At 66.1% G+C, this 56660-nt stretch carries 52 protein-coding genes (2 of these 52 cut by a window edge); 21 read left to right on the forward strand and 31 right to left on the reverse strand.

The features are described from left to right. From ptsP to IFR23_RS00225, 5 genes are all read right to left on the reverse strand, one after another. Nucleotides 1–1661, reverse strand: partial view of a phosphoenolpyruvate--protein phosphotransferase gene (gene ptsP / locus IFR23_RS00205; protein WP_197978221.1) — the 5' portion only. Its footprint begins 835 nt before the window's first position; only the first 1661 of its 2496 coding nucleotides appear in the window; the start codon lies at nt 1659–1661; the stop codon falls past the left edge of the window. 52 nt (nt 1662–1713) lie between these two features. Then, nucleotides 1714–2856, reverse strand: coding sequence for an N-acetylglucosamine-6-phosphate deacetylase (nagA, locus tag IFR23_RS00210; RefSeq protein WP_192974248.1), 1143 nt, complete (start codon nt 2854–2856; stop codon nt 1714–1716). Continuing rightward, nucleotides 2853–3869 carry an SIS domain-containing protein gene (locus tag IFR23_RS00215; protein WP_244655369.1) on the reverse strand — a complete coding sequence of 339 codons (1017 nt, stop codon included), beginning with the start codon at nt 3867–3869 and terminating at the stop codon, nt 2853–2855. The genes nagA and IFR23_RS00215 overlap by 4 nt, the downstream gene beginning before the upstream one ends. Before the next feature lie 156 nt (nt 3870–4025). Continuing rightward, a complete protein-coding gene (locus IFR23_RS00220; RefSeq protein ID WP_192974250.1) occupies nt 4026–4799 on the reverse strand; it encodes a copper homeostasis protein CutC in 774 nt (257 codons plus the stop codon). A gap of 62 nt (nt 4800–4861) precedes the next feature. Continuing rightward, nucleotides 4862–5854, reverse strand: a complete 993-nt coding sequence (locus IFR23_RS00225; RefSeq protein ID WP_197978222.1) for a N(4)-(beta-N-acetylglucosaminyl)-L-asparaginase — start codon at nt 5852–5854, stop codon at nt 4862–4864. Between the two features lie 270 nt (nt 5855–6124). Between IFR23_RS00225 and IFR23_RS00230 the strand changes: the two genes are divergently transcribed. Next, a complete protein-coding gene (locus IFR23_RS00230; protein ID WP_244655370.1) occupies nt 6125–9256 on the forward strand; it encodes a TonB-dependent receptor domain-containing protein in 3132 nt (1043 codons plus the stop codon). 150 nt (nt 9257–9406) lie between these two features. Here the strand turns inward: IFR23_RS00230 and IFR23_RS00235 are convergent, their stop codons facing one another. From IFR23_RS00235 to rhmD, 7 genes are all read right to left on the reverse strand, one after another. Continuing rightward, nucleotides 9407–10996, reverse strand: a complete 1590-nt coding sequence (locus IFR23_RS00235) for an MGH1-like glycoside hydrolase domain-containing protein (protein ID WP_192974252.1) — start codon at nt 10994–10996, stop codon at nt 9407–9409. Next, the gene (locus tag IFR23_RS00240; protein WP_192974253.1) at nt 10996–12585 is read right to left on the reverse strand and encodes a glycoside hydrolase family 43 protein; all 1590 of its coding nucleotides are present in this window, start codon (nt 12583–12585) and stop codon (nt 10996–10998) included. Before IFR23_RS00240 ends, IFR23_RS00235 begins: the two co-directional genes overlap by 1 nt. Continuing rightward, complete coding sequence (rhaT, locus tag IFR23_RS00245; protein WP_192974254.1) at nt 12582–13694, reverse strand: L-rhamnose/proton symporter RhaT; 1113 nt, start codon at nt 13692–13694, stop codon at nt 12582–12584. Before rhaT ends, IFR23_RS00240 begins: the two co-directional genes overlap by 4 nt. Beyond that, nucleotides 13691–14623 (reverse strand): amidohydrolase family protein, encoded by a 933-nt coding sequence (locus IFR23_RS00250; protein WP_192974255.1) that lies wholly within the window; start codon nt 14621–14623, stop codon nt 13691–13693. Before IFR23_RS00250 ends, rhaT begins: the two co-directional genes overlap by 4 nt. 77 nt (nt 14624–14700) lie before the next feature. After that, nucleotides 14701–15462, reverse strand: coding sequence for an SDR family NAD(P)-dependent oxidoreductase (locus IFR23_RS00255; protein WP_192974256.1), 762 nt, complete (start codon nt 15460–15462; stop codon nt 14701–14703). Then, nucleotides 15459–16316: a fumarylacetoacetate hydrolase family protein gene (locus IFR23_RS00260; RefSeq protein WP_192974257.1), complete on the reverse strand. Its 858-nt coding sequence runs from the start codon at nt 16314–16316 to the stop codon at nt 15459–15461. The genes IFR23_RS00255 and IFR23_RS00260 overlap by 4 nt, the downstream gene beginning before the upstream one ends. 10 nt (nt 16317–16326) lie before the next feature. Then, nucleotides 16327–17511 (reverse strand): L-rhamnonate dehydratase, encoded by a 1185-nt coding sequence (rhmD, locus tag IFR23_RS00265; protein WP_192974258.1) that lies wholly within the window; start codon nt 17509–17511, stop codon nt 16327–16329. 127 nt (nt 17512–17638) lie between these two features. Between rhmD and IFR23_RS00270 the strand changes: the two genes are divergently transcribed. The 5 genes from IFR23_RS00270 (at nt 17639) to IFR23_RS00290 (ending at nt 25470) form a co-directional block, all read left to right on the forward strand. Next, complete coding sequence (locus IFR23_RS00270) at nt 17639–18454, forward strand: IclR family transcriptional regulator (RefSeq protein WP_107961579.1); 816 nt, start codon at nt 17639–17641, stop codon at nt 18452–18454. A gap of 12 nt (nt 18455–18466) precedes the next feature. Next, a complete protein-coding gene (locus tag IFR23_RS00275; RefSeq protein WP_192974259.1) occupies nt 18467–19231 on the forward strand; it encodes an SDR family NAD(P)-dependent oxidoreductase in 765 nt (254 codons plus the stop codon). A gap of 2 nt (nt 19232–19233) precedes the next feature. Then, the gene (gene lldD, locus IFR23_RS00280) at nt 19234–20379 is read left to right on the forward strand and encodes an FMN-dependent L-lactate dehydrogenase LldD (protein WP_192974260.1); all 1146 of its coding nucleotides are present in this window, start codon (nt 19234–19236) and stop codon (nt 20377–20379) included. Between the two features lie 305 nt (nt 20380–20684). After that, complete coding sequence (locus tag IFR23_RS00285) at nt 20685–23834, forward strand: TonB-dependent receptor domain-containing protein (RefSeq protein WP_244655371.1); 3150 nt, start codon at nt 20685–20687, stop codon at nt 23832–23834. 70 nt (nt 23835–23904) lie between these two features. Continuing rightward, entirely contained in the window at nt 23905–25470 is a 1566-nt protein-coding gene (locus IFR23_RS00290) for a rhamnogalacturonidase (protein ID WP_192974261.1), read from the forward strand. On the opposite strand, the gene IFR23_RS00295 is transcribed toward IFR23_RS00290, so the two are convergent. Both IFR23_RS00295 and IFR23_RS00300 read right to left on the reverse strand, forming a co-directional pair. After that, nucleotides 25467–26600, reverse strand: coding sequence for an endo-1,4-beta-xylanase (locus tag IFR23_RS00295; protein WP_192974262.1), 1134 nt, complete (start codon nt 26598–26600; stop codon nt 25467–25469). The genes IFR23_RS00290 and IFR23_RS00295 overlap by 4 nt on opposite strands. A 172-nt stretch (nt 26601–26772) precedes the next feature. Beyond that, nucleotides 26773–27609 carry a helix-turn-helix transcriptional regulator gene (locus IFR23_RS00300; RefSeq protein WP_192145434.1) on the reverse strand — a complete coding sequence of 279 codons (837 nt, stop codon included), beginning with the start codon at nt 27607–27609 and terminating at the stop codon, nt 26773–26775. A gap of 95 nt (nt 27610–27704) precedes the next feature. On the opposite strand from IFR23_RS00300, the gene IFR23_RS00305 reads away from it, so the two are divergent. The 5 genes from IFR23_RS00305 (at nt 27705) to IFR23_RS00325 (ending at nt 33176) form a co-directional block, all read left to right on the forward strand. Further along, nucleotides 27705–28607 (forward strand): SDR family oxidoreductase, encoded by a 903-nt coding sequence (locus IFR23_RS00305; RefSeq protein WP_107962178.1) that lies wholly within the window; start codon nt 27705–27707, stop codon nt 28605–28607. 203 nt (nt 28608–28810) lie between these two features. After that, complete coding sequence (locus IFR23_RS00310; RefSeq protein ID WP_192974263.1) at nt 28811–31312, forward strand: PAS domain-containing hybrid sensor histidine kinase/response regulator; 2502 nt, start codon at nt 28811–28813, stop codon at nt 31310–31312. A 136-nt stretch (nt 31313–31448) separates the two neighbouring features. Next, complete coding sequence (locus IFR23_RS00315) at nt 31449–32129, forward strand: haloacid dehalogenase type II (RefSeq protein WP_192974264.1); 681 nt, start codon at nt 31449–31451, stop codon at nt 32127–32129. 76 nt (nt 32130–32205) lie between these two features. Beyond that, the gene (locus IFR23_RS00320; protein ID WP_181321057.1) at nt 32206–32526 is read left to right on the forward strand and encodes a hypothetical protein; all 321 of its coding nucleotides are present in this window, start codon (nt 32206–32208) and stop codon (nt 32524–32526) included. A gap of 89 nt (nt 32527–32615) precedes the next feature. After that, the gene (locus IFR23_RS00325; RefSeq protein ID WP_192974265.1) at nt 32616–33176 is read left to right on the forward strand and encodes a YkgJ family cysteine cluster protein; all 561 of its coding nucleotides are present in this window, start codon (nt 32616–32618) and stop codon (nt 33174–33176) included. 125 nt (nt 33177–33301) lie between these two features. Here the strand turns inward: IFR23_RS00325 and IFR23_RS00330 are convergent, their stop codons facing one another. After that, nucleotides 33302–34036, reverse strand: a complete 735-nt coding sequence (locus IFR23_RS00330) for an SDR family NAD(P)-dependent oxidoreductase (RefSeq protein ID WP_192974266.1) — start codon at nt 34034–34036, stop codon at nt 33302–33304. A gap of 87 nt (nt 34037–34123) precedes the next feature. Here IFR23_RS00330 and IFR23_RS00335 point away from each other — a divergent pair, with 87 nt between their 5' ends. Continuing rightward, nucleotides 34124–34498, forward strand: a complete 375-nt coding sequence (locus IFR23_RS00335) for a winged helix-turn-helix transcriptional regulator (RefSeq protein ID WP_192974267.1) — start codon at nt 34124–34126, stop codon at nt 34496–34498. An 18-nt stretch (nt 34499–34516) separates the two neighbouring features. Here IFR23_RS00335 and IFR23_RS00340 read toward each other — a convergent pair whose 3' ends face one another. Together IFR23_RS00340 and IFR23_RS00345 are read right to left on the reverse strand one after the other, a co-directional pair. Then, on the reverse strand, nt 34517–35473 hold the full coding sequence (locus IFR23_RS00340) for a bifunctional methionine sulfoxide reductase B/A protein (RefSeq protein WP_192974268.1): 957 nt from the start codon (nt 35471–35473) through the stop codon (nt 34517–34519). A 73-nt stretch (nt 35474–35546) separates the two neighbouring features. Beyond that, nucleotides 35547–37013, reverse strand: coding sequence for a helix-turn-helix transcriptional regulator (locus tag IFR23_RS00345; protein WP_244655372.1), 1467 nt, complete (start codon nt 37011–37013; stop codon nt 35547–35549). Nucleotides 37014–37193: 180 nt separating this feature from the next. Between IFR23_RS00345 and IFR23_RS00350 the strand changes: the two genes are divergently transcribed. The 3 genes from IFR23_RS00350 to IFR23_RS00360 all read left to right on the forward strand — a co-directional run bounded on the left by IFR23_RS00350 (nt 37194) and on the right by IFR23_RS00360 (nt 38502). After that, on the forward strand, nt 37194–37463 hold the full coding sequence (locus IFR23_RS00350) for a GlsB/YeaQ/YmgE family stress response membrane protein (RefSeq protein WP_093400148.1): 270 nt from the start codon (nt 37194–37196) through the stop codon (nt 37461–37463). 68 nt (nt 37464–37531) lie between these two features. Further along, a complete protein-coding gene (locus IFR23_RS00355) occupies nt 37532–37843 on the forward strand; it encodes a hypothetical protein (RefSeq protein ID WP_192145418.1) in 312 nt (103 codons plus the stop codon). Nucleotides 37844–37866: 23 nt separating this feature from the next. Then, nucleotides 37867–38502, forward strand: a complete 636-nt coding sequence (locus IFR23_RS00360; protein WP_192974270.1) for a hypothetical protein — start codon at nt 37867–37869, stop codon at nt 38500–38502. Nucleotides 38503–38920: 418 nt separating this feature from the next. Here IFR23_RS00360 and IFR23_RS00365 read toward each other — a convergent pair whose 3' ends face one another. The 4 genes from IFR23_RS00365 to IFR23_RS00380 all read right to left on the reverse strand — a co-directional run bounded on the left by IFR23_RS00365 (nt 38921) and on the right by IFR23_RS00380 (nt 41545). Further along, nucleotides 38921–39175: a hypothetical protein gene (locus IFR23_RS00365; protein WP_192974271.1), complete on the reverse strand. Its 255-nt coding sequence runs from the start codon at nt 39173–39175 to the stop codon at nt 38921–38923. 71 nt (nt 39176–39246) lie between these two features. Then, nucleotides 39247–39750 carry a ferritin-like domain-containing protein gene (locus tag IFR23_RS00370; RefSeq protein WP_192974272.1) on the reverse strand — a complete coding sequence of 168 codons (504 nt, stop codon included), beginning with the start codon at nt 39748–39750 and terminating at the stop codon, nt 39247–39249. Between the two features lie 83 nt (nt 39751–39833). Beyond that, complete coding sequence (locus tag IFR23_RS00375; protein ID WP_192974273.1) at nt 39834–40292, reverse strand: hypothetical protein; 459 nt, start codon at nt 40290–40292, stop codon at nt 39834–39836. Between the two features lie 80 nt (nt 40293–40372). Further along, entirely contained in the window at nt 40373–41545 is a 1173-nt protein-coding gene (locus IFR23_RS00380) for a zinc-dependent alcohol dehydrogenase (protein ID WP_093400153.1), read from the reverse strand. A gap of 320 nt (nt 41546–41865) precedes the next feature. On the opposite strand from IFR23_RS00380, the gene IFR23_RS00385 reads away from it, so the two are divergent. Continuing rightward, nucleotides 41866–42006: a hypothetical protein gene (locus IFR23_RS00385; protein ID WP_192974274.1), complete on the forward strand. Its 141-nt coding sequence runs from the start codon at nt 41866–41868 to the stop codon at nt 42004–42006. Between the two features lie 208 nt (nt 42007–42214). Here the strand turns inward: IFR23_RS00385 and IFR23_RS00390 are convergent, their stop codons facing one another. Further along, a complete protein-coding gene (locus IFR23_RS00390; protein WP_192974275.1) occupies nt 42215–42463 on the reverse strand; it encodes a hypothetical protein in 249 nt (82 codons plus the stop codon). Next, nucleotides 42460–42762 (reverse strand): hypothetical protein, encoded by a 303-nt coding sequence (locus tag IFR23_RS00395; RefSeq protein ID WP_107961598.1) that lies wholly within the window; start codon nt 42760–42762, stop codon nt 42460–42462. Before IFR23_RS00395 ends, IFR23_RS00390 begins: the two co-directional genes overlap by 4 nt. Nucleotides 42763–42938: 176 nt before the next feature. Between IFR23_RS00395 and IFR23_RS00400 the strand changes: the two genes are divergently transcribed. After that, nucleotides 42939–43094, forward strand: coding sequence for a hypothetical protein (locus IFR23_RS00400; RefSeq protein WP_192974276.1), 156 nt, complete (start codon nt 42939–42941; stop codon nt 43092–43094). A gap of 16 nt (nt 43095–43110) precedes the next feature. On the opposite strand, the gene IFR23_RS00405 is transcribed toward IFR23_RS00400, so the two are convergent. The 3 genes from IFR23_RS00405 to IFR23_RS00415 all read right to left on the reverse strand — a co-directional run bounded on the left by IFR23_RS00405 (nt 43111) and on the right by IFR23_RS00415 (nt 44383). Next, complete coding sequence (locus IFR23_RS00405) at nt 43111–43758, reverse strand: SOS response-associated peptidase family protein (RefSeq protein WP_192974277.1); 648 nt, start codon at nt 43756–43758, stop codon at nt 43111–43113. A 3-nt stretch (nt 43759–43761) separates the two neighbouring features. After that, entirely contained in the window at nt 43762–44097 is a 336-nt protein-coding gene (locus tag IFR23_RS00410) for a hypothetical protein (RefSeq protein WP_192974278.1), read from the reverse strand. Between the two features lie 85 nt (nt 44098–44182). Continuing rightward, nucleotides 44183–44383 (reverse strand): DUF5818 domain-containing protein, encoded by a 201-nt coding sequence (locus IFR23_RS00415; protein WP_107961601.1) that lies wholly within the window; start codon nt 44381–44383, stop codon nt 44183–44185. Between the two features lie 177 nt (nt 44384–44560). Here IFR23_RS00415 and IFR23_RS00420 point away from each other — a divergent pair, with 177 nt between their 5' ends. From IFR23_RS00420 to IFR23_RS00430, 3 genes are read left to right on the forward strand one after another with little or no spacing between them, the layout of a single operon-like run. After that, nucleotides 44561–45292, forward strand: coding sequence for an ABC transporter ATP-binding protein (locus IFR23_RS00420; protein ID WP_244655373.1), 732 nt, complete (start codon nt 44561–44563; stop codon nt 45290–45292). Continuing rightward, the gene (locus IFR23_RS00425) at nt 45285–47810 is read left to right on the forward strand and encodes an FtsX-like permease family protein (RefSeq protein WP_192974279.1); all 2526 of its coding nucleotides are present in this window, start codon (nt 45285–45287) and stop codon (nt 47808–47810) included. Before IFR23_RS00420 ends, IFR23_RS00425 begins: the two co-directional genes overlap by 8 nt. Further along, nucleotides 47810–48877 (forward strand): lipocalin-like domain-containing protein, encoded by a 1068-nt coding sequence (locus IFR23_RS00430; protein WP_192974280.1) that lies wholly within the window; start codon nt 47810–47812, stop codon nt 48875–48877. Before IFR23_RS00425 ends, IFR23_RS00430 begins: the two co-directional genes overlap by 1 nt. A gap of 107 nt (nt 48878–48984) precedes the next feature. On the opposite strand, the gene IFR23_RS00435 is transcribed toward IFR23_RS00430, so the two are convergent. The 5 genes from IFR23_RS00435 to IFR23_RS00455 all read right to left on the reverse strand — a co-directional run bounded on the left by IFR23_RS00435 (nt 48985) and on the right by IFR23_RS00455 (nt 55785). Then, complete coding sequence (locus tag IFR23_RS00435; protein ID WP_192974281.1) at nt 48985–52575, reverse strand: M1 family aminopeptidase; 3591 nt, start codon at nt 52573–52575, stop codon at nt 48985–48987. A 2-nt stretch (nt 52576–52577) separates the two neighbouring features. Then, nucleotides 52578–53489, reverse strand: coding sequence for an ABC transporter ATP-binding protein (locus IFR23_RS00440; protein ID WP_192974282.1), 912 nt, complete (start codon nt 53487–53489; stop codon nt 52578–52580). Nucleotides 53490–53624: 135 nt separating this feature from the next. Next, nucleotides 53625–54521, reverse strand: coding sequence for a glycosidase (locus IFR23_RS00445; protein ID WP_192974283.1), 897 nt, complete (start codon nt 54519–54521; stop codon nt 53625–53627). Next, nucleotides 54518–55285: an SDR family NAD(P)-dependent oxidoreductase gene (locus tag IFR23_RS00450; protein WP_374956410.1), complete on the reverse strand. Its 768-nt coding sequence runs from the start codon at nt 55283–55285 to the stop codon at nt 54518–54520. Before IFR23_RS00450 ends, IFR23_RS00445 begins: the two co-directional genes overlap by 4 nt. Nucleotides 55286–55401: 116 nt before the next feature. Next, nucleotides 55402–55785, reverse strand: a complete 384-nt coding sequence (locus tag IFR23_RS00455; RefSeq protein ID WP_192974284.1) for a winged helix-turn-helix transcriptional regulator — start codon at nt 55783–55785, stop codon at nt 55402–55404. Between the two features lie 90 nt (nt 55786–55875). Between IFR23_RS00455 and IFR23_RS00460 the strand changes: the two genes are divergently transcribed. After that, nucleotides 55876–56660 carry the 5' portion of an SDR family oxidoreductase gene (locus IFR23_RS00460; RefSeq protein WP_192974285.1) on the forward strand. The gene runs 79 nt beyond the window's last position, so the window shows 785 of its 864 coding nt (coding positions 1–785); the start codon lies at nt 55876–55878; its stop codon lies off the right edge, out of view.

Genomic DNA, 56660 nt, shown 5'->3' on the forward strand with positions numbered 1-56660 from the left:
CCGTTCTCGACCGCGAGATGCGCGTCGCCGAGCGCGCCGAGGTTGGCGAAAGCCTCGATCCGGGTACCGTCGGCCATGCGGCAGGGTTCGCCGGCGCGCGCAAGCGCTTCGGTGCGGCGGACCTGCGTCTGGACGATCCGGACTTGCGTGGCGACGAGCGTGTCGGCGTCGGGATCGATCCGCAACAGGCCTTCGTTGGCGTCGAGGATCACGGGCGTGTCGTCGGTGACGGTGTTCAACGGCGCGCCGATCGCGACCAGCGCGGGGAGGCCCATCGTCGCGGCGAGGATCGCGACGTGCGAGGTCGGACCGCCGCGCTCGACACAGAAGCCGACGATATTCGCGCGGTCGAGCGACAGGACGTGCGACGGCAGCAGGTCGTCCGCGAGCAGGATCGTATCGGGCGGGAACGACAGCGGCGTGGTCTCGACGCCGGCGATCAGCGCGAGCAACTGGCGTTTGAGATCGAGCATGTCGTCGGCGCGCTCGGCAAGCCGCGGGTCGGTGCTGGTGCGCAACGCGTCGGCCTGCGGACGGATCGCGGCGCGCCAGGCATGACCGGCGCTCTCGCCGCGCGCGATGCCGCCGCGCGTCGTCTCGTGGAGCATCGGGTCGTCGAGCATCGCCGCATGCGCCTCGACGATCGCGCGTTCGGGACCGGCTGCGGTGCGGGCGCGGTCCGCGAACCGGGTCGACAGCGTCGTGACGGCCGCATCGAAGCGTGCCTCCTCGACGGCGATGCCTTCGCCCTGTTCGGGGACGACGATGTCGGCGGGACGGAACCAGCGGGCGCGGCCGATTGCCAGGCCGGGTGCCGCGGTGACGCCGGTCAGCGCGCCGTCGACTGCGGGGCGGGCTGGCGAGGCGGCGATGGCGGGTGCGCGGACGGGGGCTTCGGCCGGCTCGTCCATGCCGCTCTCGATCAGGTCGCAGATCGCGGCAAGCGCGGCCGCGGCGTCTCCACCTGCCGCAGTCACGATGATCGTCTCGTTGTGGCGGATCGCCAGGGCGAGCAGGGCGATCGGGCTGCGGACGTTGGCGGTCCTGTCGCCGGATGCGAGCGTCACGTCGGCGTCGAAGCGCTTGGCGGTCGCGGCAAGGCGCGCGGCGGGGCGGGCGTGGATACCGTGGGGGAGGGGCACGACGACGGTGCGTGTGTGCGTCGCGCCGTCCTGGCTCGTCTCGCGGCGTGCGACTGCATCGCTGGGTTCGAGCGTCATCAGCGGATCGCCGACCGCGACCAGTTCGCTGGAGACGGCGTGGACGATCCTGAACCGGTCGGGGTTCACGATGACGATCGGCGTGACGACCGCGCGAGCCTCGCGCACGAGCAGATCGAGGTCGAAGCGGATCAGCGGTGCACCGCGCTCGACCGTATCGCCGACCGCGACGCACGGGCTGAACCCGCGTCCGCCGAGCGCGACCGTGTCGAGACCGATGTGGATCAGGATCTCCGCACCCTCGGGCGTGGCGATCGTGATCGCGTGACCGCTCGGCAACAGCGTCAGCACGGTGCCGGCGCAAGGAGCATAGAGGCAGTCGCCGGTAGGATCGATCGCGACGCCGTCACCCAGCATCCGCTCCGAGAACACCGCGTCGGGCACCTCGTCGATCGGCGTTGCCCAGCCCTGCATCGGCGCGGTCAGGAGGATGGAGGCCATGGGTGCGTTCTCGATACCAAAGGGGAGGGGCGCAAAAGCAGGGTGGAGGCGGTCAGGCCGCGCTCTCCCCGCCGATCCATGTGCCGACCGGATGCAGGTCGCGGGTGAGCACGACCCAGTCGGCGGTGCGGCCGACCTGCAACGTGCCGCGCTCCTGCGACAGCCGCAGGAACGCCGCCGGATAGGTCGCTGCCATCGCTGCTGCGATCTCGGGCGCGACGCCGAGCCGGTCGACGGTGTTGCGGACCGCGCCCGCCATGTCGAGATCGGAGCCCGCCAGCGTGCCGTCGGCGCCGACGCAGCGGCCATTCTCGACATGGATTTCGCGGCCTTGCAGCACGAACGACTTCTCGGCCGCGCCGACGCACGGCATCGCGTCGGATACCAGCATGAACCGGTCGTGCGGCCGTGCGCGCAACGCGATCCGCAGCACCGCGTCGTCGACATGGAAGCCGTCGACGATGATCCCGCAATATACCGTCTGGTCGTCGAGCACCGCGCCGACCACGCCCGGGGCGCGGTGAACCAGCGGCGACATCGCGTTGAACAGATGCGTCACGCCGGTGATCCCGGCGGCGATCCCGGCGCTCGCGGTGACGTGATCCGCGTCGCTATGGCCGATGCTGATGAGCACGCCGGCGGCGGTCAGCGTTGCGATCTGTGCCTCGGTAACGCGCTCGGGGGCGAGCGTCACCATGACCCGGCCGAGACGGGGGCGTGTCAGCAGCGTGAGTAGCTCGTCGTCGAGATCCTGGAAGCGCGTCGGGTCGTGGATGCCCTTGCGCGCCGGGCTGATCACGGGGCCCTCGATATGGATGCCGAGCACGCCGGGGACACCCGCAAGGATCGCCGCGTCGACCGCGTCGAGCGCGCGCGCGATCACGTCGGGCGTGTCGCTGATCAGCGTCGGTAGGAACGCGGTGGTCCCGAACGGGCGGTGCGCCGCGCCGATCGCGGCGATGCCCTCGACCGTGGGCGTGTCGTTGAACAGCACGCCGCCGCCGCCGTTGACCTGCGTATCGACGAAGCCCGGCATTAGCCAGCCGCCGTCGAGGTCGATCGCGTGATCCACGGCCTGATCGGACGTCGCGTCGCCGATCTGCGTAATCCGACCGTCCTGGACGACGATCGTCGCTTCGTGAAGGACGTCGGTCGAGGCCGCGATATGGCCGTTGGAGAAACGGTAGGTCGTCATAGTGTGCGCGTCACTTTGCTCAGATGCGAGGGTGCGTCGGGGTTGAAGCCACGCGCGAGCGAGAGCGCGTTGACCATGCGGTAGAAGCTCTGGATCATCAGGATCGGCTCGATCGCCGGATGTGCCGCGAGCGCGGGCAGGACCGTGTCGTCATGACTACCATCCAGCGCGGCGTCGGCAAGCAGGACGCGCGCGCCACGGTTCGCGAACTCGCGTGCGGCCTCGCGGACACCGTCGCCGGCGACATCCGAGGTGGCCAGCGCGAGCAGCGGAAAGCCGTCGTCGACGAGTTGCATCGGCCCGTGGCGAACCTCGGCCGAGCTGAACGATTCGGCGTGCAGCGCGCAGGTTTCCTTCATCTTCAACGCGGCTTCGTTGGCGATGCCGAAGCCGATCCCGCGCGCGATCACGAACAGGTTGGTCGCGGTGCGCAGCGGCTCGACCGCAGCCGACCAGTCGAGTGTCCAGGCGCGCGCGAGGTCGGCGGGCAGCGCGGCGACCGCGTCACGCAGCATGTCGTCATCGGCCCATTCGGCGGTCAGCGCGGCCAGCGCGGCCAGCGAACAGATATAGGACTTGGTCGCGGCAACCGATTTTTCCGGGCCGGCATGCAGCGGTATCAGGGTATCGGCGGCCTCTGCGAGCGGCGAGGTCTCGTCGTTGACCAGCGCTACGACGTGCGCGCCGGCGGCCTTCTGCGCGGCGACCGTCGCGAGCAGATCGGGGCTGCGGCCGCTTTGCGAGACGGCGATGCACAAGGTGTTCCGCGCGCCGAGCGGCGCGTCATACAGCGACACGACCGAGGGGGCCGCGGCGGCCACGGGTATGCCCGTCTTCGTCCAGATCAGGTATTTGCCATAGACCGCCGCATGATCGGACGATCCGCGCGCGCAGGTCACGACGACCGCGGGCGGCGCGGCGCGCAGTCGGGCGCCGAGCGCTGCGAAAGCCGCCGCGTTCGCAGACAGCATCCGCTGTACGGCATCGCTGGACTCCGCGGCCTCGCGAAACATCAGTGTTGCGTCTTCGGCGATGGAAGAGGGGGCCGGAGAAGGGGAAGCAGTTTCATGCATGGCAGCGGCTCGCTTCGATTATCGTGCGGGTGTCGTGCGGGCAGGGAGCGAGCAGCCCCCCGACCAAGACCAGTTTGAGTAAGTTATGGATTGGTATTATTCAAGCGTCAGATGACCGGCCATCATGCGCGCCAGCCGGTCGACCGTATCTCGATCGGTCACGCTGCGTTCGGCGGCGGCAAAGCCAAACCGCAGTTCCGCCGGGTCCGTCGCGGTCTCCGACGCAACGCGGCACGACGCGTGGACCTCGTGCACGCCGGATTTGAGGATGGCGGGTAGCGTGGCGGGAGAGACTCCGCTGCCAGCCAGGATGACGATCCGCCCTGCCGCCCGTCGATGCAGGTCGCCCAACATCGCGACGCCGTCGACCGCCTTGGGAACGCCGCCCGATGTCAGGATCCGGTCGAAGCCGAGCGATACGGCGGCTTCGAGCGCGGCGGGCAGGTCCGCGCACAGATCGAACGCACGGTGCAGCGTCAGCGATAGCGGATAGCCGCGTGCCGTACCCAGCGCGCGAGCGTGCGCGATCCATGCGGCCAGCACCGGAAGGTCCAGCCGGTGCGTGGCATCGAGAGCGCCGATCACAATTCCCGCCAGCCCGGCCTCGGCGGCGGTGCGGATATCGTCCGCGATCATGGCCTGCTCGCGGCGGGAATAGACGAACCCACCCTCGCGCGGGCGTGCAAGCAGGTGGACCGGGAGGGCTGGGATGCCCGTTCTTCCCGCAGTTGCCGACACGGCCGCGCGGATCAGCGACGCGGGCGGGGTAAGGCCGCCGACCGCGAGCGCCGCGCAGAGTTCGATGCGGCCCGCACCCCCCGTGATTGCCGTATCGATGCCATGGAGATCTTCGACGCAGACCTCGAGCATCGGCGTCGCGCTGGGGAGAACGCCGTCCCCGCTTACGCCCACACCGCTCACGCCCGCGCCACTCACGCCTTGAACAGCGAGTTGGCTTTAAGCACCCTCGTCGTGCCGCGCGCGTCGGTGACGGCATAGGTAAAGCCGGGCAACAGGCAGAATGCGCCGACATTGCCCTTCGTATCGAGCGCGAGGAATCCGACCTGGACGCCGCGAATGGCGTCGCCGCGGAGGTGGGCGATATGGCGGACGACCTCTTCGCACGCCTGCTGCGGCGACGCGCCACCGCGCATCGACGCGACGACCCGCGCGGATCCTGCGACTCGCGTTACCTCCTCGCCGACTCCCGTCGATGTGGCGCCGCCGACGCCTGCCTCGACGTACAGGCCCGAACCGACCTGCGGCGAATCGCCGACACGGCCGCGCATCTTGAACGCCATGCCCGACGTCGTGCACGCGCCTGCCATGCGACCGTCCGCGGTGCGCGCGAGCAGGCCGATCGTGTCGTGATCGAGTGCGCCGCCGGGCGTGCGCGTGACGCGGTTCTCGCTATTGGCTTCGGGTTGGTATTTCGCGGTCTTCAGCCAGCCGCGCCACGCCTTCTCCGACTCGGGCGTGAGCAGCGATCGTTGCGGGAACCCTTGGTCGCGCGCGAACCGCGTCGCGCCCTCGCCGACGAGGAAGGTGTGCGGCGTTCGCTCCATCACCCGCCGCGCGACCGAGATCGCATGCACCGTGTTCTCCAGCGCCGCGACCGCGCCGACCCCGCCTGCGTCGTCCATGATGACGGCATCGAGCGTCACATGGCCATCGCGGTCCGGATACCCCGAATAGCCGACGCTATGATTGCTGGGGTCGGCTTCGGGGACCATCGCGCCGGCCTCGACCGCGTCGATCAGCGAGCCGCCCTTGGCCAGGCGGGCGAATGCCGCTGCGTTGGCGGCGGCGCCGAAATCCCATGTCGACAGGACGACCGCGCCAGAAGCCTCGGAGTCGGGCGCCGTTCCTGCACCCATCGTGTTCGCCGCCGCGCCCCGCGGCTTCACGAATGGTATCGTTCCCATGCTGCCCAAGCCTGCCAGCAACCATCTGCGCGTGTTCGCCATGTGATCCCCCATCGCATCCCGTCCAGCGTGATCCGCTATCCGGTTGAGATGCTCAGGCTATCGCAGGATAAGTCGCCCCGCCAGTCGTGACGCCGATTTGAAACATTTTATCGCAAATGTTCCATAAAGGTATTGTTTAGGCATTGACTGAAATCCCGATTTGACGAACCCTGTTAGCGCAACCCGACACAACGCCAGTGCGCGATCGGGCATTGAAAAGGGGTAGGTATGCACTTCGGCCATTCTGTTTCGCGGATCGCACTCGTCGGTTCTCTCGTCTTTTCGGCCTTACCCGCGCTGGCGCAGGACTTGTCCGCGACGGCGCAGGACGCACCCGCGACGACGCAGGATGCACCGGCCGTGACGCCCGCGCAGGCAGCCGCGACGACCCCCGCCGACGCCAAGGTCCAGGCCGATGCGACGACCGCGACCGCAGCCGCCGATCAGACCAGCCGGGATGCCCAGTCGAGCGATGCCCAGTCGAGCGGTGCGATCGTCGTGACCGGATCGCGCATCCAGCGGCCGAACACGACATCCGCAGCGCCGATCACCTCGGTCACGGCGCAGGACATCCGCGCACAGGCCGCGGTCAACGTCGAGGACGTGCTGAACCGCCTTCCGCAGATCGCGCCGGACAGTCAGCAGACCTATAACGACTCCGACGGTCGCCAGCGCATCAAGCTGCGCAGCCTCGGGTTCGAGCGTACGCTGGTGCTGATCGACGGCAAGCGCCTCGGCACGCAGAACGGCCAGGACGTCGGTATCATCCCGCCGTCGCTGCTCGAGCGGGTCGACGTGCTGACCGGCGGTGCCTCGTCGGTCTATGGTTCGGACGCCGTCGCCGGTGTCGTCAACTTCGTCCTGAAGAAGGATTTCGAAGGGCTTCAGATCGACGGCAACTACAATCTCTACAATCACAACAACAAGGACACGGTAGTGTCGTCGCTGGCACGCGCATCGGGCTTCAGCAGCCCGCGCGGCCTGACCAACGATGGTGGCCGGGTCGACGTCACGGTGACGGCGGGCAAGAAGCTGCTCGACGGCGCGCTGCGGATCAACGGGTTCGTCAACTACAAGCATACCGATCCGGTATTGTTGTCGGAGCGCTCGAACTCGGGCTGCTACCTGACGCAGACCACGCTGAACGCGCCACTGTCGTGTGGTCTGACGCCGAGCAGCTCGACGAGCGGCCTCATCACGCCGCAGAGCGGTGCGAACGCCAACGCGCAATACGTCAACAACCCCAACGGCACGCGGACGTTCGTTCCGTTCGGTCCGGGTGCGGGCAACGCCTCGAACTATTTCAGCAACTACGCGTATCAGCGTCCGTCGGAGCGCGTGAACGCCGGCGGCTTCGTCAGCCTCGACATCGCACCGGACGCCGAGCTGTACGCATCGGGCATCTGGTTCCGCGACAAGTCGTATAATAACTACCCAGCGATCGCGGGCGGCGGCGTCCAGGTGAACTGCGACAACCCGTTCCTGTCGGGGTCGCAGGCGACCGCGATCTGCGGCGCCGCGGCCGGTACGGCTACGACGGCGCCGATCGACCTTCGCTATCGTCTGGGCGAGGGCAATGATCAGCCCGACACCTATCTGAACACCGGCGTGCGCCTGACCGGCGGCCTTCGTGGCAAGGCCGGCGACGCGTGGACCTACGACGTCGGCGGCGTCTATGCCCGCAACCGTCAGGATTACACGCCGAGCTTCGTCAACGCGACCAACCTGCAGAACGCGATCAACGTCGGCGGCACGCGCGCCACACCGACCTGTGCCACGACCACGGATGCCGCCTGCGTCCCGTTCGACGCGTTCAGCGCCGGCAACACCAATCCGGCGCTCATCGACTATCTGTATGACCGGGGGACATCGGTCACCACGGGCACGCTGTACGACGTGCAGGCCAACGTCACTGGCGACCTCGGCAAATACGGCATCACTTCGCCGTTCGCGGAACAGGGCGTGGCGATCGCGCTGGGGACGGAATACCGCAAGGATACGCTCAAATCGACCGCCGACAGCGTGTATCGCGCTGGCCTCGGCGGCAACGACACGTACCTGAAGCAGGACGTTTGGGAGGCCAACGTCGAAGTGCAGGTGCCGCTCGTCCAGCACAAGCGGTTCGCCGATCTGCTGCAGGCCAACGGTGGCTACCGCGTCTCGAAGTACAGCAGCAATCCGAGCACGTTCAACACCTGGAAGATCGAGGGCATATACGCGCCGGTCAGCGACCTGACGTTCCGCGCCTCGTTCAACAAGGCGCAGCGCGCACCGACGGTGACCGAAATCCGCCAAGCGACGAACGTCGAGTTCGCCCGCGGCGGATCGGGCACGATCAACGATTTCTGCGCGCCGACCGTCACCAGCAACCCCAATGGCGGCGTGACATACGGCACGCCGATCGCCTCGCGCGACGTCTGCCGCGCGACCGGCCTGTCCGACGCACTTTATGGTAGCCCGACGCTGATCTGCCCGGGCGATGCGTCGACCGGTGCGACCGGATGTACGGTACGCTCGGGTGGCTTCACCGCCGATCCCGAAACCGCCTACACGCAGACCTATGGCCTGATCGTGAAGCCGCGGTTCGTGCGCGGGCTGGTCTTCTCGGTCGATCGCTACAAGATCAAGATCGACGATTCGCTCGGCTATAATGATTTCAGCTACTACACCGATGGCTGTCAGCGTTCGAACGGCGACGCGTTCTTCTGTCAGGGCATCGTCCGCAACCCGGGCACCGGTACGCTCTATTCGCCGGCCGGCACCAACCCTTCCACCGGCTTCATCCGCCAGGGCACGACCAACTTCTATAAGTCGATCGCGCGCGGTTATGATTTCCAGGCACAGTACACGCTCGACCTCGCCAGCGCGGGCAAGATCGACTGGAACTTCAATGGCTCGCTGACCACGTTTGCCGGTGGCCAGGACTCGCCGGTCCAGCCGACCCGCAACTGCGCCGGCTATTACGGCAATGGTTGCGGCCAGCTGATCCCGAAATGGTCGCATGGCCTGCGCGCGACTTATACGACGCTCGACCGCGGCTTCAGCGCCTCGTTCAACTGGCGCTATGTCGGATCGCTGACCAACGCGGACAATTCGGGTGATCCGGCGATCGGCGGCACCGATGCGCGCGCGCGGACCAGCTACTTCCGCGTCTCGCCCAAGAGCTATTTCGACCTCGCGCTCAACTTCGCGATCGACAAGGCGTTTTCGCTGCGCCTGATCGCGAACAACCTGCTCGACAAGAGCGCCCCGATCGTTCCGGACTCGTACAACGTGGCCCTCGCGCGCACGAACACGATCCCGCAGCGTTACGACTCGCTGGGCCGCAGCCTGTCGGTCGGTGCGACCGTCAAGTTCTGATTGGATAGCGCATAAAGGCTCGCCGTTCGCGGCGGGCCTTTTCTTATGAAGGCCACTTACGCGGTAGCCAGGTGGGCGATCCGGGCCGGCGGCCGTACCTATTCCCGACTACACGGCAAAGCCGGCTTTGACTCGGGCGCGGGGTGGGTACTAGGAGTTTTCGCGCATCCGGTTGAATGGGTAGTCTGTATTCGCCGCTATATTCAGTTGAACCGGCGATCGATTGGCTACGGACAGGCGTATTCTTTGGAGGCCTGGCTCGATACCCCGTAATGCTGTGGGGTTGCCATTCCTGTCGGTCGTCAACCGGACTGCGCCGTCGTCGATGCGCGCAACTCTCGTGCCGTCCAGCGTCAGCGTGGCGCCTTGGCCGTTATAGTGGACCGTCGCGATCCGCCCGTCGTCGGTCCGGCGGCTCAGCGTCGTGCCCTTTGCCGCGGGATGTTTCGGGCGGATATTCCAGTGAATCGTGTCCGCGTCCTCGTGAAAACCGACCAGCCGCCAGGTATAATCGACCATCACCAGCGCGGCGGGGGAATAGCCGGGTGCGTCTTCCTGCGTGAAGCGGCCGGTCAGCGGATCGAGTTGCTGGCGCATCGACGCGTCGGCTTGGATCGCATCGCACCACGCGGTCATCATCGTCCCGAACTCGGCGGAGCGACCGTAATGATCGAACCACCGCCCCGCGCGCAGGGCGGTGAGGGCCTGTGATGCACCGCCCCAGCTGTTGGCGGGGATCGGCCGGACGAAGCTGGGGTCATCGAGCGCGATCGACGGTAGCGGGATGGGGCTCCAGAACGCCTTGGGGTTGCCGAGCTGCTGCTGCCAGATTCGGTCGAACATCGGCTGGTCGACGACATGCTCGCCGCATACCCGGCTGATGACGTCGCCGCGCACGCGGACGAACCGGTCCTGCGGATCGCGGTCGTAGAAGGCGGCGTCCGTCGCGTCGTACAGCCGCGACAGGATCAGGCGACGGATCGTCTCCGCGCGTTCGTCCCAGCGGGCTGCTTCGTCGGCGTGTCCCAGCGCGCGCGCCATCGCGGCCAGCGCGCGGCGCGCGCCGAATACGGTAGCCGACAGGTCCGGGCAAAGACGGGGCAACGACGCGATCGGGTGATGCGTGGCGGCGTCCTTGTTCGGGCATTGGTTCGGCATCCCGGCCCAGCGTGGGCTGTTGTCGTGGCCCGTGTCATAGGTGCAGAACCCCTCGATCAGGCCCGTGCCGCGCGTGTTGCGGTGACGGACGAGCCAATCGTCCCATGCCGAACAGGCGCGATAGGCTTGGGCGAGCAAGGCCTCGTCGCCGGTGGCGCGGGCGAGTTCCCAGGCGGTGGCGGCGATCGGCACGACCATCTGGATCTGGCCGAAGCTCGTTTCCGCGATCTTGTTGTTCGCCGGCAACTGGCCATTAGCGCGTTGCAGATCGAAGAACGTCGTGTGGCTGTTGCGCGCGACGTCGGGACGCCAGTGACGATAGACAAGTGCTTCGTGAGGCCCGCATTCCTGCCAGATGCCCTGATAGGTCGCGCCTTCGATCAGCACCGGGGCGCTGACATAGGGCATGGTCCGTACATTGGCGGCGAGCACCGCCAGCGCCTTGTCGTAGGCCGCCTGCCAGCGCGTGTTCGCGGTCTTGAAGACCGGTGTCTCGGTCGGCGTGGCGGAGTCGGCGGCGCGGGGCAGGGCGAGCGTCGCGGCGGCGGCGGTCGTCCCGGCGAGGAAGTGGCGGCGGTCCATCAGGATCTCCCGGCAGGAATGGGCGTATCGACCACCACGCGGTCGACGTCGACCGATCCATCCGGCCTGTCACGGGTGAACGTGAACAGCGCGGGGCGCGACCCCTTCCACCAGGAGAAGCGTGCGAGCGGTATCGGCGTTCCGATCGATACGAAGGTCTTGCCGTCGAGGCTGTAGCTGTAGGCGACGCGCTGATCCGCGGTGACGTCGGTGCGCAGGTCGATGCGGGTGCCGGTGAGCACGGGGCCGGCGGTCTCGACGCCTTCGCGTGCGAGCGTCACGCGCGTCTTGCCCGCGGCGCGGACGAGGCCGATCCAGCTCGGGCGAACGCCGAACAGTGACAGCCCGGCGCGTTGCCCGTCGACCATCCGGCGTGGATCGAGGCGCGCGGTGATCCGGCTCGATGGGCCTTGCAGGATCTGGATGAGCGTATTGCGGGCGGTGACGAGGTGTTCGGCGGGTAACGCGGTCAGGCGGAGGAAGCCGGGACGCGCGCGGAGGCTCCAGGCGCGGTCGTCGGGATTGTGGTTCCATTCCCATTGCGGACCCAGCGTACTGGTGGAGAAATCGTCGGAGGCTTGCAGCCGGTACGGCGCGGGACTGTTCCGCGTGTCCGGGACCGCGTGGCGATCGACCGGCTGGCCGGCGCTGGAGCCAGGTATCGGGGCGCCGATCAGCGGCCAGCCATCGACCCAGCGCAGCGGTTCGAGATAGCTGATCCGGCCGAACGCGCCGGTCGAATTGAAATGCACGAACCAGCCTTGCCCGGACGGTGTCTCGACCCAGCCGCCCTGATGCGGTCCTTCCAGCTTGGTCGTGCCCTGGCGCAGCACCACGCGCTGTTCGTAAGGGCCGCGAATATCGCGGGCGCGCAAGGCGACCTGCGCACCCTTCTCGACCCCGCCGAACGGCGCGAGGATGTAATACCAGCCGTCACGCTTGTAGAGTTTGGGGCCTTCGAGGATGGGGAGGTTGACCTTGTCCTCCACAATCGTCGTGCCGGCATCGAGGACGCGGGTGCCGTCCGCGCTCATCCGGTGGAGGATCAGCGGGCCTGCGCCGTGCCGCGAATGGACCAGCCAGGCAGTGCCGTCGTCGTCCCAGAACGGGCAGGGGTCCTCCAGCATCGGCTGGTCGATCACCTTGACGGGCGTGCTCCACGGGCCGTCTGCGCGCGTGGCGGAGGCCATGAAGATGCCCTCGTCGGGGGTTGCCCAGTAGACGTAGAAACGTCCGGCGTGATGGCGGATCGAGGGTGCCCAGACGCCGCCGGCATAGCGCGTGCCGCCGACCGGCTTCGAGATCGCGTCGGTCAGCGTGTGGGGGCCGGGCATGTCGTATTCGGGCGCGAACGGCAGGCGCGGCAGGACGTGACCGAGGATGCGCCAATGCACCAGATCGCGCGAATGCAGGATCGGTATCCCGGGCGAAAAGTGGAAGCTCGATGCGACGAGGTAATAGTCCTCGCCGACGCGGATGACGTCTGGATCGGAATAGTCCGCGAAGATCACCGGGTTGGTATAGGTCGCTGGTGCCGCGCCGATGGCAGGAACCGCGGCGAGCGCTAGAACGAGTGCGAGACGCGTCATGCGGCGAGCCTGTTGCCGTAGCCGATGATGACGGTCGCCAGCACCAGCAGCGCGACGCCGCCCCAGACGGTCGCGCGGACCCGTGGTGCCGCATCCCGCCACTCGCGAAACGCGAAGCCCCAGAGCGTGCCGAAGATGATGATCGAGGCCATGTGCAGCGTCCAGGACGAGAAGCCGAACCGCCCCATCTGGCTTTCGCCCATCGTGTAGAAGAAGAACTGGAAATACCAGGCGAGACCGGCAACCGCGCAGAGCAGGAAGTTGACGACGAGCGGCGTTCGGCCCCCATCGACGTCGGGAGCGACGTCGGTGCCGATGTCGCTGCCGGCGTTGCTGATCCGGCTCGCGCGTCCGACCCACTGGCCGGCGCTGCGATTGCGCGCGATCAGGATCGTGCACCAGATGCCGTTGGTAACGAGACCGCCGAACATGACAAGGCACAGCACCGGAAGCCCCGTCCAGAGCGCACCCGTGCCGGCGGCGCCCGACAGCAAGCGGACCGGTTCGCCCGCCGCCAGCCCGAACGCGAAGCAGGACGACATGATGCCGGAGAAGATCGCGACGCCGATCCCCTTGCGGAAGTCGAATTCGGCGACCGCGGCGCGCTTCGCCTCGACCGACAGCGCTGCATCCTTGCGCGCGCCCGCCAGCGCGACGACCACGATCCCCAGCAGGGTCACGCCGAGACCGAGCAGGACGATGAGTCCGCTGGTCGTGTCGAGCAGTTTCGCCGCGAAATCACCCTGGAACAGCGGTGGGATCAGCGTGCCGAAGACAGTGCACAGCCCCAGCACCACCGCCATGCCGAGCGAAAGCCCGAGATAGCGCATCGTCAAACCATAGGTTAGGCCGCCAAAACCCCAGAGCATGCCGAACACGATCGGCCAGACGATCGAGGGGCGGGGCGCCGCCGCCAGCACACCCAGCAGGTCCTCGGTCTGCAACGCGGCGAACAGCCAGGGCGCGATCAGCCACGAGACGATCCCGCCGGTCAGCCAATAGATCTCCCACGACCAGCGCTTCACGCCGCGATAGGGGACGTAGAAACTCGCCGACGCGAGCCCGCCAAGCCAATGGAAACCGACGCCGAGCAACGGGTTGGGAGTCATCGGACGTCTCCGTCGAAAGCGGGGGCGAGGTCGAGCCCGAGGCGGTAGAGGCGGTTCGCGTTGCCCGCGAACAGTGCGCGGCGTTCGTCTTCGGACAGGTCCGCTACCGAATCGTGGAGCATCGCCAGCGTATCGTCGAACGAAGCGAACAGCCGGTCGGTCGGGAAATCGCTCGCCATCATCGCGCGGTCCGTACCGAACAGGTCGATCGCGCGGCGGACGCGGTCGCGCGCGGCGCGTGCGTCCCAGGGACGGATCGCGAAACCGAGGCCGGACAGCTTGATTGCCACGTGCGGCAACCGGGCCAGCGCGCGCAGGCCGTCGCGCCAGTCGGTTTCGCTATCGACGCCCATGCCGGCATGATTGAGGAATACCCGGATGTCGGGGTGTCGTTCGATCATTTTGGCAAGCGTCGCGAACTGGCCGGGATAGGCTTGCAGGTCGAACGATAGGTCGTGATCGGCAAGGCATGCGAAGCCGTGTTTCCAGCGCTCGTCGGTCGTCATGTCTCGGGGCGTGTAGGTGCGGTTCGGATCGGGATGCCAGTTGACGATCTGGCGGACGCCGCGGACCGCGGGGCGGTCGGCCTGTGCGGCGAGTTGCGCGGCTATATCGGGTGCGTCGAGCGCAGCGAAGGCGACGATCGCGGTCGGCAGGGATTGCGCTGCAACGGCGGCCTGCACCCAGTCGGTCTCCGCAATCGCCTGAGACGGCGCGGCACCGGCCTCGACATGAACCGCGCCGACGACGTTCCAGCGCGCAGCCTCCTCCAGATAGTCCGCTGGGCCGTAATCGTGCGCGATCGCGGAGACGTTGCCGTTCGGGCCATCGTCCTTGAAAGGCGGCTTCAGCCACGCATAGTCCAGCCGACCCAGCTGCCAGAAATGGACATGGGCATCGACGAACGGGACGGGATCGATCACGGCCATGCCGCTATCCTCTCTGAAACAGGCAGCCCCGGTTTTTTACCGGTGACCGTAAGACGTGGGTCGTGGTCGGCGGAGCGTCAGAAGGTCGTGCGGCCCCCCGACGTGTCGAACGTGGACGCGGTGGTGAAGCTGCATTCGTCCGAGGCCATGAAACAGATCATCGCCGCGGATTCGTCGACTTCGCCAAGCCGCCCCATCGGGATCTTGCCGCGCATGTAATCGACCTGGCTCTGCGGCAGTTGCTCGAGGATCGGGCTTTCGAAGGTTGCCGGCGTGATCGCGTTGGCGACGATCCCGCCCGGGCCGCCCTTACCCGCGAGTTCCTTGCCGAGCGATTTGGTGAAGCCGATCACGGCCGCCTTCGACGCGGAATAGGCAGACGCGTTGGGGTTGCCTTCCTTGCCCGCGACCGATGCGACGTTGACGATCCGGCCATAGCCGTTCGCCAGCAGCAGCGGCACGACTGCCCGGTTGCAATAGAACAGCCCGTTGACGTTGATGTCGATCACGCGCTGCCAGCTGTCGATGGGATAGTCGTGCACGGGGGCGGTCGCGCCGGTTATGCCCGCCGCGCAGATCAGGATGTCGACCGAACCAAGGGCTGCATGCGTGGCCGCGGCCGCAGCCTCGACCGCCCCGGCATCGGCCACGTCGAGCGCCTCGACATGCGTTGCGTGTATTTCCGTACGCGCGGTCGCGAGCTTGTCCGCGTCGAGATCCCACAGCGCTACCCGGCCGCCCTCGGCGACGATCCGCGCCGCGACCGCCTTGCCCAGACCCGACGCGCCGCCTGTCACGATCGCCGTCCGACCGGCAAAGCGGCCCGCGTACAGTCTCATGCGGTCACCGCATCGCGTGGATGCTGCCACGCCACGACCGTCTGGGATTGCTCGCCGAGGCCATCGATCGCCAGATGCATCGTGTCACCGGCCTTCAGGAAGATCGATGTGGGCTTCTTGCCCTCGCCGACGCCGGGCGGGGTGCCGGTGATGAGCAGATCGCCGGGCTCCAGCGTGACGTATTCGCTGACGTACGAAATCAGTTCGTCGATCGCGAAGATCATCGTCTTGGTGTTGCCGGTCTGCATCCGCTCGCCATTGACGTCGAGCGCCATCGCCAGGTCTTGCGGATCGCCGATCTCGTCGGGTGTCACCAGCCAGGGGCCGGTCGGGCAGAAGGTGTCGTGCCCCTTGCCCTTGGACCATTGCGAGCCGCGCTGCTTCTGGTTGAAGCGCTCCGATACGTCGTTGACCAGAACGTAGCCGGCGACATGATCCATCGCATCGGCCTTTTCGACGTAACGGCAGGTCTTGCCGATCACGACGCCCAGTTCGACCTCCCAATCGCTATGCGTCGAGTCCTTCGGCAGCATCACCGGATCGTTCGGACCGGACAGGCTCGACAGCGGCTTCATGAACATCATCGGTTCGGTCGGGATCGGCAGGCCCGATTCGATCGCGTGATCGCGGTAGTTGAGGCCGATCGCGACGATCTTGCCGATCCCCGCAACAGGCACGCCGTAGCGCGGCGCGTTCTCGACCAGGGGCAGCGTGGCGGGGTCGATATCGGCAAGGCCGGCGATCGCGTCGACGGTAAGGTCGGGGATCACCGCGGACAGGTCGCGGATGCGGCCGTCTGCGTCGATCATTCCCGGTTTTTCGGCACCCTTCGGGCCGTGGCGGCAGAGCTTCATGACGGTATCCTCAGTGCGTGTAGGGGCGGTGGAGCGGAATATCGGGGTTCAGCGCGACGCCGAAGCCCGGTTTGTCGAGCGCGCTGGCCTTGATCCGGCCATTGATCGGCACCGGTTCGCCGAGCAGTTGCGGTGCGAACATCGGCACGATTTCGGTAGGGCCGTGGTGCATCATCAGGAACTCCGCGAACGGCGAGTTGTGGCGCGTGATGACGAAGTGATAGCTGTAGACCGACGAGCCGTGCGGCACGACCATCTTGCCGCGCGCATCGGCCATCGCGCTGATCTTGAGCAGTTCGGTGATCCCGCCGCACCAGCCGACATCGGGCTGGATGATGTCGCAGCACTCCATCTCCATCAGCATGCGGAAGCCCCAGCGGGTCGCCTCATGCTCGCCGGTCGTCACCAGCATGCCCTTGGGGACGTTGCGCTTGAGTTCGGCATAGCCCCAGTAGTCGTCGGGGCTGATCGCCTCCTCGATCCATTTCAGGCCGTGCTCGTGACAGGCGATGGCGAGGCGCGTGGCGTAATCGACGTCGAGCGCCATCCAGCAATCGTACATCAGCCAGAAGTCGGGTCCGCATTTCGCGCGCATGTCGGCGAGCAGTTCGACGTTCTTCCTAAGGCCCTCCAGCCCCTCGGCAGGTCCGTGATGCAGCGGCAGCTTGCCACCGATGAACCCCAGCTCCTTGGCGATATCGGGTCGCGCGCCGGTCGCATAGAATTGCAGTTCGTCGCGGACCGGGCCGCCGAGCAACTGGTGGACGGGCTCGTCGCGCAGCTTGCCGATCAGGTCCCACAGCGCGAGATCGACCCCGGAAATGGCGTTGATGACCAGCCCCTTGCGGCCGTAATATTGCGTCGAGAAATACATCTGGTCCCAGATCTTCTCGGTCTCGGCGGGGTTTCGGCCTTCGAGGAAGCGCGCGAGATGCTTCTCGACGATGTAGCAGGCGGGCTCGCCACCGGTCGTCACTGCGAAGCCGATCGTGCCGTCCTCCGCCTCGATCTCGACGACCAGCGTGCCGAGCACGTTGATCCCGAAACTCTGCCGCGATTGACGATATTCGGGATAGCGCGCCATCGGCGTGGCGATGTGGTCGTCGATCCAGTGGCCGGCGCCCTGATCGTGATAATCCGCGCCGCCACCACGCACGGTGAAAGCGCGAACATGCTTGATGCGGGACAGACCCATGCGGTTCCTCTCTTTCCTGCTTTCGCGAAAAGGCAGATACGTCGTTCCATCATGCGGTACGAGTTTTCACTCGAATGCTTGCCAGCCGCTGCGCTATCTTCCATATTATGGGAATGGATGTTATTAAATGAGAAATGATCCGTCAAATGCTTCTTCGCAACAGGCGCAACCGGATGCCGCCGCTCGGGCGTCGTCGGGAAGCCAGACCTTGTTGCGCGGCCTCGACGTGATCGAGGCGGTGGTCGATGGTCCCGTGACGCTGGCGGACCTCGCGAGCCGGCTCGGGCTGACGCGATCGACCGCGCACCGGCTGGCGACCGCGCTGATCGAGCGCCGCTACATCACCTTCACGCCGCGTCTTGGATATCTGTCGGGGCCCAAGCTGCTCGAGCTGGGCTTCGCCGCACAACGCCAAACCGATATCGTTCAAGTCGCGCGCCCGCATCTCGAAAGCCTCGCCGCGTCGACCGAGGACACCGTGCACATCGGCGTGCGCGACCGGGACCGCGCGCTCTACCTCGACAAAATCCCGGGGCGGCGCCGGGTCGAGATCAGCAGCCGGGTGGGGGACCGCCAGCCGCTGACCGCGACCGGGCTCGGCAAGGCGCTGTTGCTCGACGACGCGCCGGAAGGCTGGGCGGCAATGGTGGCGGAGGATCGCGGCAGCGGCGCGCGACCGATCGATTTCCCGACATGGCAGGCGCGGATGCAGGGATATGTCGCGGGCGGCCATGCCTATGACCTCGAGGAGAACGAGGATCTGATCCGCTGCGTCGCGGCGCCGGTGCGCGACGCGAGCGGCCGGATCGTCGGCGCCATCAGCGTGTCCAGCGCGGCGCAATATATGGACGACGAGCGGATGGCAGGGCTGACCGACGAGGTGCGTGGAACCGCACAGGCGATCAGCCTCGATCTCGGCTGGTCCGAACCCGAACCCAGATAAGGACAGGACGCGATGGGACTGCTCGACGGCAAGACGCTATTGGTGACGGGGGCATCGGCGGGGATCGGTCGCGCGGTCGCGATCGGCGCGGCGCGACACGGCGCGGACGTCGTGATCAATTTCTCGCGCGACGAGGCAGGGGCCGCGGGGGCGGTGGCCGAGATCGAGGCGCTGAGCCGGCGCGCGATCGCGGTACAGGGCGATGTCGCGGATCCGGCCACCGCCAGGGATTTCATCGCGCGCGCGGTCGATGCGTTCGGAAAGGTCGACGTATTCGTCAACAACGCCGGAATCTGTCCGTTCCACGCGTTCCTGGACATGCCGGTCGAGACGTTCGAGCGGACGATGCGCGTCAATCTGCACGGTGCGTATTTCATGGTCCAGGCGGCGGCGAACCAGATGGTGGCGCAGGGGCAGGGTGGCGCGATCGTCGCGGTGTCGTCGATTTCGGCGCTGGTCGGCGGCGAATACCAGACGCATTACACACCTACCAAGGCCGGGCTGCATTCGCTCATGCAGTCGACCGCGATCGCGCTGGGGCGGTACGGTATTCGCTGTAACTCGGTTCTTCCGGGCACGATCCTGACCGATATCAACAAGGAGGATCTGGCCGACGCCGACAAGCGTGCGCGGATGGCCGCGCGCGTCCCGCTCGGCCGGTTGGGCGAGCCTGACGATCTGGTCGGCCCGGTCGTGTTCCTCGCGTCGGACCTCGCACGCTATGTCACCGGCGCCTCGTTGCTGGTCGACGGCGGCGCGTTCGTGAACCTTCAATAGCGATGGGTCAGGCTGCCTCCACGCTCGATTTTCGCGAACGGGCGCGACGACGCCTGCCGCATTTCCTGTTCGAATATATCGATGGCGGTTCCTACGCGGAGACGACGCTGCGCCGAAACGCTGCGGATCTCGAAAAGGTCATGTTGCGACAGCGGGTGTTGCGCGACATCGGCACGATCGATCCGTCCACGACGCTGTTTGGTCAGCGGATGGCGCTGCCGCTCGCTCTCGCGCCGATCGGGCTGGCGGGGATGAACGCGCGCCGCGGCGAAGTGCAGGCGGCGCGTGCAGCCGCTGCGGCGGGCGTGCCGTTCTGCCTGTCGACCGTATCCGCCTGCCCGATCGACGAAGTCGCGCGCGCCAGCGAACGGCCGTTCTGGTTCCAGCTCTACATGATCCGCGACCGCGGTTTCATGAAGGATCTCATTCAGCAGGCGAAGGCGGCAAGGTGTTCGGCGTTGGTGTTCACCGTCGACATGCCGGTGCCGGGATCGCGCTATCGCGATTATCGATCGGGGCTGGCCGGATCGGCGGGCAGGGCCGGGGCGCTGCGTCGGATGTGGCAGGCGGCGAGGCGACCGCATTGGGCGTGGGACGTCGGCGTCCGGGGTCGTCCGCATCAACTGGGCAACATCGCCCCGCTGCTGGGCGACAGCACGGGGCTGGAGGATTTCTTCGCGTGGATGCGCGGTAATTTCGATCCGACCGTGACGTGGCGCGATCTCGATTTCATCCGTCAGAACTGGGATGGGCCGCTCATCATCAAGGGTATTCTCGACGCGGACGACGCACGCGAGGCCGCCGAACTGGGCGCGGACGGCATCGTCGTCTCCAATCACGGCGGTCGCCAGCTCGACGGCGTGCCATCGACCGCGACGGCGCTGCCGCCGATCGCGGCGGCGGTCGGGGATCGGCTGACCGTGCTGGTCGACGGCGGCGTGCGGACCGGGCTGGATGTGGTGCGGATGCTTGCGCTCGGTGCCAGGGGCGTGATGCTCGGGCGCGCCTGGGCGTTCGCCTTGGCCGCGGACGGCGAAGCCGGCGTCGCACGGATGCTGGCGCTGGTCGAAGCGGAGATGCGGGTCGCTATGGCCCTGACCGGCTGCACCGATCTGACCAAGATCACGCGCGACATCTTGGTTCGCTAATCGCGTCGCACCGATAGCGGCCACCCATCGCCCCCTGTCTACGCTCACGCGATGCCGTGGCGGTATCGAACCGCTCCTCTCCGTCGGCCGAAGCGGAGATGGAATTTCGCCTATTTCCTCGACTCGTCGTACCGGCTTGACTCGGTAAATCTCACAAGATAGATATCAGTCTCAATATACGGGATTAATGGTAAAGCGATGATATCGCTACCATCGGATCGTGATAGAGCGGGCTACCCGCCGGGACAATGGGACGACAACGACACCGGTCGCGCTGCGCCGGGCGTTTTTAGGGGAGGATTGCGATGCATTTGACTATTGCCCGCCGCCGGCTGCTTGGTGGTACCGTTCTCTCGGCGCTCGCCGGAATCATGCTTTCCGCACCCGCGAGCGCCCAGACGGCGCCGCAACCAGGCGCCGGCGACCCTGCCGCCCCGGTGTCCCAGTCCGTGGACGCGGTTCCCGCTGCCGCGGCGGATCTGCCGCAAACAGGCGCGGCGAGCGCGGGCAATGAAGACATCGTCGTGACCGGCTCGCGCATCGCCCGCAACGGCTTCGATGCGTCGACCCCCGTCAGCGTCGTCGGTGCCGAGGACATCAAGCTGTCGGGCAACGTGAACATCGAAAAGACGTTGTCGCAGATTCCGCAGGCGGTCGGCTCGCAGCTCGGCAGCGCCACCTCGAACACCGTTCCGGGCGGCTTTGCCGACGTCAATCTGCGCGGCTTCGGTTCGCAGCGGAACTTGGTTCTGGTCAACGGTCGCCGTTTCGCGATCTACGGGCCAGAACAGGTGGTAGATCTGAACACGATCCCGTCGACGCTCGTGCAGCGTACCGAGATCGTCACCGGCGGTTCGTCCGCGGTCTACGGTTCGGACGCCATCACCGGTGTCGTCAACTTCATCATCCGCGACGATTTCGAAGGCGTCGAAGCGCGCGCGCAGCTCAACATGGATCGCGCGACCGGTACCCCGGTGTACAACGCCGATCTGACGCTGGGCGGCAACTTCGCGGAGAACCGCGGCAACCTCGTGGTATCGGGCAACTACCTCAAGCGCGGCGCGATCACGCGCGGCGATCGCGGCAGCTTCGCGTTCGATTCACTCAATGACGGTTGCGTCGTCCGCGGTACGAGCAGTCCGGACCGCGCCGGTACGCCCTTCACGTCGGTCGGCACGAACGGCTGCGTTGCTGCGGGCGGCGAACTCGGGTTCGTTCGCGGTGGCAGCGGCGACATTCCCAACGGCCGCTTTTCCGGGATACCGGCGGCGGGCGGCTCCAATGCAGCGCTGAACGCCGCTTACGCCGCCGCCGGCCTCGGCGCGCTGGGTTCGCGCGGGTTCACGTTCAACGGTGGCGGCACCGCCGCGCGCCCGGCGCTCACCCCGCAGGACGATTTCAATCTGGGGCCGGACAACTACCTGATCCAGCCGCAGGAACGGTGGATGATCAACAGCTTCGGTCATTACGACTTCAACGATCATATCACCGGCTATACCGAGCTTCACTACAGCAACAACGAGGTGAACGCGCGGCTGGCGCCCACCAACGTCGGCGTGCCGACGCTGTTCAACGTCAACAACCCCTATCTGACGCCTGCATTGCAGGGCGTCCTCCAGCAACTCGATCTCGCCGAGACGGGCACGACCACCGTGACCAGCGGCACGGCGACGCGCACGACGACGCGCGGCGACGGGTTGGCGGTACTGACCGCGGGCCGCCGCTATTCGGAGGTCGGCCCCCGCCTCGCCAGCGAACGACGCAACGTCTTCCGCGGTGCATGGGGCCTGCGCGGCGATCTCGGCAGCGTATCCGACACCGTGCTGACCGACCTGAAGTACGACGTCTATTACACCTACGCGCGCAGCGAGGACACGTTGCTGCTCCAGAACGCGATCTCGCGCAGCCGCCTTCAGGCCAGCCTGTTGTCGGCTGGCGGCGCAGCGCCGGTGTGCAACATCTTCGGCGCCAACGTCTCCGAGGCGTGCGCGTCGGCGATCCGCATCGGCGCGACCAATTCGACGGTCGCCACGCAGCAGGTCGCGCAGGGCAATCTGACCGGCACGTTGTTCAAACTGCCGGCGGGGCCGGTCGGATTCTCCTATGGTTATGAATGGCGCAAGACGAGCGCGCAGTTCACGCCGGATTCGTTCCTGTCGTCGGGTGATGTCGCAGGCTTCAACCCCGGCCTGCCGACGCGCGGTTCGACCACCGTCAAGGAGGTGTTCGGCGAAGTCCGCGTACCGCTGATCCACAACACGCCATTCATCGAAAGCCTCGTCGCCAATGGTGCGTTCCGGTATTCGAAGTACAATCTGTCGGGTGTCGGCGGGCAGTGGACCTATCTCGGCGGCGCCGACTGGCGGGTGAACCGCGATATCGCCTTCCGCGGCCAGTATCAGCGTGCGATCCGTGCGCCGAGCGTCGCCGAACTGTTCGGTGGCACGACGCGCGTCGTCGGGGCCGCGACCGATCCCTGTTCGAACCGCGGCGCGGTGGCGCAGCAGACCGCGGCGGTCCGCGCGATCTGTGCCGCGACCGGCGTTCCCGCCGCGCAGATCTTCACGGGAAGCGTGCAGCCCAACAACATCATTCCAGCCGATTTCGGTGGGAACGCAAACCTGGGCGCGGAGAAATCGGACACCTACACGCTCGGGGTCGTCGTCACGCCCGCCGCGATGCCGCGGCTGTTCCTCAGCGTCGATTACTTCAACGTCGGACTGAAGGGCGCGATCTCGTCGCTCGGCGGCGGCCTGCAGAACACGCTCAACCTGTGTTACAACGTCATCCAGGACGCGAGCAGCGAGTTCTGCCGGGCGATCAGGCGCAACCCGTTCTCGGGTGAGATCAACGATCCGTTCGTGGCGCAGGTGCTCAACGCGAACACCGGCGAACTGAAGACGTCGGGTATCGATTTCGCCGCGCGCTATGCCTTCAACCTTGGCTTTGGCCTGCCGGGCCTGGGGACCAGCAGCCGTGTCGAGATCGGCACCAACTATACCTGGCTCGCACAGTTCGACTCGGTCCCCGTCGCGGCTTTGCCCGCACTCGAAAACAAGTGCGCCGGATCGTTCGGCACCACGTGCGGACAACCGCTGCCGCGGTGGCGCGGTACGTCGCGCGTGACGTGGACGACGGGCGATTTCGGCCTGTCGCTGCGGCATCGCTATATCGGCCCGGTGACCAACGATCGCTACGTCGTGCCGCTGCGACAGGGATCGGCGTCGACGCCGACGCTCGACAGCCTCGTCTATCCGAAGCTCGGGGCGGAGAATTATTTCGACCTGTCCTTCACGGCCGCGCTCCTCAAGAACATCGAGCTGTTCGGCGGCGCGAACAACCTGTTCAACAACAAGCCCCCGATCACGACGCAGGGGCCGAACGCCAACACCTTCTCGTCGACCTACGACGTGCTCGGTACCGAGTTCTTCCTCGGCGCGTCGCTCAAGTTCTAGATGTCCCCTCCTGAGAGGCGCAGGTCTCGTACCTGCGCCTCCTTTTTCTCAGTTTTCCGGGAAGAGCCCTATGTTCGCCACTCCGCTTGATCGTCGCGCGCTGATCGTCGGCAGCGCCGCACTGTCGGCGATGGCCGCCGTGCCGGCCTTCGCGGCGGGGGAGGGGTGGACCAGCGTTCGCCGCTACGGTGCGAAGGGCAATGGCATCGCGATCGACTCCGATGCGATCAACCGTGCGATCGACAGCGTCGCGACCAAAGGCGGGGGTACCGTCTACATCCCGCCCGGCACCTATGCCTGCTACACCATAAGGCTGAAAAGCAGGGTCACGCTCTACATCGAAAACGGCGCGACGTTGCTCGCCGCGGCGCCGACGACGACACGCGGCTACGACCATGCCGAGCCGATCGATCCGGCCATCGCCGGTTTCCAGGACTTCGGTCACAGCCACTGGCGCAACAGCCTGATCTGGGGCGAGGGGCTTCACGATATCGCGATCCTCGGCGGTGGCCTGATCTGGGGCAAGGGCCTCGGACGCGGGGACGGCAAGGACAATTGGCTGTCGGACCCGACCGGTCCCGGCACCGCGAACAAGGCGATCGGCCTCAAGAATTGCCACGGCGTCACGCTGCGTGATTTCCGCATGCTGGAGGGCGGCTGGTTCGCGATCCTCGCGACCGGCGTCGACAATATGACGATCGACAATTTGCTGATCGACACCAACCGCGACGGCATGGACATCGATTGTTGCCGCAACGTCCGCGTCAGAAATTGCACCGTCAACGCGCCGTGGGACGACGCGATCTGCCCGAAGAGCAGCTTCGCGCTCGGCGAGGCGCGGATCACGGAGAACGTGACGATCTCCGGTTGCGTCGTGATGGGTAATTATCAGGTCGGGTCGGTGCTCGACGGCAGCTGGCGCCGGATGCCGCCGGCGTTCGCGCCGAAGATCCACGGCCGTATCAAGTGCGGCACCGAGAGCAATGGCGGGTTCCGCAACATCACGGTCACCAACTGCATTTTCGAGGACAGTCGCGGTCTCGCATTCGAAACGGTCGACGGTGGCGTGATCGAGGATATCGCGGTCTCGAACATGACGATGCGCGGGATCGTCGATGCGCCGATCTTCCTGCGGCTGGGCAAGCGGATGCGCGGTCCTGCGGGGCGCCCGATCGGCAGCCTGAAGCGCGTGATGATCGATAATGTCGTAAGTTCGGGCGCGAACATGCTGCCTTCGGTCATCGCAGGGCTCGCGGACCACCCGATCGAGGACATCGCGATCTCGGACAGCCATTTCCACCATGTCGGCGGCGCGCCCGCCAGCATGGCGACGCGGCGCCCGCCCGAAGCCGAGCTCGGCTACCCCGAAGCAACGATGTTCGGCGACCTTCCCGCGACCGGCTTTTTCGCACGCCATGTGCGCGGACTGTCGATGCGCGGCGTGGCAGTGACCACCGCAGCGCCCGATCCGCGACCCGCGATCCGACTGGACGATGTCGTCGATGCCGATTTCGCCGGCATGCGGCTGCCCGCGGGCGTCGGCTATTCGCTCGACAAGGTGCGCGCCTTCTCCAGCGTCGACGCGCGCGGGCGCAGCGATCGCCGTATCGAGGGGCCGTTCACCGGTACCGTCTAGGCGAACGTCGCCTTTCGTGGCGCGGCCGCAGCGAACGCCGCCGCGATCGCGTCGCGCATCGGCTTGGGCGCGAACGCCGCGTCGTACGGTAGCGGGCGCTTTGGCAGCCCATCCGGGCGTGGCCGCAACTCCTGCAGCCAGCTGTACCGATCGCTCAGGCCCCAGCACATCACCGTCCTGCACTGCGGATAGGACAGCATGAGATCGAGATAGGCGCGGGTATGCGCGGCCACCTGACGATCGCGCGGGCCGACGGCGCTCGGCAGCGGATTGTCGTGAACGTCGAGTTCGGTGACGAGCAGGTCCAGCCCCATTCCCGTCACCTCGTCGAGAAACCGGCGCCACGCCGTTTCGTCCAGGGCGCCGAGCCCCGTCGGCGCCTCGCTGTATTTGCTGCCGAGATGGCTCTGCACGCCGAGTGCGGTGACGGGCGTCCCGCGTTTCACGAGCCCTTCCAGCAGTCGGAGCACCGCGTCGCGGTGTCGGCCGTCGTACGACTGCCAGCTCATGAAGTCGTTGTAGACGAGCTGCGCGCGCGGTGCCGCCGCTCTTGCAGTGTGGAAGGCAAGGTCGATCGTCGCTTCGGCACCGAGATGTTTCGACAATGCCGTCTCGTGCAACAGCCCCGTGTCGGGATCGACAGCCTCGTTCACGACGTCGAAGCTGTCGACCGCGGGGGCATAGCGCCGGACGACGGTATCGATATGAGCGACCAGCAGGCGCGCCGCCTCGGCTTTCGGGTTCGCGCCGTAATCGTGCGTCCGGGTCCATTCCGGCATCCAGCGTTCGAATTGCCAGAGCAACGTATGACCGCGGACCCCGAGGCCAGCCCGCCGTGCCCATGCAACGATCGCATCCGCTGCACGAAAATCGAAGTTGCGGGCATCGGGCCGTAGCGCGACCCATTTCATGGCGTTTTCGGGAACGACCAGGCCGCATTGTGCGGCGTTCAGGGTGCGATACGCCGGGTTCGCAAAATTCGAGCCGCCCATCGTGCTGCCGAAGCGGATACCCTTCGCGCGCGCCAGGGCGGCCAGCGACGGGGTGGACATCGCGTCGAGACGCGCCGAGCCGGAAGTCAGTGCCAAGGCCGCTCCGCCCAGTATCATCGCCCGTCGATCGACTGTCATCGCTGCTCCTGACTGCCGCCGCGCTACGTCGCGACGATCATTGCTATGCTTGCCAGCCTGCTTATCACTCACGCACCCAGGCGTTCAACGCGGCCTTCATCATCCGACCCATCGGGATTATGCGCAACCTGGACGGAGGTTCCGGAGCACGACGGCATTGATGCGCGCTCGTTCAACGATCTAGATCTTCGACGAGCGCGCGCAGGCGTTCGGCGGATGCGGGGGAGGCTGGATTGTAGATGATCATGCCCAGTTCGGGGCGCCCCTCCACGGTGAACGACGAGAACTCCATTTCGAGCAGTCCGGCATCGGGGTGATGGATCCGCTTCACTCCCTCGCCGTGAGATACGACGTCGTTGTCCCGCCAGAATGCTTCGAACTCGGGACTGATCCGGCTCAGTTCGGCAACCAGCCGAGCGGCCTCCGCACTGGTACCGGCACCCGCGCGAGCCACATCCGCACGGAAGGCGCCGACCACGAACCGGCCTATGGCCTCCCAGTCCGCATTTCTTGCACGCACGCGATCGTTGCCGAACATGAGGCGCAGGATATTGCGCCCTTCGCGCGGCAGTTTGGAATAGTCGGTCAGCATCAGCGCGGCCGCCCGGTTCCAGCCGACCACGTCCCACAGCGCCGTCTTGATGATCGCCGGGCTGAGCGGCATGCCGTCGAGCGTCCGTTGCAGGCGCGGACTGATACCGTCGACCGCTCGGTAGCGTGCTTCCGGCGGCCGGCCGAGACCGAGCATGTACAGATGCTCGCGCTCGGGCTCGGTCAGCATCAGCCCCTTCGCGATGCGGTCGAGCACGTCTGCGGATGGCGCCCCGCCGCGGCCCTGTTCCAGCCAGGTATACCAGGTCGGGCTGATGTTCGCCCGGCTCGCCACCTCCTCGCGCCGCAATCCGGGGGTCCGTCGCCGCCCGCCCACGAAGCCGAATGCCACCGGGTCGAGGCGGGTGCGGCGATCGCGAAGATAGGTGCCCAGCGGGTTGGTCGTCTGGCCAGCCATTGATCGATCCTGTTGGTCGTTATACCTCGATAAGGTCACTACTTTAACATGACGCACCGATGCGTGAAATGCCGATCTCAACCAAGGAGATCTTCATGCGCGTATTCTTGACTGGTGCGACGGGTTTCATCGGCTCTCGCATCCTCCCCGAACTTATCGCGGCCGGTCATCAGGTCGTCGGTAATACCCGATCCGACGCCGGTGCACGCCGGCTCGAGGCGGCTGGTGCGGAGGTGCACCGCGGCGACCTCGACGATCCTGCGGGGTTGGCGAGGGGAGCGGAAGGGGCCGATGCTGTCATCCATACCGCTTTCGATCATGACTTCTCGCGCTTCGTGGAAGCCTGCGAGAAGGATGGACGCGTCATCCGCGCGCTCGGGGACGTGCTCGCGGCGTCGAATCGCCCTCTCATCATCACCTCGGGGGTCGCGCTGGGCACGCCGGCGCCGGGTCAGGCCGCACGCGAGGACGTCTTCAACCGCGACGATCCGATCCCTCGCGTCGCGAGCGAACTGGCCGGCGAAGCCGTTGGCGCGCGCGGCGTCTCGGTCGCCGTCGTCCGCCTGCCGCAGGTCCATGATCCGGTGAAGCAGGGTCTGATCTCGCCACTGATCGATCTCGCGCGGGAGAAGCGCGTGTCGCCCTATGTCGACGAGGGGCGCAACCGTTGGTGCGCTGCCGCGGTCGAGGATGTCGCCCGCCTCTATGTCCTCGCGCTCGAGCAGCACGTACCGGGCGCGCGGTGGCATGCGGTGGCCGAGGAGGCGATCCCTATGCGTTCGATCGCCGAGGCGGTGGGCGTAGGGCTGGACGTTCCCGTCGTCTCGATGACGCAGGCGGAAGCCGCAGAGCATTTCGGGTGGATGGCACGGTTCGCCAGCCTCGATATGCCCGCCTCGAGCGCGATCACGCGCGAACGACTCGGCTGGCGACCAGCCGGCCCGACGCTGCTCGATGACCTCGGGCGGATGGACTATTCGGCGGTCTCCCCGGCCTGAACCACTGCCGCCCGGGGCGCGCGGCAGATAAGGTGAGCCAGCGCGAGAGAACCGGCGTCGCCTCGGCGCCGCTCTCTCGCGCCTTCCCCGTCACGCAAATGTCGGCGCAGGCACTCATACGCGTCGACGGCGGCGTCGTGCTCTCGATAAAAGGCCTTTCGCCTAGGGGCTTAGCGGGTAAAAGGCGCACCATTGCTTCAACGATGCGTGAGTGCGCAGCCCTGACTTTCCTGACGACAGAACAGCTCGACGCGGACAATGCGCGTCTGCGTGCACGGGTTGCCGAGCTGGAGACTCGCCAGAACGCGCTTGCCAGCGGCGCGGCGCGACAACGGGCGATCTTCGAAAGCACGACCGACATCGCCATGGTCATCACCGATCCGGCCGGGATCATCACCGACTGGAACCCTGGCGCGGAGCGGGTGATGGGATGGACTGCGGCCGAGATGATCGGTCGCGACGCGGAACGTTTCTTCACGCCTGAAGACCGGGCCAGCGGTCGCATCGATCAGGAAATGAAACTGGCGTTGCAAGACGGGCGTGCCTCGGACGAGCGTTGGCATCTGCGCAAGAGCGGCCAGCGTTTCTGGGCCTCGGGTGAGCTGTTACCGTTGCACGACGGTGGCCACGAGCATCTGGGCTTCGTCAAGATCCTGCGCGACCGCACCGATGCCCATGTCGCGGGCGCGGCGCTGAAGCAGGTCAAGGAGCGCTTCCAGACCGTTCTCGAAACGGTCGATTCCGCGTTCGCGATCATCGAGGTCAAGTTCGATGGCGACGATCGACCGGTCGACTACCGCTTCATCGAAGCCAATCCCGCGTTCGAACGACAGTCGGGCGCCGACCTTCGCGGGAAATGGGTCACCGAACACGCCCCGGACCTAGAGCGGTTCTGGTTCGAGACCTATGGCCGGGTGGCGAAAACGCGCGAACCCGCCAATTTCGAAAGCTATGCGGAAGGGTTCGGTCGCTGGTTCGAGGTGCGCGCGGTCCCGGTGGGCAATCCCGAAGACCTTCAGATCGCGATCCTGTTCAACGATGTCACCGAACGTCGCGAAGCCGAGCAGCGGTTGCGTGCCAGCGAGGCGTTGGCGCGCGAGAACGTCGAGCGTGTGCAGCTCGCATTGGCGGCGGGTGCAATCATCGGCACCTGGCACTGGGACCTGCCCAGCGACCAGTTCGCGATCGACGAGGGGTTTGCCAACGCCTTCGGCATCGATCCGGCCTTGGGTCGAGAAGGCATACCGCTCGCCCAGATCGTCGCGACCGTCCATCCGGACGATCAGGAGGGATTGGCGAACGCGATCAACGACGTGATCGCGCGCGGGGGCTCCTATGCCCATCAATACCGGGTCCGCCGCGTCGATGGGCATTATTACTGGATCGAGGCGAACGGGCGTGTCGATCATGGGCCCGATGGCACCCCGCTCAGGTTTCCGGGGGTCCTGATCGACGTGGAGGCGCGGCGCACCGTCGAGGCCGAGCGTGACACCGCGATCGCGGCGTTGCGGTCCCTCAACGAGCATCTCGAGCAGCGCGTCGCCGATCGCACGGGTGAACTCGTGCGGGCCGAGGATGCGTTGCGCCAGTCGCAGAAGGTCGAGGCGATCGGCCAGCTTACCGGCGGTGTCGCGCATGATTTCAACAACCTGCTGACGGTGATACGCGGATCGGTGGATCTTCTTCGCCGGCCGGGTATCTCGCACGAGCGTCGCGAGCGCTATATCGATGCGATCTCGGATACGGCGGATCGCGCGGCCAAGCTGACCGGGCAATTGCTTGCCTTCGCGCGCCGACAGTCGCTGACCCCCGAGGTCTTCGATGCCGCCGCCAGCGTGCGGACGATCAGCGACATGGTGCGGACCCTGACCGGCTCCCGGATCCAGGTCACGGTGCTGCTGCCAGCCGAACCATGCCATATCGACGCTGATCGCAGCCAGTTCGATACCGCGATCGTCAACATGGCCGTCAACGCCCGCGACGCGATGAAGGGGAGCGGCGAGCTGACGATATCGGTCGGCGAAACTGCCGAGATGCCCGCCATCCGATCGCATCCGGCGGTGTCCGGTGCGTTCGTCACGGTGTGCCTGGCGGACAGCGGCCCCGGTATTCCCGCCGACCGGATCGACCAGATCTTCGAACCCTTCTTCACCACCAAGGGCGTGGGCGAGGGGACCGGGCTGGGATTGAGCCAGGTGTTCGGCTTCACCAAACAGTCGGGCGGGGACATCTTCGTCGAAAGCATCGAAGGCGAGGGGGCGACCTTCACGATGTACCTGCCTCGCGTGGATCAGGTGTCGGGCGGCGTAACGGAGGCTGGCGACACGTCGCTGCTGCTCGGCGAGGGCGCCTGCGTTCTGGTGGTCGAGGACAATGCGGAAGTCGGCATGTTCGCGACGCAGGCTTTGGCGGAGTTGGGATACGACACCGTCCTGGCGATGAACGGCGATCGGGCGCTGGCCGAACTGGCATCCGGCGCAGATCGGTTCGACGTCGTGTTCTCCGATGTCATGATGCCCGGTATGTCCGGTGTGGAACTCGGCCAGGAGATCGCCCGCCTCTATCCGACGCTGCCGGTCATGCTGACCAGCGGCTACAGCGAGGTTCTCGCGCAGAGCGGTACGCATGGGTTCGATCTGCTGCACAAGCCGTATTCCATCGATGCGCTGTCCCGGGCCCTGAGGAAGGTGTCACGACCCAGGTGACGCCGGCAGGAGCCTGTTCGTCGGCGCGAGGCACCGCGCGCGGTGAGTCCGACCTTCGGGCAGGCATACGGAAACATCGGTCCATCCCCGAGTTGGTTCGGCTCGTGCATCATGCTTCGCCCGGAAGGCCTCGTTTATGACCAGACGCCCGTTGATCGTATTCGACGTCAACGAGACGTTGCTCGACATCGACAGCCTCGAACCGCTGTTCGCCGATATCTTCGCGGCCCCGGCGCGGATGCGCGAATGGTTCGCACAGCTGATCCTGTATTCGCAGTCGCTTTCGCTCGCGGGACCTTATGTTCCGTTCGGAACGCTGGGAGGCGGTGTGTTGCGGATGCTCGGTCAGGTTCACGGCGTCGCGGTGACCGACGACCATGTCCGCGAACTTGGCAGGCTGATCGCGGACATGCCCGTGCATGTGGATGTTGCCGCGGGCCTGACATTGCTTAGGGACGCCGGGTTTTCGTTGGTCACGCTCACCAACTCGCCCAAGGGTGTCGGGCCGGACGCGCTCGACAAGGCCGGGCTTGGATCGATGTTCGAACGGCGTTTCACGGTGGATACCGTGCGAGGGTTCAAGCCGGCGCCTGCAACCTATCGCCACGTCGCCGATGCGATGGCGGCGGTTCCGCGCGATACGTGGCTGATGGCGGCGCATATATGGGACACGATCGGCGCGCAGTCGTTCGGGTGGAACGCGGCACTGATCACGCGCGGCGTGAACGCACCGCTGCCGATCGACGGTGTTCCGCAGCCTACGCTCATCGCCCACGACGTTGAGGATGCGGCGCAGGCGATCGTGTCCCGACCGTAGCGTCGCCGCAAGGCTTCCCGGCAGGACGAGACCGGAACGCGTGGATTGGCACGCCAAGCGTGCTATGGCCGCGCGCATGTCGAACATCCGCAGCAATACCGGTACCGTCGAGGTCGACGGCATCTCCTACGACTGGCAACTCCAGCGCGAGCCGCAATGGTCCGATGCCGAAGGCTGGAAGGGCATGATGGTGTCCCTGCGCGAGAAGGATACCCAGCGCGAGGCGGTGCTGGAATTTCCTGCGCCCAAACGCCTGTTGAAGGGATTGCCGCGGGGGCGGCTCCAGATCGACGATCCGACCATATCCCGTGGCGTCAGGGCAGCGTTGCTCGCGGGATGGGAGCCGATGTCACGTGGCAAACCGATGATCTTCACGGTAGACGCCGAAGGGAATTAGGGTTTCCGCCCCCGCGTGGAAATCAAGACGTCGCCGGGTTCGCCGTGCCGACCTGTTCCAAGTCCCCAGCAAAGGACCGCCCGAAGCGGATGCACACCGACACCGACCTGGAAACCACGCTCCTGGGGCCGGTCCTGGCGGATCGCGCATGCGGCGATTGCACTGTGTGCTGCACCGAACTCACGGTCGATACGCCCGATTTCGCCAAACCGGCGGGAACACCCTGCATCTACCTCTCGGGACAAGGGTGCGGTATTCACGCCGTCCGTCCCCGCATTTGTCGGATCTGGTTCTGCGCGTGGCGACGGATCGCCAGCCTGCCCGATGACGCTAGACCGGATCGATCCGGCCTTCTCGTGTCGCTCAACTTCGTCAAGGCGCCGCAGAACTGCTTCGAAGGCGTCTCGATCAACGTCCGCGTGCTTGCCGGCAGCGACGCGATCGAAAACGGCATGGCTGCAACGGTACTCGACAGCGTGTGCGATCAACTGATCCCCGTCTGGTTCAGCGACGGATCGAAGAAAATGCTGATGCATCCCGATAACGATGTCGCCCGCCTCGTCCTCTCGGGCGACGCCGCGCCGCAACATCTCCGCGACGAAGTGGCCGCGTGGCGCGAACGCTACGGTGTGTTCGCCGCCAAGGGCTAGATAAGCGGAAGACGAGGAAATCGCTTCCGGAACGGCGCCGCGCAAGGCGGTCGTTCTGCAATCGCCGACGTCGTTTCAAAGGGGGATTGCAAGCCACGCGACGTCGCCCTGCTACCCCCAATCACTCAGATCTGCGCGACGCCGCCGTCGACGAACATCTCGCTGCCGGTCATGAAGCTACTGTCCACGGACGCTAGGAACGCGGCGGCGGCGGCGATCTCGGCGGGTTCACCGACCCGGCCGATCGGGGTGCCCGCGCCCATTTCCGCCATCGCATCCTCGCCGACCACCTCCAGCGCGAGTTCGGTCTTGGTCGGTCCCGGCGACAGCACGTTGATGCGGATGCCGGTGCCGCGGAGATCGAGCGCCCAGCTACGCGCGAAATTGCGGATCGCGGCCTTGGTCGCGCTGTAGACGCTGAACCGCGGCGTTCCCATCACGCTCGTGCTGGAGCCGGTGAGGATGATCGAGCCGCCCGCGCGCATCAGCGGCAGCGCCTTCTGCACCGTGAACACCAGGCCCTTCACGTTGACGTCGAACGTCCGGTCGAAATGCTCGGGCGTGATCTCGCCGAGCGGGACGAGCTCGCCGGTGCCGGCATTGGCGAACAGGATGTCGAGCGAACCGCGCTCCGTCCTGACCGTCTCGAACAGGCGATCGAGATCCGCCATGTCGGAGACCGAGCCGCTGATCGCGCGGGCATTCTCGCCGAGTTCGACGAGCGCCGCGTCGAGCGCCGCCTGGCGCCGCCCGAAGATGTAGACGAACGCGCCCTCTTCGATGAAGCGCTTGGCCGATGCGAGGCCGATCCCGCTGCCGCCGCCGGTCACGATCGCTGTCTTGCCGTTCAATCTGTCCATCTGATGTCTCCGTGTTTGCCAAGACTGCTAGCTGGCGGTGTGCTCACCCATCGACAAGTATGCACCTTTTGGTTAGTACCTCCTAGCATGACTTTGCCACCTCCGACCGATGGCTTCACCTGCGGCCTCGACGTCACGCTCCGCATCATCGCCGGCAAATGGAAGCCGCTGATCCTGTATTTCCTGTTGCAGCGGCCCAATCGCTACGGCGAACTCAAGCGCGCGGTGCGCGGCGTCAGCGACAAGATGCTGATCCAGCAGTTGAAGGAACTGGAGGCGGACGCGGTGCTGACGCGGACCGATCACCACGAGGTCCCGCCGCGGGTCGACTACACGCTGACGCCGATGGGGCGGAGCCTTGCCGAGGCGCTGGCGCCGCTGTGTACCTGGGGAACCGAGAACATGGCGGAGGTCACGCGGGTATTCGCCGAGCGCGATGGCTGGCAACGCGAGGCGGGCTGACCCACACTCGCGCCGCGCTCAGGCCGCCTCCGCGCGGCGTGGCAGTTTCCAGTTCGGGCGGACGAAATGGCAGGTATAGCCGTTCGGCTTGCGCTCGAGATAATCCTGATGCTCGGGCTCGGCCTCCCAGAAATCGCCGACCGGGGACAGTTCGGTCACGACCTTGCCCGGCCATAGCCCCGATGCCTCGACGTCGGCGATCGTGTCCTGCGCCACCGCCTTCTGGTCGTCGTCGGTGTAGAAGATCGCCGAGCGATAGCTGGCGCCGCGATCGTTGCCCTGCCGGTTAGCCGTGGTCGGATCGTGTATCTGGAAGAAGAATTCGAGCAGCGTGCGGAAGTCGGTGCGCACCGGATCGAAGACGATCTCGATCGCCTCGGCATGGTTGCCGTGACGGCGGTACGTCGCGTTGGCGATCTCGCCGCCGGAATAGCCGACGCGCGTCGCAACGACACCGGGCAGCGCGCGGATCAGGTCCTGCATGCCCCAGAAGCAGCCACCAGCGAGCACTGCGCGCTCGGTTCTAGCCGGGATCTCCTCGACCTGATCGAGATACGCGGCATAGCCTTGCGCCGCCATCTCGCCGCGCGGGACGAACCGCAACGCTGCCGAATTGATGCAGTAGCGCAATCCGCCGCGGCTGCGTGGGCCGTCCTTGAAGACATGGCCCAGATGGCTGTCGCCGTGCGCCGAGCGGACCTCCGTGCGCGGGATGAGCATCGACCAGTCGCGCTTCGACCTGACGTTCGCAGGCTCGATCGGTCGGGTGAAGCTCGGCCAGCCACAGCCGGACTCGTATTTGTCGGCGCTGGCGAACAGCGGCTCACCCGAGACGATGTCGACATAGATGCCCGCGTCCTTGGCGTGCAGCAATGCACCGGAGCCGGGACGCTCGGTCGCGTTCTCCTGCGTCACCCGGTATTGTTCGGGCGTCAGCGCGGCGACTGCGTCTTCGGTTTTGCGGTAGTCGGTCATGGCAGCACTCCGTTGACCGGAATGTGGTAAGCCTGCCCCGTGCTGTCGAGGTGGTGGACAGGCGGCGTTCGTATCAGGCGCCCACGCCGCGTTCGTGCGCCCAGACGATAGCGGCGCTGCGGCGGTTGACGCCGATCTTCGCATAAAGCCGCGCGACATGGTTGCGGACCGTGTTGCGCGACAGGCCGAGCCGTTCCGAGATCGCCGCGTCGTCGAGGTCCTGGCATATCAGCTCCAGCACCTCGCGCTCGCGCTTGCTGAGATCGGCCGCGGGTGTCGCGGACCCGGTCGCGCCACGCGGGTTCCGCAATGTCGCCAGCTTGTCCATGATCGACCGGCTGAGCCAGTTGGCGTCCTTCATCACCGCATCGATCGCCTCGACCAGTTCCAGCTCGCCGCGCCGCCGTGCCGAGATGTCCTGATACAGCCAGAGCACGCACGGCGTTCCGTCGACGCTGATCCGTTCGGCTGATACGAGGCAGTCGAGCGCCTCGCCTGCCTTGTGCAGCAACTGCACGTCGCGGCTGCGAAAGCCGCCATGCTCGCCGATCTCGGTTTCGAGCTGCTGGCGCTGCGCGGCATCGTTCCAGAGTTGCAGGTCGTCGGCGATGCGGCCGATCACCGCGCGGTCCGTGTAGCCGGTCAGCGCCTTGAACGCCGCGTTGACCTGGACGATGCGGTTGTCGCCGCCTTCGGTCACGACCATCGCGACCGGCGCCATTTCGAACACCGAAGCGAAGTGGCGCTCGCTCGCCTTCAGCGCATGTTCGGCACGCCGCCGCGGTTCGAGATCGGCGAAGGTGAACAACAGGCAATCCTGATTGGCGACCTCGATCGGCTGGCCCGCGAGGATGACCAGCGTCTTCTCGCCGCCGGCGAGCGGCAGTTCCGCCTCGAGCTGCGGGATCGTCTTGCCCGCCGCGACGCAGTCCTTGACGAACGCCTTGCGGTCGACCTCCGCGAGAAAGTCGAAATCGAACAGAGTCTTGCCGACGATCTGGTCGCGCGCATAGCCCGACAGGTCGAGGAAACCCTGGTTGACGAGCACATAGCGCTGGTCGGCGACGCGGATGATCAGCGCGGGGGCGGGGTTGGCGTGGAACATCGCCTCGAACCGATCCTCCGCGTCGAACCGTTCGGAGACGTCGTTGATGACGAGCCCCAGGCAATCGGGTTCACCGCCATCCTCGTCCATGACTATGTCGCGCACCTGATGGACCCAGCGCGGTTCGTCGGCATCGACCGGCGCGACCTCGACGATCAGGTCGGGGAAACTCTGCCCCGCGAGCAGCCGCATCAGCGGATAGTCCCGCCGCGGCAGCTTGCGGCGATCCCGGTAGCGCAGGCTGAACCGCGTGGCATAGTCGTCCGCGGTCTGCCCGAGATCCTCGACCGCCCGCACCCCGTGCATTTTCAGCGCGGCCGGGTTGGCGCTCAGGATGATCCCGGTCGGATCCATCAGGATCACGCCTTCGAGCAGCCCGGTCATCAGCTGTTCGAGATGGTGCAGGGTGGGGGCGTGAAGCGGTTTGGCGGGCATCTTGGTCATCCCGGTTCAGCGCCGTGAAGCGCTTCGGGTTCCGGTCGGGCCGGCATAAATCTACCAATGGCCCCGGTACTTGCGCACCAATTCCGAATTCGTCGAAAAGCGCGCGAACTGAACGGATCGGGCATCGAGACTGTTGAGGCACCTGTACCATTATCGAACAGGAGCCTCATCATGAACCTCATCATCCTTCTCGTCGTCGGCGGACTCATCGGCTGGGTCGCTAGCATGATCATGCGGACCGATGCGCAGCAGGGCGTCTTCCTCAACGTCGTCGTCGGCATCGTCGGTGCGCTGCTCGCCGGCTTCCTGATCACGCCGCTGATTGGTGGCGCATCGATCATGGACGGCGCGCTCAACATCCAGTCGATCCTGATCTCGCTGGTCGGCGCGGTGATCCTGCTCGCGATCGTCAACATGTTTCGTCGCGGTACGGTGCGCTGAGCGAACGGGAGGGCACGCTCGCGTCGCCCTCCCACACTTCGGAAAATACAGACACTTAGGAGAGTGCAGTGACCGTTCGAGTTATCCTGGCATGCGGCGCGATGCTGCTGGCCTCCGGCGCCGTCGCGCAGACCGCGACGCATACCGGCGCGCACAACCCCGCGGTCAAGGCGAGTGCAGCGGCCCACGTCGCCGCCCCCGCCAGCGGTGCCAATTCCTTCTCGGAAGATCAGGCTCGCGGTCGCCTGACCAAGGCCGGCTATCGCTCGATCTCGCGTCTGGCGAAGGACAAGGACGGCGTCTGGCGGGGCACGGGCACGCGCGCCGGCAAGACGGTCCATGTCGGGCTCGACTACAAGGGCAACGTCTCGTCGCGCTGAACCAATTCGATAGGAGAGAGACCATGACCAAGACTATCACCCGCCTGTTCGACGACTATTCGGACGCGACCGCGGCGCTGCACGACCTCGAACGCCTGGGCGTGCCGCACGATTCCGTCAGCATCGTCGCGAACAATGCCGATGGCGCGCACGGCGACGCGGCCACGTCGCTCGGCGACGTCAACGATCACGGCGACGTCAGCCGTGGCGTCTCGACCGGTGCTGCTGTCGGTGGCGTCGGCGGCCTGCTGGCAGGGCTCGGCCTGCTCGCGATCCCCGGCCTCGGTCCGATCGTCGCGGCCGGGTGGCTGGCATCGACCGTCGTTGGCGCAGGCATCGGCGCTGCCGGTGGGGCCGCGACGGGAACGATCGTCGGCGCGCTGAAGGACGCCGGCCACTCCGACGACGAGGCCCACGTCTATTCGGAAGGCGTCCGCCGTGGCGGCACGCTGCTCAGCGCGCGTGTCGACGATAGCTTGGCAACCGAGGCCGAAGCGGTGCTGGACCGCAACCGGTCGGTAGACGCGTCGACGCGTGGCAGCGCCTATCGTCAGGACGGCTGGTCGTCGTTCGACGACACCGCGCCTGCCTACAGCCGCGATGAAGTGGCTGTCGAGCGTGACCGCTATCGGTCCACACCGACATCGACGACCTACTGATCAAGTGGTGCCGCCGGCCTGGTTACGGGTCGGCGGCGTCTTTGTGTCTGAATGGGTTCGGTTTGAGTTGGGGGGCGGGGGTTTTCGTTGGTAGTGCGGGGCCTGCTTCGACGCCGACGGTTTCGCTGGATCGATAGTATCCGGCTGGTGGCGTGGTGAGTTACAGGTCGGATGGGCAGGCATCTGCTCCGAACACATGCACCCCATAGCACCACACATGCCCCATCCCAGCGAAGGCCGGGGTCCAGGTGGGCAACGTTGCTGATGAACGCTGCGTTTTGTTACCGCGACCTTTCCAACTGGGCCCCGGCCTTCGCCGGGGTGGCCTTGTTGGGGTGGCGCCTTCCGCGATGGCGCTTGTTATGCTGGGTCTCGTTGGGGCTGGCTCGTTGGAAAGGTACTAGCGCTGAAACATCGCCTAGACCGGGTCCGGCGAGTCCTTGTCCTCTTCGCGCAGGAACGTGAGCAGTTCCTCGATCTCGTCCGCACCGTAGCGCAACGCCATGTCGTCGATCTCGATTTCGGCGGAAGCCCGATCGGCCCTGGACCAATCCTCCAGGATTTCCGCGCAATCCGACAGGCTGCCGCGCGCGACCACGTCTCGCGCCGCGCCCTCGGTCTGGTCGGCTTTCCGGTAGATCGTCGCTGGTTCGCTCAAGGGATACGTCGTCATTGTCGTTGCTTCCGTCCTCTGCCTGCATCGCATCAACGCCCGCCGACGTGATGCCAGCGGGCGATCGAGAGTCATTCGTCTTCGGCATCGATGTTGACGGTCGTCTCGGCGAGCTTCGTCATATATTCGTCGCCGCCGTAGATATCCTTGGTGGCCGCGCTGAGCTTCTTGTGGTCGTCCTTGAGCCCCAGCGCCTTGGCGTATGCCGTCGCCGTACCGAACCCGGCGATCCCGTAATGCGTCATCCGCTGATACTGCGCGATGATCATCACATCGAGTAGCGGCCCCTTTTCCGGACCTTCCTCGAGGACATGCCTGGTGGCCTCGGCGACGAGGCCTTCCATGCCCTTGCAATGCTCCTTCGAGACCTTCTCGTCGTTCGACGCGATCAGGTCCTTGAGCAGGTCGGTGTGCGTCTCGATATCCGCTTGCGACTTGGTCAGCATATCCTTCAGCGACGCATCGCTTGCCTTCGACGTGATCTTCTTCAAGACCTTCTTCATCTGGTCGTTCGCGGACCACAGATCCTTCAATTCGTCAGTGTAGATTTCCTGAAGATCTTCGGGTGCAGACATGGGGGCATCCTCGTGATGTCGCCGGGCGGAATGCGCGGCGGTTGGTTTTGAATTGCGGAAACGCGGATCGAAGCGTGGCGACCTCAGCCGGCGCCGGGCTGCTTCTGCTCGTCCTCGTACCGGGCATCGGTGCCGATCTTGCCGCTGGCCTCGGCCTCGGCGATCCCCGACGTCTCGACGACCTCGATCGTCCGACCTTCGCCAGTGATCGCATGGGGTTCACGGTCTGCATCAGGGTCGGCGGCAATCGTCGTGCGGTCACCACCTCCCGAGCCTGCAACGCCGTTGGCCGCGCTGCCACCGTCCTCGCCGGCCTGCCCACCGCCGTGATAGGCGATGTCGGTCTGGCCGCCATGCGCCATGAAGCCGGTGTTCGTCTCATTCTTGCCGGCATGCGGATTATGATAGGATCCGCCGCCACTTTCGCCGCCTTCGCTGCGGCCGTGAACGTCATCGGTGCCGCGGGGCGAGTCCGAAACGCCGTCCGGCGCGCCCTTGCTCGCTGGATTGCCGGGAACGGGGGTATGAACCTTGTCACTCATCGGTACGTCCTTCTGAATGTAGCGGATCAAAACGAACCGAGCCGCTCCGCTCAATGGGAGCGGACCGGCTCGGGGAGGAGTTACGGCCGCAGCACGACCTTGATGACGCCGTCCTGCTTGTCGCGGAACTTCTGGTACATCTCGGGCGCATCCTCGAGGCTGGCAGGGTGCGTCACGACGAAGCTCGGGTCGATGTCGCCCGCCTCGATCCGTGCAAGCAGCGGCTTGGTATAGGCCTGGACGTGCGTCTGACCGGTCTTGATCGTCAGCCCCTTGTTCATCATCGCGCCGATCGGAATCTTGTCGCCCATCCCGACATAGACGCCGGGGATCGACACCGTGCCGCCCATCCGGCAGCTCATGATCGCCTCGCGCAGCACGTGGACGCGGTCGGTGGCGAGGAACGTCGCCGCCTTCACCTTGTCGATCACCGCATCCATTGCGCCATGTCCCGAAGCCTCGGCGCCGACCGCATCGATGCAGCTGTCGGGACCGCGGCCCTTGGTGCGGAACTGGAGCTCGTCATAGACGCTGTCGACTTCGGCGAAGTTGATCGTCTCCGCGCCGCCGGCCTCGGCCATCGCGAGACGCTCGGGCACCTCGTCGATCGCGATCACGCGGCCCGCGCCCAGCATCAGCGCCGAACGGATCGCAAACTGGCCGACCGGACCGCAGCCCCAGATCGCCACGGTATCGCCCGGCTCGATCTGCGCATTCTCGGCGGCCATGTAGCCGGTCGGGAAGATGTCGGACAGGAACAGCGCCTGCTCGTCGGTGACGCTGTCGGGCACCTTGATCGGGCCGATATCCGCCATCGGCACGCGCAGATACTCGGCCTGGCCACCGCAATAGCCGCCCAGCATGTGGCTGAACCCGAACAGGCCGGCGGGCGAATGACCCATCGCCTTGATCGCCATCTCGGAGTTCGGATTGGTCCGCTCGCACGCGGAGAACAGCCCCTTGCGACAGAAGAAACAATCACCGCAGCTGATCGTGAATGGCACCACGACACGGTCGCCGATCTTCAGGTTGGTGACTTCAGAGCCGAGTGCGACGACCACGCCCATGTTCTCGTGGCCGAGGATGTCGCCCGCCTGCATCGTCGGCTGGTATCCGTCGAGTAGATGCAGATCGGATCCGCAGATCGCGCAGGCCGTAACCTTGATGATCGCATCGCGCGGATGCTTGATCTCTGGATCGGCAACGGTATCGACGCGGACGTCACCTTTGCCATGCCAAACGAGTGCGCGCATCGAAGCTTCTCCATTGTTGGTGTAACTAATAAACCTGTGAAGATCGCGGATTTATGCAACACGTCGCCAAGTATGAAATTGGCACTGGTCAACCAAAAGGTGAAAGCCATGTCGAAATGGTTAGCGTGCAGCATTCGAAACCGTGAGTATTGTCACAGGGCTTGAGGGCGTGTTGGAGGGTATAGCGATCAGGGCGGCGTCATCGTTCCTGCACAAGCAAGAATATCCGTCATTTATATTTTATGCTGATTTCAATCAGTGGAGACTGAGTTGATCGATAATATACGGATCTGAAAAACTTCAGACTTCATAGATACTTAATGCGACAGCGCTTCGGCGACCTCATTACGGTTGCGATATTGATGGTGTCTGGCTCGATAAGCGATGCGGTGAGGATCTTCGGTCTGTTGCGCTATCGCGACCTGGAGTTCCGCGAATTGGCTGTTAAGGCGAGTTTCTGACGAGGCCGGTCATCGACACGGTCGAGAGGCCTAGCCCGCTTGGAGTAGCGGTAGTCGCACGCAGGAAATCGTGGGTCTCGCTCTGCTTACGGGGGGCTAGGTCGGTGCCGACAGGAAGCCCGGATTTACCGGAAGTCGTGCGGGAATATCGGTGGCTACCGGGGGGCAAGGCTGGAGCCTTCAAAGGGCGCCCCCGGCTCCGACCGCTTTAGCTGACGCCTTGCTTTCTGGCACCCACGATCATTTTCCGCGCGATCTGGCGGACGGCATCGTCGTCCTTCGTGTCGTCGGCCGCCGGATCGCCGAGATGATCGAGACTCTGCTCCATGAAGTCGAGCAGGCCGCTGTGGCGATCCTCGACATACTCCATCAGCTTGAACAGCAGATGCTCGGTGGCGATCTCGCGTCGACGAGCCTGCGTCGCAGTGTCCGGCGTTGCAGTATCCGGCGCGGTCACTTGGCCACCTGTTCCGACGCATCGAACTCGGCGAATGCCGCACGGACTTCATCGGCGGTCGCGTCGTCGGCGACGTCGACGGTCACGACGACCTTGCCGTTGAGTTCGGCGTCGTCGCGCGCCTCGGGGCTGGGCTCGCCGGCCTTGTTGTCGGACCCGTCTTCGGCCACGCCCGCGGTGTTCTCTTCGCCATCCGCCGCGATGACCACCTTCGCACGGTCGATCTCGAACTGTTGTACCAGGCGCTCGACGGTCATTTCCGCGTCGCGCCGTGTGTCGAACTTTGCCGTCAATTTCATGATGCTAACCCTCAAGCCGGCATGGCTCGACAGGACAACCGCTCAGATCGCGGCTGGTGCCATGCGTCGTCCCGGTTTCGGCCGTCGTCCTCTTCGCACCAATTGACGTGGCGCGAAAATCGCAACATCCTGCGGGCGAAGCAATCGTCCAAAACCGAGTTCACGGGGCTGCATCGGTGCCACAACGCACGCTTGAACCTGATCAACGCCTTCGCGAGCATCTCGAAGATGCGCTGGCCGAAGCCGACAGCCTGGGGTGGACTGTGGTCGCAGCGCTCATCTCCGAGGCGCTCGATGCGCTGGAGCCCCCCGCGACAGCGCGGATCGGGTAGGTCCATCACCGATCGGTCAGGCGGCCTCACGCGTCGGGAATACCGGGCCACGCACGGTCATCGCGCCCGCCGGATACGGACGCTGTAGCGCTAGGGCATCGTCGTAGCTGCCGGTCAGCCAGCGTTCCTGATCGTCGGGACGGAGGATCGTGATCATCGCCTTCGGATGGATCGGCGCGACGAGCGCGTTCGTGTCGCACGTCACCATGGCGAAATAGCGCTGATCGCCGACCTGACGCCAGAAGCCCGCGACCGCGAACACCGGCTGGTCGGTGACCGCAAACCACATCTCGCCCTTGATCGGCTTCTTGCCGTCGCCGAGATCGGTCGGCTGGCGCGCCCATTCGCAGAATTCGGTCAGCGGAATGAGGCACCGGTTCGCCGGATCGGTGACGAGCGAACGCCATTGCGGAAGGTGAAGGCTGCGCACGTTCGTCTGCGCGACCTTGCGACCGGCCTGCCTCGCCTGACCGGCCAGGACGTCCCACTCCATTACGTCGAGCCCGCGACGCCCGCCATCGTTGCGCACGACATAGGCTCGGCCGAACGGACGCAGTTCCTTCGGATCGAACCGGTTGTCCATCGGCTTCGTCGTCAGCCAGTCCGCACCGAAGCGCTCGGTGATAGTCTCCGGTTCGCCGTCGAACCGAGCGCGATTACACATCGTTCAGGATCCGAGGCCACGACGCTTGATCTCGCCGAGCAGTGCTTCGGCGACGGGATGGCCGACTTCGCCACCGGATTGCGCATAGGCGTTCGTGAGATCCGCATCGGAGGCGGTGTTGAGCAGGTCGCGGACTTCGGCGCTGAACATGTCGACTTCGCCGGCCGCGGCATCTGCCGCCTCGTCGCTGGTGACGGCAGGCTCGTCGCCCGGCGCGGGCGCATGCGCCATCACGGCATCCTGTTTGAACAGGTCGAACGCATCGGCGGCTTCGCTGCGTTCTTCGAGAGCGATTTCGAGCCGCGTGAACAGGTCGAGCGGGGAGGCTGTGTTTTCCATCGCGCGAGCCTAAGCGCGGTTCGGCGCCCTACGCAATACGGCACCGTCTCAGACCGGTAGCCGGCGTTTCCCGGCCGATAGCGGTTCACGCCGGCGAGACACCGTCGGCGTTGACGAGGTCGGGGCCGACGAGCGTGCCGATCAGCCGCACGCGTTTTTCGACGAGGTCGACGGGCGTGCGGTGCAGCTCGAGTTCGAACCGGCCACCGGCGTCGCGACGCAGATAGAATGCGCCGCCATCGCGGACGAGCAGCCCGACCTCGTTGATCCTGGTACCGACGTCCATCTTCCGTTCCCGCCTCGTCATCGTCTCGATTTCGTGAAGCCTCTGCCACGAGCCCCGTCGCGCCTACAGTGGTTTTCGCTGATAAGATCGTGGAGCGGGAGATTTGCGGGAACAGAAGGCGACGGCCGGTTGTACCATCTTGCGTGGTCGATCAGACGGCGGACCGCAGGAGTATCCATGAGCGCGCGCGAAATTTCTTCTGGTGAAACCGGCGGGGCAGGGGTCCATCTCGACACGGCCGCTCTCCTCGACGTGCGGGCGCTGACCAAGTCGGTGCCGGGCCCGCGCCGCCTGTTTCGAAACCTCGATCTGGCGGTTCGCGGCGGCGAACTCGTGGCGATCATCGGCGAGTCCGGGGTCGGCAAATCGACGTTGCTCAACATCCTTGCCGGCCTTGACGATGCGGATGGCGGCAGCGTCGCGATCGATGGCGTCGACCTAGCCGCACTCGACGAAACCGCGCGCACCAAGCTTCGTCGGGAACGGATCGGCTTCGTATTTCAGGCCTTCCACATCCTGCCCTATCTGACCTTGCGTCAGAACGTCGCGTTGCCGCTCGCGCTGGTATCGCCGGACGCTGCGGCCGCCGATCGCCGTGCCGAGGATATGCTCGATGCCGTCGGACTGGGCGGGCGAGGCGATGGCTATGCCCGCGATCTTTCGGGGGGCGAACTGCAACGCGTCGCGATCGCGCGCGCACTGGTGCACCGGCCCGCGCTGATCCTGGCGGACGAGCCGACCGGAAACCTCGATCCGGAGACCGCGGCGCGTGTGCTGGCGCTGTTTGCCGACGCGGTGCGGGGGCATGGCGCGGCCGGCGTGATGGTGACGCATTCGGAGGCGAGTGCTGCGATGGCGGACCGTGTGCTGACGCTCGGCGCGGAAGGGTTGGTCGACCGGCGTGGCTGATCGGGCCGGGGGATTTTCGGGCAGGCTTGCGCTGCGCTGGCTGATCGGTGGCGAGTGGCGCTTCCATCCCGCGCGCTTCCTGATGACCGCGGTGTCGATCGCGGTCGGCGTCGCGCTGGGCTTTGCCGTCCACCTCGTCAACGGGTCCGCGCTGGCCTCGTTCGACGGGGCGATGCGCGGGATCAGCGGCGCGGCCGAACTGTCGATCCGCGCGACCAGTCCGCTGGGCTTCGACGAACGCGTCTATCCGCGGGTGGCGACCGCAGAAGGCGTCGCCGACACCAGTCCGGTCGTCAGCCTCGACGCGCGGATCGGCCGCGCTCGCGTCACGTTGCTGGGAGTCGACGTGATCCGCGCGGCGGCGGTGACGCCGTCGCTGATCGGCTTGCGTGCCTCCGGACCGGACACGCAGAACGACGCCGTCTTCGACGAGGCCGCGCTGTTCCTTTCGCGCCGTGCGCTGATGCAAACCGGAGCACGGGTTGGATCGACGGTCACTGTCGTCGCGAACGGCCGGACGGTGCCGTTGCGGATCGCGGGTACGCTGCCCGCCACCGACGATGCGACGATCGGCGTGATCGACATCGCTGCGGCGCAATGGCGGTTCGGCAGGCTGGGCCGGATCGACCGGCTCGACCTGGCGCTGTCCGATCGTACCGCGGCCGAGCCGGCGCTGCGGGCGCTGCTGCCGGCGGATGCCGTGCTCTCCACCCCCGAGAAGCAGAATGCGCAGGGCGACGCCCTGTCGCGCGCCTATCGCGTCAACCTGGACATGCTGGCGCTGATCGCGCTGCTGACGGGCGGCTTCCTGGTGTATTCCGCGCAATCGCTGTCGGTGGTGCGTCGTCAGCGTGCGTTCGCGCTGTTGCGGACGCTGGGCATGCCGCGCGGTGGCGTGATGGCGGCGGTCGTCGTCGAAGGCGTCGCGATCGGCGTGGTCGGATCGGCGGTCGGATTGCTCGCGGGCTACGGCCTGGCATGGGCGGCGCTGCACTGGTTCGGGGGCGATCTCGGCGCGGGGTATTTCGCGGGGGGCCATTCGCAGGTCGTGTTCCAACCGCTGGCCGCGATGGTCTTTTTCGCCCTCGGCCTGCTCGCGGCGTGCCTGGGGAGCGCGTTGCCCGCGCGCGTCGCGGCACGCGCCGCACCCGCCGCAGCGCTCAAGAACGTCGGCGACGTGATCGATCCCCGGCAGCGGATCGCGTGGTGGCCAGCCGCAGCCTTGCTCGTCGCAGGCGGCGGCGCGGCGGTCTTGCCCGCGGTCGGCGGGCTGCCGCTGTTCGGCTTTGCGGGGATGGCGTTGATGCTCGCAGGGGGCGTGGCGGGTGTGCCGTGGTTCGCGCGGACGTTGCTCGCGCCGCTCGCTCGTCGCGGCGCAACGAACGTGCCGCGCCTGCTGGCCGTGCGCCATCTGCACGGCGCCCCCGGCGAAGCGGCCACCGCGTTGTGCGGGATCGTCGCCTCGACCGCGCTGATGATCGCGATGGCGACGATGGTGACGAGCTTCCGGGGCGCGGTCGACGACTGGCTGGGCGACGTGCTCGGTGCCGATCTGTATGCGCGGACGACGGCGGGGGCGTCGTTCGATCCGGCAACGCGCACGAGGCTCGCCGCGACACCCGGGATCGCGCGCGTCGCCTTCAGCCGGCAGATGCCGCTGACGATCGCCGCCGATCGCCCCCCGATCAGCCTGATCGCGCGGCCCGAGCGGAATGGCCGCGATCCCCTGCTGGTGCTGATCGATCGTGCGCCGAGCGTGCCGGCGGGCGCGTTGCCGGTCTGGGTGTCCGAGCCCGCGCAGCGGCTGTACGGCTGGGAGCCTGGCGATACGATCGCGTTGCCGATCGCCGGCCGGACTCGCTTTTTCGTCGCCGGCGTCTGGCGCGATTATGGCCGACAGGCGGGCGCCGTGCTGGTCGACGAGGCGGATTATCAGCGCCTGACCGGCGACGAAGGGCGCGACGAGATATCGGTGATGGTGACGCCCGGACAGGACGCTGATCGCGTCGCTGCGGGCCTGACCGCGCGGCTTCCCACAGCGCTGCGCGATCAGGTCGAGATCACCCGGCCGGCAACCCTGCGAAAGCTCGCGCTCACGCTGTTCGACCGCAGCTTTGCCGTCACCTACCTGCTCGAAGCGGTGGCGATCCTGGTCGGGCTGGCGGGTGTCGCGGCGACGATGTCCGCGCAGACGATCGCGCGCGAACGCGAATTCGGGATGCTCCGCCACCTCGGCCTGACCCGTCGCCAGCTGATGTCGATGCTGGCGACGGAGGGTGCGATCGTCGGATTGACGGGAGCGCTGGCGGGCATCGGCCTGGGGCTGGTGCTGGCACAGGTGCTGATCCACGTCATCAACCCGCAGTCGTTCAACTGGACGATGACGACGCGCATCCCGGTCGGCACGCTGTTCGGCGTGGCTGCGGCGCTGACCGGTGCGGCGGCATTGACCGCGGTGCTGGCAGGGCGACGCGCGACGGCGCGCAGTGCGATCACGTCGGTTCGGGAGGATTGGTGATGCGGCGAACGTTGATGATGGCCGGCTTGCTGAGCGTGGTCGCCGTGGCGGCACCCGCAGCCACGCCGTATCCGCAGGTGAAGCCGGGTATCGTACTGCGCTTTCCCGGCGACCACGGCGCGCATCCGGCGTTTCGGACCGAATGGTGGTACGTCACCGGCTGGCTGAAAACCGCGGATGGCAAGGATCTCGGTTTCCAGGTGACCTTCTTCCGCACGCGGCCCCCCGTCGATTCCGCAAACCCGAGCCGGTTCGCGGCGCGGCAGGTGCTTTTCGCGCACGCCGCGCTGTCCGACCCGGCGACCGGGCGCCTGCTCCACGGCGAGCGCGCCGCGCGGCAGGGCTTCGGCCTGGCATCGGCGCGGACCGACGATGCGGACGTGGCGATCCGCGACTGGCAGCTTCGCCGAGGTGCGGATGGGCGCTGGCGCACGCGCGTGTCGGCGGACGGCTTGCAACTCGCGCTCGCCTTCCAGCCGACCCAGCCGCCGCTGCCGCAGGGGCAGGGCGGCTATAGCCGGAAGGGGCCGCGCCCCGAAGAGGCGAGCTATTATTACTCGATCCCGCATCTGCGCGTCGCTGGCACCGTCACGCGCGCCGGCCGCCCCGTTGCGGTCACCGGCGAAGCATGGCTCGACCGCGAATGGTCGTCGAACTACCTCGCCCCGGCCGCGCAAGGCTGGGACTGGACCGGCCTCAATTTCGACGATGGCTCTGCGCTGATGGCGTTCAGGATACGGCGCAAGGGCGGCGGCACTTTGTGGGCGGGCGGCGCGCTACGCCGGGCCGATGGGCGGACCATGGTGCTCGGACCCGGCGACGTGGCCTTCCGGCCGGTCGCGACATGGCGGAGCCGCGCGACCGGTGCCGTCTATCCGGTCATGCAGGATCTCAGCATCCGGGTCGGCGGCAAGATCACGACCCGCCGGCTGACGCCGATGTTCGCCGCGCAGGAACTCGACGCACGGCGAAGCGGACTGCCCGTCTACTGGGAGGGCGCGGTGCGGACGCCCGGAGGCCGCGGCTATCTGGAGCTGACCGGATACGACAAGGCGCTGGCGATGTAGCCCGGCGATGTAGCTGGGCAATCGCGCGCGCAGGAGTGATCAATGCGCGCGCTCGCCAAGCTCCACCATCTTGCCGTCCGCGGTATCGTTCGGGAAGCGAACCGCGATCATCTGTCCGTGACGGCTACGACATTGTCGTCGCTGTTGCGATCTACGTACAGCGTATAGGGATCGATACCGGCAAACGCCGGGCGACGCTTGGAGACGATCCGTACGGTCTGCGTACCCGACACGATCGGCCGGCGCTCCTTGAGGATCACGTCCTTCGCGGCAAAGCTGCCGAGGCCGGGGCGCTGGTCGAACAGGCCGACATCGATATCGTCCTTAAGCGGCGCGGCTTTCTCGACCCCGGCGCCGTTCGCATAGACCTTGCCCGCGTCGAGCGTGAGTATGGTTTCGTAGGTGCCGTCCGCCAGTTTGCGGGTCGTCGCGGCCGATGCTTTCAGATCGTACACGGTGATGCGATCGAGCAGGTCGAGCACGAGTTGGCGTTCGGCCGGATTGCGCGCGAGTGACAGGAAGCCGTCGACGAGATCGAGCGAGCGGGGATAGGGCGCGCCCTTGAACCGGTAGCGATTGAGCAGGTCGCGGAGCATCGCGTTGACGCGGTCCTCGCCGAGGCGATCCTGCAACAGGTACACCGCGAGCGAGCCCTTGCGGTAATGGATGTATCCCTGGTTCTCGACGCGATCGAGCGGGACTTCCTCGACGACCTCGCCACCGCGCGAGCGCAGATACGAGTCGAGTTCGTATTTCAGGAAGCGGCGGATCTTGTCGTCGCCATATTCGTGCTTCATCACCATCAGCGCGGAATATTGCGCCATCGTTTCGATGAGCATCGATCCGCCCTGCATATCCGCGCCGATCAGTTGATGGCCCCAATATTGATGGCCGAGTTCGTGCGCGGTGACGTAGCTGACATAGTCGATCGTGTCGGGGTTGCGGGTATCGGCGATGAAGCCGATGCGTTCGGAATAGGGGATCGTACCGGCAAAGGCCTGCGCGAAGCTCTGGTAGCCGGGAAACTCGATGATCCGCGCGTAGTCGAACTGATAGGGCCCGAAATTGGCGCGGTAATAGGCGAGCGAGCGCTGCATCGCGTCGAGCATGCGATCGACGTTGAACGCGTGCTGCGGATCGTAGAACACCGTCAGCGCCGTGCCGTCCGCGCGTCGCGATTTCTCCGCATAGGCGGCGGACTGGACCGAGAAGAACGCGAGGATCGGTGCGCGCGAGACGAAGCGCGCGGTGCGGCGTCCGCCGACCGTGCTGTCGGCCACCTTGTCGCCGGGCGCGATCGGCGTCTGGCCTGCGATCGTCGAAACGGTGATGTCGGAATGCACCCAGGGCGCGTTGACGATCAGGTTGCGAGCCTGGGCCGACCGGTCCTCCAGCTTGGCGGGACGCAGTTCGGGAGTGAGACCGTATTTGCGGCGCTTGGCGCGGTCCTGCAGCAGACCGTTCTTGTCCATCCCGAACCGTGGCGCGAATTCGCCGTTGTTGAGGAAGGTCCCGTTTCCGACGAGACGGGTATCGTCGTTGTTGGCGACGAGCCCGCGCTGCCAGCGGTCCGCGCGAAACGTCATCGTTCCCCTGGCGCCGGGTGCCATCGGACGTGCGAAGCGGTAGATGCGGTATTGCAGGTCCGCGTCGTTCATCACGACCGTCGCACCGGGTACCGTCACCGCGCGCAGGTGCGTCAGGTCGTCCATCATGCGGACGTGAAGATCGCGAAGCGGCGCGCCGGTGTCGTTGACGAAGGCGTAGGTACCGCTCGCCACCATTCGCCGCTCTTCGGGGTACAACGCCACGCTCAGGCGCATGTCGGTGATGGAAGGCTGTTTAAGCGCTAGGTATTTGAGGTATTTCTTCTCGTAGAGCGCCTGCCGCGCCTCGCCTTCCTGTTTCGTCCGATAGACGTTCACGACATCCATGTCGTGATACAGGAACGCGCCCGTTGCTGCCGTGACGCACAGCGCCGCCGCCATGATCCCACCAGGCACCCCGAGCAGCCGACGGGGCAGATGCACCAGCCGTGCCTTGAGCCGGGTCTCGGTCCCGCGGCGCCATAGCAGGTGCGCGATCACGCCGAGCGCAACCGCGACACCGCCCCAGTACAGCCTGAGCCACCAGCCGGCAGGACCGCCGATCTGGTCGCCGTTCATGTCCGACAACTGCGTGTTACCCGTGCTGCCATATTGGTAGAGCGGGTGCTCGAAACCGATGTTGCTGAGCGTGATCGTGGCCACGAGGTAGACGACCATCACCGCCCAACCGACATATTTATTGGGACTGATGGCCTGGATGAACACGGCCAGGATCGCGAGCAGCAGCACGTCCACCGTCATCGGCAGCAGGTACCAGAGCAGGTAATGACCGAGCGCAAGATCGGTCTGGCCGCGCGCGAGCTGGACGATGCATGCGGTGATCACCGATACGAGCAACGTCGCGAACAGCACCAGCGTCACCGCCAGCACCTTGGGCACCAGATACGCCCAGTTCGGCAGCGAGGTCGCATCGACGATCTCGTGCATGCCGCGTTCGCGGTCCCGCCAGACGAGTTCGCCCGAATAATAGATCGCGATGATCAGCGGGATGATGCTGAAACTGCCCTGCAACGTGCCGATCACCGCGAAGGTCAGCTGGCGGATCGGCGCACCGAACATCTCGTTGGCGAACAGAAGGCCGCCAAGCGAATTGAACAGCCCGATGAGCAGCAGCACCAGGAACGCCGGGCTGCGGAACACCAGCGCCATCTCGAATTTGCAGCGGGACAGCATTCGCGCCCAGGCGGCATCTTGCGGACGTGCCGCGGGCAGGCGGTTGACGATCAGCGGTGGCGTGGCAGCGAGCCGCGCCGCGGTACGCGCCTGCTTGCGCAGCTTGCGCTTCGACACGCCCCGTTCGGCAAAGCTGAACCGAGCATAGGCGGTTGCGACCGCCACCAGTCCGATCGCGATCGCAATCGCCCGGTTGGCCAGCAGCACGCCGGTAAACGGCGGCATGCCGCCATTGGCTTCGCTCGCGGTCCAATAGCGCGTCGTCGTACCGAACGCCCCAAACCCGAACAGCTCGAAATAGGCGCCGGTCGCCCGCCATTCGGGCTTTGCGCGCAGTACCGCGTTGATCGCGAGATACAGCATCAGGAAGACGACGACGCCGAGATAGCTGTACATCATCGATCGCGTCGCCGTCGCGACCGCGAAGAAGATCGCCGACGTCAGGAAGACGTTGGGCAGGGCCAGCAGGAAATACGCATAGGCATAATCCTTCAGCCGGTTCGGACCGAGCGTCTCCGAATCGATCCACGGCATCAGCGAACCGAGCCAGATCGCAAGCGGGATCGCGGCGAAGGCAAGCGCGGCGGCACCGAACGCGCCAAGGAAGCGCGCGATCAGATAGTCGAACTTGCTGACCCGCGTGGATCGTACCATCGGTCCGAACCCGCTCTCGTCGTCCCGCACGATCACGTTGGCGACGAACGCGGTCGTCACGAACATGAAGAACAGCGACATGATCAAATGCACCTGCGCGATCGCGACGGGTGCGTTCTTGTGAATGTTGGCGCCGCTGCCGATCTGGATCTGCTCCACCGTCATCGACCCGAAGGTCAGCAGGAAGAACAGGATCGCAACCACCCAGAACACGGGGTTGCGCAACTGATAACGCCGCTCGAACCGGGCGATCTGGCCGAACACCGCTATGCTGCCACGGTCGAGGAAACGGGTTCGCTTCCCGGCACCCGCCGCGATCGCGCCAGCGTGGAGAAATAGACGTCCTCCAGTCCGCCTGCGGCCGCGGTGAAACCGTCGCCAGGATCGTCGGGGGACAGGATGTGGATGATCGTGCGACCCGCGAACAACCGCGTCGAGATGATCTCGTAGCGCAGCCGGCATTCGTCGAGTTCGTCGCGCCCGATCGTCTTCGCCCATACCGCGCCGCGGGTCTTCGCGATCAAATCCAAAGGCGCGCCCTCCAGCTGGATTCGCCCGGCGGCCAGCACCGCCATCCGCGGGCACAGGTCCGACACATCCTCGACGATATGCGTCGATAGGATCACGACGACGTTTTCGCCGATCTCGGCAAGCAGATTGAGAAACCGGTTGCGCTCTTCGGGATCAAGCCCGGCGGTCGGTTCGTCGACGATGATGAGTTCGGGGTTGCCGATCAGCGCCTGCGCGATGCCGAAACGCTGTCGCATGCCGCCTGAAAACCCGGCGATCGCCTTCTTGCGGACCGCCCAGAGATTGGTCTGTTCGAGCAACGTCTCGACGGTTTCCTTGCGCTCCTGCGCCGATGCCACGCCCTTCAGCACCGCCATGTGATCGAGCATGTCATACGCGGACACACGCGGGTAGACGCCGAAATCCTGCGGCAGATACCCGAGCCGCTCGCGCAACGCCTCGGGCTTCGCGATCACGTCGATATCGCCGAAGCGGATCGTGCCCTCGGTCGGCGTCTGCAACGTGGCGACGGTCCGCATCAGCGTCGACTTGCCCGCCCCGTTCGGCCCCAGCAGCCCGAACATTCCCTTGGGAACGTGCAGCGTCACCGCATCGAGTGCCCTCGTCCCGTTGGCGTAGACGTGCGTGACGTTTTCGAGATCGAGCATGAGCACCTCTTCCGGTTCGGGAAGCAGTGTACGCGGTGTATTGCTCGAGTAAAGCGCTTATCGATCCAAATCCGCGTATGAATCCGGTGCCCGTACCGAGCGTCCTGGCGCGGCGCGTACGGCCGGCCGTATGTCCTATCCGCCGTACCGGCTGACCAGTGCCCGGCGGAGCATCCGGTCCTCCAGCGAGTAATACAGCGCTATCCGGTTTCCGTCCGCGACCGTCGACGCGGCGAAAGCGATGTCCGTCGCCTCTCGGCTGAGGGCTGGCGGCGGTACCAGCAGCGGTTCGAGACCACGGCCGGTCACGCGCGCGAAATCGGGGCTGAAGCTGATCCAGCCGATCCGCCAGCGCGCGTCGTGCGTCGCCCCGTTGTAGAACATCACCGGGTCCTGGCCGCCCGCCTGCCAGATCGGCCCGGTCGAAAGATGCCAGTTATCCCAGCTATCGTCGCGTATGCCAAAGGGATCGGGCAGCACGGTCCACGGACCTTTCGGCGTCGGCCCGCCTGCCATGCCAATTCGCGATGCGCCGTCCGCGGCATATTCGTAGAACAGCCGCCAATCGCCGGACGAGGTCTGGGCGAGCGTCGCTTCCTTGATGTTGCCCTCGCCGGGAGGCGCCTTGAGGATCAGGTCTTCCTTGACCAGCGCGGTCAGGTCGCGCCCGGCGGCGAGTATCATGCAGCCCTGGCTGCGTGCCGCATCGACGCCGGTATAATAGACGAGATATTCGTGGCCAGTCACCAGGACGGTCGGATCCTCGCATCCGCCCATGTCCTCCATGCCCGGGCCCGGCGTGATCGCGAGGCCCGGATCCATCACGAACGTCAGCCCGTCGCGGCTTTCTCCGCGGGCGATGATACCCGTCGGGTCATGCGGCCCGAGTGGATGCGGTACGCCGCGCACCATGATCCGGTACAGATCGCCTTCCTGCCACACGAACGGGCTCATCAGATCCATGTCGTCGACCACCGATGCGGACGAGATGGTGACGGTGTCGAGTTGCTCGACCGCGTAGGTGACCGTCATGCGCCCTGCGCCACGGTCAGCGACAGCGCGCCATCGATCGTCACGGTGGTACCGGTGATATAGTCCGCCGCGGGTGACAGCAGGAACGTGACGAGTGCGGCAACCTCGTCGGGGCGTCCGGCCCGCTTCCACGGGATCGCGGCTTCCTTCGCCGCCAGTTCCTCCGGATGATCGAGCGCGGATTGGTTCATCGGCGTCAGGATCATGCCCGGCGCGACGCCGTTTACCGCGATACCCTTGGGCGCCAGTTCCAGCGCCAACGTCGCGGTCAGTTGCGACAGGCCACCCTTGGCGGAGTCATAGTCGACGCCACCGGGGCGGGGGGCCCGTTCGTGGATCGAAGAAATGTTGACGATCCGGCCTTTCGCATCCTGCGCTTCCAGCGCACGCACCAGCCGCCGGCACGTCAGGAACGGCCCGTAGAGATCGGAGCGGATCACGCGGTCGAACTGCGCAAGCGGCATGTCGACGAGCATCACGCCGCTCATGTTGAGACCCGCGGAATTGACCAGCAGGCTGACCGTGCCGAAACTGCTCTCGGCCTTGGCGAACAACCGTTCGACTGCGGCTTCGTCACCGACGTCGACCTGCACCGCGATCGCGCGATCCGGGCCGCCGATCGAGGCGCAGACCGCCTGCGCCGCCGCCTCGTCCTTGAAATAGGTTATCACGACGCGCGCACCAGCCTCGCCCAGCGCCTTGGCGCACGCAGCGCCGATGCCGGACTCGCCGCCGGTAACGATTGCGATCTGATCGTCGAACATGGTCATCGCAACTGAACCGGTCAGGCTGGGCGGAGTTTCATGAATTCGCTGCCATCAAACTACCGTGGCGGGATATCGGGCACACCTCGCACGGCCGGGGGCGGATGATCCCGCCGTCAGTCGTTCACCCGACCGCTGGCGAGCGCAGGCAGATTGTCCTCGATCCAGTCCGCCAGCGCCTGCACCAGCACCGCCGCCTGCTTGCCCTGTTCGGTCAGCGCATAGTCGACGCGGGGCGGTACGACCGGAAAGCTTCGGCGATGCACTAGCCCGTCGCCCTCCAGTTGCTTGAGCGTCTGCGAGAGCATGCGTTCGCTGACGCCGGCGACCCTGCGGCGCAGATCGCTGAACCGGAATGTGCCGGGTAGCAGCGCGATCAGCGTCAGCGTCCCCCAGCTGCTCGTCACGTGCTTCAGGATTTCGCGCGACGGACAGCGCGGCGCGAACACGTCGCCGCGCTCCATGCGATCGGCGAGGCGGGGGGATGGATCGCCGGACATTTAAAAACTTACCTTTTTGTGCGTACTTCTCTTGCGTAAGTTACTCGCTTACGTGGCGGGCATCAACACTGCAAAATAGGAGAACGCCTTATGTACGCCATAACGGGAGCTTCCGGTCAGCTTGGCCGCTTGGTAATCGATGCGCTTCTCCGGACGGTCGCGCCGTCCGAGGTGATTGCGCTGGTGCGAAATCCGTCCAAGCTGGCCGATCTCGCGGCACGGGGCGTCGTCGTGCGTGCGTTCGACTATGATGCGCCCGCCACGCTCGTCCCCGCGCTCGCCGGGGTCGATCGCCTGCTGCTGATCTCGTCGAGCGAAGTCGGATCGCGCGAGGCACAGCACGGTGCGGTGATCGCAGCCGCCGCGACGGCAGGCGTCGGCTATATCGCGTACACCAGCATCCTTCATGCGGACGCCAATCCGATGAACCTGGCGATCGAGCACCGCGCTACCGAGGCCGCGATCGCCGCCAGCGGCCTGCCGCACGCGTTCCTGCGCAACGGATGGTACACCGAGAACTACGTCATGTCCGTGGCGCCTGCGATCGAACATGGTGCGCTGATCGGTAGCGCGGGCGATGGTCGGGTCTCGAGCGCGAGCCGCGAGGACTATGCCGATGCCGCTGCTGCGGTCCTGGTCGACGGCTCGGTCGAGACGCGGATCTTCGAACTTGCCGGAGACGATGCCTACACGCTCACCGATTTCGCTGCCGCGATCGGTGACATCGCCGGGCGGGCGGTGATCTACAAGGATTTGCCGCAGGACGACTATCGTGGAGTTCTGGAAGGCGCCGGCCTCCCGGCACCGATCGCCGATATGCTCGCGGAAAGCGATGCGAAGGCGGCGCAAGGCTCGCTGTTCGACGACGGTCGTGC

The organism is Sphingomonas sp. CFBP 13603, from assembly GCF_014892665.1.
Classification (GTDB): domain Bacteria; phylum Pseudomonadota; class Alphaproteobacteria; order Sphingomonadales; family Sphingomonadaceae; genus Sphingomonas.

Excerpts from the sequence above, each read along its gene's own strand:
- nagA (WP_192974248.1), bottom strand. The coding sequence starts at position 2,856 with ATGACGACCTACCGTTTCTCCAACGGCCATATCGCGGCCTCGACCGAC.
- IFR23_RS00215 (WP_244655369.1), bottom strand. The coding sequence starts at position 3,869 with ATGTTTCGCGAGGCCGCGGAGTCCAGCGATGCCGTACAGCGGATGCTG.
- IFR23_RS00220 (WP_192974250.1), bottom strand. The coding sequence starts at position 4,799 with ATGCTCGAGGTCTGCGTCGAAGATCTCCATGGCATCGATACGGCAATC.
- IFR23_RS00225 (WP_197978222.1), bottom strand. The coding sequence starts at position 5,854 with ATGGGAACGATACCATTCGTGAAGCCGCGGGGCGCGGCGGCGAACACG.
- IFR23_RS00230 (WP_244655370.1), top strand. The coding sequence starts at position 6,125 with ATGCACTTCGGCCATTCTGTTTCGCGGATCGCACTCGTCGGTTCTCTC.
- IFR23_RS00235 (WP_192974252.1), bottom strand. The coding sequence starts at position 10,996 with ATGGACCGCCGCCACTTCCTCGCCGGGACGACCGCCGCCGCCGCGACG.
- IFR23_RS00240 (WP_192974253.1), bottom strand. The coding sequence starts at position 12,585 with ATGACGCGTCTCGCACTCGTTCTAGCGCTCGCCGCGGTTCCTGCCATC.
- rhaT (WP_192974254.1), bottom strand. The coding sequence starts at position 13,694 with ATGACTCCCAACCCGTTGCTCGGCGTCGGTTTCCATTGGCTTGGCGGG.
- IFR23_RS00250 (WP_192974255.1), bottom strand. The coding sequence starts at position 14,623 with ATGGCCGTGATCGATCCCGTCCCGTTCGTCGATGCCCATGTCCATTTC.
- IFR23_RS00255 (WP_192974256.1), bottom strand. The coding sequence starts at position 15,462 with ATGAGACTGTACGCGGGCCGCTTTGCCGGTCGGACGGCGATCGTGACA.
- IFR23_RS00260 (WP_192974257.1), bottom strand. The coding sequence starts at position 16,316 with ATGAAGCTCTGCCGCCACGGCCCGAAGGGTGCCGAAAAACCGGGAATG.
- rhmD (WP_192974258.1), bottom strand. The coding sequence starts at position 17,511 with ATGGGTCTGTCCCGCATCAAGCATGTTCGCGCTTTCACCGTGCGTGGT.
- IFR23_RS00270 (WP_107961579.1), top strand. The coding sequence starts at position 17,639 with ATGAGAAATGATCCGTCAAATGCTTCTTCGCAACAGGCGCAACCGGAT.
- IFR23_RS00275 (WP_192974259.1), top strand. The coding sequence starts at position 18,467 with ATGGGACTGCTCGACGGCAAGACGCTATTGGTGACGGGGGCATCGGCG.
- lldD (WP_192974260.1), top strand. The coding sequence starts at position 19,234 with ATGGGTCAGGCTGCCTCCACGCTCGATTTTCGCGAACGGGCGCGACGA.
- IFR23_RS00285 (WP_244655371.1), top strand. The coding sequence starts at position 20,685 with ATGCATTTGACTATTGCCCGCCGCCGGCTGCTTGGTGGTACCGTTCTC.
- IFR23_RS00290 (WP_192974261.1), top strand. The coding sequence starts at position 23,905 with ATGTTCGCCACTCCGCTTGATCGTCGCGCGCTGATCGTCGGCAGCGCC.
- IFR23_RS00295 (WP_192974262.1), bottom strand. The coding sequence starts at position 26,600 with ATGACAGTCGATCGACGGGCGATGATACTGGGCGGAGCGGCCTTGGCA.
- IFR23_RS00300 (WP_192145434.1), bottom strand. The coding sequence starts at position 27,609 with ATGGCTGGCCAGACGACCAACCCGCTGGGCACCTATCTTCGCGATCGC.
- IFR23_RS00305 (WP_107962178.1), top strand. The coding sequence starts at position 27,705 with ATGCGCGTATTCTTGACTGGTGCGACGGGTTTCATCGGCTCTCGCATC.
- IFR23_RS00310 (WP_192974263.1), top strand. The coding sequence starts at position 28,811 with ATGCGTGAGTGCGCAGCCCTGACTTTCCTGACGACAGAACAGCTCGAC.
- IFR23_RS00315 (WP_192974264.1), top strand. The coding sequence starts at position 31,449 with ATGACCAGACGCCCGTTGATCGTATTCGACGTCAACGAGACGTTGCTC.
- IFR23_RS00320 (WP_181321057.1), top strand. The coding sequence starts at position 32,206 with ATGTCGAACATCCGCAGCAATACCGGTACCGTCGAGGTCGACGGCATC.
- IFR23_RS00325 (WP_192974265.1), top strand. The coding sequence starts at position 32,616 with ATGCACACCGACACCGACCTGGAAACCACGCTCCTGGGGCCGGTCCTG.
- IFR23_RS00330 (WP_192974266.1), bottom strand. The coding sequence starts at position 34,036 with ATGGACAGATTGAACGGCAAGACAGCGATCGTGACCGGCGGCGGCAGC.
- IFR23_RS00335 (WP_192974267.1), top strand. The coding sequence starts at position 34,124 with ATGACTTTGCCACCTCCGACCGATGGCTTCACCTGCGGCCTCGACGTC.
- IFR23_RS00340 (WP_192974268.1), bottom strand. The coding sequence starts at position 35,473 with ATGACCGACTACCGCAAAACCGAAGACGCAGTCGCCGCGCTGACGCCC.
- IFR23_RS00345 (WP_244655372.1), bottom strand. The coding sequence starts at position 37,013 with ATGCCCGCCAAACCGCTTCACGCCCCCACCCTGCACCATCTCGAACAG.
- IFR23_RS00350 (WP_093400148.1), top strand. The coding sequence starts at position 37,194 with ATGAACCTCATCATCCTTCTCGTCGTCGGCGGACTCATCGGCTGGGTC.
- IFR23_RS00360 (WP_192974270.1), top strand. The coding sequence starts at position 37,867 with ATGACCAAGACTATCACCCGCCTGTTCGACGACTATTCGGACGCGACC.
- IFR23_RS00365 (WP_192974271.1), bottom strand. The coding sequence starts at position 39,175 with ATGACGACGTATCCCTTGAGCGAACCAGCGACGATCTACCGGAAAGCC.
- IFR23_RS00370 (WP_192974272.1), bottom strand. The coding sequence starts at position 39,750 with ATGTCTGCACCCGAAGATCTTCAGGAAATCTACACTGACGAATTGAAG.
- IFR23_RS00375 (WP_192974273.1), bottom strand. The coding sequence starts at position 40,292 with ATGAGTGACAAGGTTCATACCCCCGTTCCCGGCAATCCAGCGAGCAAG.
- IFR23_RS00380 (WP_093400153.1), bottom strand. The coding sequence starts at position 41,545 with ATGCGCGCACTCGTTTGGCATGGCAAAGGTGACGTCCGCGTCGATACC.
- IFR23_RS00385 (WP_192974274.1), top strand. The coding sequence starts at position 41,866 with ATGCGACAGCGCTTCGGCGACCTCATTACGGTTGCGATATTGATGGTG.
- IFR23_RS00395 (WP_107961598.1), bottom strand. The coding sequence starts at position 42,762 with ATGAAATTGACGGCAAAGTTCGACACACGGCGCGACGCGGAAATGACC.
- IFR23_RS00405 (WP_192974277.1), bottom strand. The coding sequence starts at position 43,758 with ATGTGTAATCGCGCTCGGTTCGACGGCGAACCGGAGACTATCACCGAG.
- IFR23_RS00410 (WP_192974278.1), bottom strand. The coding sequence starts at position 44,097 with ATGGAAAACACAGCCTCCCCGCTCGACCTGTTCACGCGGCTCGAAATC.
- IFR23_RS00415 (WP_107961601.1), bottom strand. The coding sequence starts at position 44,383 with ATGGACGTCGGTACCAGGATCAACGAGGTCGGGCTGCTCGTCCGCGAT.
- IFR23_RS00420 (WP_244655373.1), top strand. The coding sequence starts at position 44,561 with ATGAGCGCGCGCGAAATTTCTTCTGGTGAAACCGGCGGGGCAGGGGTC.
- IFR23_RS00430 (WP_192974280.1), top strand. The coding sequence starts at position 47,810 with ATGCGGCGAACGTTGATGATGGCCGGCTTGCTGAGCGTGGTCGCCGTG.
- IFR23_RS00440 (WP_192974282.1), bottom strand. The coding sequence starts at position 53,489 with ATGCTCGATCTCGAAAACGTCACGCACGTCTACGCCAACGGGACGAGG.
- IFR23_RS00445 (WP_192974283.1), bottom strand. The coding sequence starts at position 54,521 with ATGACGGTCACCTACGCGGTCGAGCAACTCGACACCGTCACCATCTCG.
- IFR23_RS00450 (WP_374956410.1), bottom strand. The coding sequence starts at position 55,285 with ATGTTCGACGATCAGATCGCAATCGTTACCGGCGGCGAGTCCGGCATC.
- IFR23_RS00455 (WP_192974284.1), bottom strand. The coding sequence starts at position 55,785 with ATGTCCGGCGATCCATCCCCCCGCCTCGCCGATCGCATGGAGCGCGGC.